Below are 55,249 nucleotides of genomic sequence, written 5' to 3'. Positions count from 1 at the left end.
GAGTGGGCGACCCTCTGGGAACGTCGATTCGCCGCCTCCACTCATACTCTATACGATAGCTCCACAGAGCGACCGCGTTCGCGGTGGCTGTGTGGGGCTTTCTGCATTTCATACGTACCACTAGTTACGAACAACACTGACGATCACACTCCTCACTCTTCATAGTAACAACTGAAACGACATATAGCGGCCGTATAGCCGGTGTGCAGTAGCTTCCAATCGCTACTCCAGAAGTTCACGGCGTCCTCAAACTGACCAGTCTCGAGTGAGATTTCACTCTGGAGAGAGAACGTGTACGCCCGGAACACTAACGTCCAGCCTCATCCCGTGGCGGCATGCCGTGTCAGCTGGCTAACCCTCGTGCCGGGCGGGAGAACGCGATGCGTTCTCCGAGTACTACTGTCGCGTGCCCGGGTTCGCCGTGCTGTCATCGCACCCGAATGGGTCTGCTCGGACGGGGACTAAAGGCACGCAGTTCCCCTAGGGACGCGACCCGTTTAACTCTTGCAGGCTCGAGCCGTCAGTTCCCGTCCTCGTGACTGTTGACCGTGTCGAAGCACACGCAAATACAGTGAAGCCGGGTCGCGCCGTGGATGGCATCCCATCGAGGGTGGCACTGCCACGAGGGTTTTTCACCGCTCGCTGTGGTAGGGCGGTCCTTGAGGTGATGCTGTGGGTAACGACGACAAGCAACGCGCAGCGGCGACGTGCGATCGCTGTGGAGAGATCGGTATCGTTCAGATCTGGCCCGACGGCAGTTTCCAGCCGCTCGGTCAATCGACGTTCTGTGACTGTGAGCCGTCGGAGCTTCGGGTGATCGAGACGGATCCGGATGAGCTGCCGTAATCTGTCGACCGACGTTCGTGAGGGCCTCGTGCGCTGTGGATGGTCACACTGCCGGTTAGTAACAAGGCAATGGTGGCGGCCCAAGTGAGTCAAACAGCAGCGGCGACGAGTCGCGATCGTAGTTGGTCTGCTTTACAGCGATTCTCTCTTGGCTCTCACGTCGTCCCCTGAAGCGACCACTTCAAATCGTCGGAGGAACTGCAATGGCAGTCCGGTTTGGAACGACCACAGGATCGGCGTGGCAACGGAAGTCCCGACAGCAGGCAGTATCAGACGGACTACTGTGCGTCAGTGCCGGCGGGAAATCGAGATAGCAGACCGTATTAGTAGAGATAGTCTGCTTCCGATAGCTGGACGTAGCGGCCGTCGCGGTACCCGAATTTGCGCCGTTTGTACGCTGTGAGGAGTTTCACTGCGTCGAGTCCGGCAGTGTACCGTTTGCTGAGCAGGACGTTATCACCGCTGCCGCCTTGCATATTGCTGACAGTATTGAATGCCCAGTCCCAGTCATCTGGATCGTAGTCGTCGACGATCTCTGCGAAGGCCACGTTGCGCAGGATCTCGTCGCCAACCGCGCGTTTCCAGACGTCGTTGTAGTTTTCGAGCGAGTTCGTCCCGGCCAGTCGACCGGCGATTTTGCCGGTGCGGACGGCGACGTGGTAGCCACCCTCGTGGAACGCTGAGGTGGTTCCCATCGCACCGCCAGCGACGGCGATATTCGCGCCGACGGGTGACTCGATCGGTCGCGTCGACGAGATGGGGTAGGTTTCCGTCCCCTTGGACTTCCCGCGATCCTCGACGCGGGGAATGTCTTCCTCGATGGCGTACTCGTCGCCGTACTCCTGTTCGAGCAGGCGGCTGATATATTCCGCTCCCGATGGGAGTTTCTGGTCGTCGGGCCGCAAGAGCTTGTAGCTTCCTGGGTTGTCGACATCGTTGAGTTCCATCCCGATTGGCATCGTCAGCCCAACACGGGCGACTGTGCCGTCGTTCGGGAAGACCCACGGATAGGCAGTTTCGCCCGGCATGTATCCCCACCAGAACGTGAGGGTGTCCTCGAACTCCGCGAACAACTCCTCGGGGAACTCCCGGTACTCTTGGTACGCGATATGGTTTGCCTCCGGCGGCGAGAGGTAGTCGGAGACGCTTCGGCCCGGTGGGGTAAACTGATCGAGCGCCTCGAGCGTGATCCGCCGTTGTGGGCCGTCCGCGAGGACGACGTACTGGGCCTCGAGTTCGTCGCCGTTCGAGAGCGCCAGCGTGTGGGTCGGCCCTTGCGGACTCGTCGCTCGGAGGTCGGTCTCGAGGGATTTGACGCCGACGCCGACACGCAGGTCGGCACCCGCCTCAGTCGCGCGTTCGTAGAGCCAGTCATCCATGCGCGCGCGGTGGAAGGTGTAGCCGAACTTGGGATAGCTGGCGTCGATCCCGGTCGTCCGCAACTCGACGGCGCTGTTCGGGCCGATAAACTCCGTGGCCTCGAGTTCCTGCAGGATGACGTCGTCGGGGATCTCACGGTAATCGAACCCCATGATGTCGATCCAGTAGTCGAGCATCCCGGCGGCGTCGGTCGAATCGGGACCGACCTCCTCTCGATCCTCGCGCGGGACCCCTTGCTCGAAGAGCACCGTCTCTGCGCCGTGGGCGGCGGCCTGTTCGGCCGCGGACGCGCCCGCGGGGCCACCGCCGACGATCGCGACGTCTACGCGTTCCATACGCCATTTGGACTCAGTGAGCCATTATAAAAACTGCGAGGGAGGTTTCGACAGACTGCGCCGGGTTCGATCGCTGGCTGTTTCGGTACGGTGTTGACCGTCTCCGTCTCTCTCGGGTGCGAACGATACGGTGCCGCGAGACGAACGCTTTTGAGCGCGCTGGGCGAGGGCATGATCATGAGCGATGCCGACGCGCCGGACGTGCTCGTGCTTCGGAGGGGAACCCACGGGATTCCAATTGAACAGTACGCTGCTGCAATCCGCGATCGACTCCCGGACCACACCGTCGCGCTCGCGCGCACGCCGGCCGCCGAGCGCGAGGCGATCCGGGACGCGACGTTCGTCACTGGAATGACGCTCGAGGAAGAGCTCCTTGAGCGCGCTGACGAGCTTTCGGCCTTTGCCTGCGCCTATGCAGGGACCGGTCATCTTCCCCTCGATGAACTCGCGGACCGTGACGTCACGGTGACTAACGCGTCGGGTGTCCACGGGCCGAATATCGGAGAGCACGTACTGGGGTCGATTCTGTACTTTACCCGGCGGTTCCACGTCGGCGCGCGTCGCCAGCGTCGCCGTGAGTGGCGACATTACAAGGCCCACGAGCTGCAGGGATCGACCGTCACCGTCGTCGGATTGGGCGCGATCGGGCAGGCAGTCTGTGAGCGCCTCGAGCCGTTCGGCGTCGAGACGATCGGCGTCCGCTACACGCCTGCAAAGGGTGGGCCAACCGACGAGGTGATCGGCTTCGAGGGCGGGGCGTTCGATGATGCGCTTGCGCGGACGGATTATCTCGTGTTAGCGTGTCCTCTGACGGAGACGACCCACGGGTTGCTCGACCGCGAGGCGTTCGTGACGATTGACCCCGATGCAGTGGTGGTCAATGTCGCTCGCGGCCCGGTCATCGAGACGGATGCGGTAGTCGAGGCACTGCGGTCGAATTGGATCCGCGGGGCCGCACTGGACGTCACCGATCCGGAACCGCTGCCCGAGGAGCATCCGCTGTGGACATTCGAGAACGTTCAGCTCACACCACATAACGCAGGCCACACGCCACAGTACTACGACCGACTGGCCGATATCGTCGCCGAAAACGTTCGCCGGATCGATGCGGACGGCGCGGATGCTGACCTCGAGAATCAAGTACTCCCCTGATCGACAGCCGTTCACTGACTGAGACGGGCTGCTGTCAGTCAGTGCCGGCCGGCCGCGACCGCCCTATGGGTGTACCAGGACCCAGTGACAGGGAACTGTACGAATCGTGGGAGGGACCAACCACGAGCATACGGTTCCTCTCCATCACTAGGATGGACGCGCTCGAGCGCGGGACGCCAACGATTCAGCAAGTCGGCAGTGTCCCTAACAGGACCTTCAGCGAACAGTGCAGGGTCTCTACCCCGACTCATCGTCCTGTTTACCTCGTCCTTCGGTATGCTCTCGCGCTGTTTTTCGGCTCGTGAGACGCTGGTGACTCGTTCGCTCGGTAACAGTGACACTGTCGTCGTGTCTGACGGCAGCAGTGTCGAGTGCCTTGTTACTGGCGTTCGGTAAGGACGACTCGTCCGGTCTGGTCGACTGAAATCCGGTAGCCGGCGTAGGCGAACGTTACACAGCCGACGGTCTGGGTTGTCTCCCCGGCAGACTGAAACAGCGAATCGAGTGCAGTCGGATCGATCGCGTCGTACAGCGGGCCGAATTCGTCTGCGATCTCGAGGGCGTCCAGATCGGACTCTGCTGCGATCGCTTCGATGACCGCTTCGCTGAGCGGCTGGTCCGGCTGGGCCTGATAGGCATCGTGTCCGTCCTGCGGACGTGATTTGCAGAGAGCGGTTTCGGTTTCCATACCACGCCCTATCGGACCAACCACCGAAGTGACTCCGATTGAACAGTCAACGTTTTAAAACGGGGTAGCTCTCGACTACCCTCTCAGAAATGAACGGTCACGCGAGCCGCTGAACGGAATGTCGGCTGATTAGCTGCCGACGCTAGAGATAGCCGTTCTCGAGCAGCAGTTCGCCGTTGAGCACGCTCGCCCCGGCCGCGCCGCGCATCGTGTTGTGTGCGAGACAGTTGTACTGCAGGCCGAACGTCGATTCACGAATGCCGCCGGCGGCGACCGACATGCCGTCGCCGAGGGTGCGGTCGAGACGTGGCTGTGGCCGCTCGGGGTCCTCGAAGACTTCGATCAGCTGGTCCGGCGAGGAGGGCAGGTCGAGGCTCGGGTACACGCGCATGGCCTCGGCGGCCTCGTCGGGGGTGAGGTCCTCGGCGGTCTCGACGAAGACGTTCTCTAAGTGGCCGTCGATCGTTGGGATGCGGTTACACGAGGCACCGACTTCGACGTCGTTGAGCGAGAGTTCCGCGCCGTCGAAGCTACCCAGCAGTTTCTTCGATTCGGTCTCGAGTTTGTCCTCTTCGCCGCCGATGTGTGGGATGGCGTTGTCGATGATCTCCATCGAGGTGACGCCATCGTAGCCCGCGCCCGAGACGGCCTGCAGGGTCGCGACGTGAACTTTCTCGAGGCCGTACTCCTCGAGGGCGGCGAGTGTGGGGACGAAGGTGATCGTCGAGCAGTTGGGGTTTTTGACCATCGCGCCGTCCCAGCCACGCTCGTCGCGCTGGACCTCGAGTAAGTCGAGGTGGTCGGCGTTGACCTCTGGGATCACGAGGGGAATGTCTTCGTCCATTCGGCCGTTCGAGGAGTTCGAGGAGACGACGTAGCCTGCGTCACAGAAGCCAGGCTCGACGGCCTCGCCGACGCTCGAGGGGAGCGACGAGAACAGCAGGTCGACGTCGTTTGGAACGTCGTCGGGGTCGGTCGCTGTAACGGTCATGCCGGCGACATCGTCCGGAATTGGACTGTCGACGCGCCATTTTGCGGCCTGACGATACGTCTTGCCGGCGCTTGCGTCGCTTGCGGTCAGTGCTGCGATCTCGAAATCAGGGTGCGGGTCGAGCAGTTGGATAAGTCGCTGTCCAACAGCACCGGTCGCACCGAGTACGCCTACTCGTACTGCCATTTTCCGCCACTCCGAGTCGTGTCCGCAAAACCGTTTGGGTTTTCGGTAGCGCATGTCAGTCGACAGAGTTGCTCGAGTGAGTGGCTCTCCGCTGCCAATCGAGCACGATAGCGTTGCTGATGGCGAGGACACGCCATCACAGGCGCTTCGCTAGTTCGGATAGAAGATATTAAGAAACGGGAGCAGTACCTAGAAACCGATGCACTACCGACAGGATCGACGCGAGGCCACTGGCCAGAGGTGGTTCCGATGACGAGTTCGACCGCGAGTACCCGCAACGGAGGACTGCTCGAGACGCCGTTCAGCATGGGGGCGACGGCTGTCGCGGCCGTCACTACCTTGCTGTCCGTCTTTATCGCGTGGACGGGCTACAACGACGGCGTGTTCCCTGTGATCGGCTATCAGCTCGATATCTTGACCGGGGCCGTCGCGCTCGTGTTCGGGCTCACCCTCGCCCTCGTGGCGCTTACTGCCGCAGCCTACATGGAGCCCGGGTTCGGCGAATAGATCGCCGTTTGTGACGATTCGATATTGTTTCTCGAGCCTGCTGAGTCCGTAGCTCTTCGTCGCGCTTGGGCAGCTTCTCGGAGAAAGGACCACTGATACGGACTACTGTCAGTCATGTCCGGTGCAACCGCGACCCGCACTGCGGTCCCACCGGGACATCGGGACAGCAGACCGTATGAAACGAGTGACACGCCGATCGCTCTCGCTGTCGTGCGATCGGGTGTGCAGTGACGTTCCGTCGCTAGTATAAGAAAACCGACTTACGCAGGCACTTGTGCGCCTTTCTTTCGGGTTACGTATCCCGCGATGCGGTTACGAACACCTTTGGAATCGACGTTGGTGAGCTTCTCGACGCTTTCTTTGTTCTGTTCGAAGTCGGTCGTGAACGCCTCCGGGTACTGCTCCAAGAGGAGGTTGCCGGTCTTCTTGACGTAGGCCGGTTTGATTGCCATACAGGGGTTTCCGTCTAGAGGCCCTTATAACGCACCATTTCCACCGATTGACGACCATGGGGGAATGGGTACGTTGCGTCGCGATGCGCTGAACGAGGCCGGATTGAGACGAGATGCCCACGTAATCGTGACCCGTTGTGGCCCTTCTCGAACGAGAGTCGCTGTTTGTGGCTGCCGTCTGTACCGGCCAGCGATGCGTTGTCGTCCACGAGAGGTGTCTCTCCCAACGAACTCCCGCTATTCCGCTGACTCAACGACGCCGAACGCGGCTGCGATCTGTCTCGCAAAGCCTGCCTCGACGACGTCCGTGACGAGGATGATGAGAAAGACCGTGCCGAGTAAGATATCCGCACCTGCGGGATCCGTCGGCGGCGTAGTCGTCTCGAGGCGAATCGCAAACAGCGTCGCGACCGAGGCCGGAATGATCCCGCGCGGGCCGATGAAGCTGATAAACAGCCGCTCGCGGATCGGGAACTCTCCGCCAGTCGTCGAGATGAAGACGCTCAGCGGGCGGAGCAGCACCGTCACCACTCCAACGACCGCAAGCCCGGCGGGTCCGAGTGCGCGGAGTTCGGAGAACTCGAGCAACGCCGCGAGCGTGATGAAAATAAACGAGAGGACAAGCAGCGTCACGTCCTGATTAAATCGCAGGATTCCCTCTCGATGGGGTAGCTTGAGGTTGCCGAGGGTAAAGCCCGTGGTGGCCGCGGCCGCGATGCCGGCCTCCGAGAACACCGAATCCGCGATCGCGAACGCGATAACGGCTCCGGCCAACGCGAGCAACCGGGCCGTCTGTGGCGCTGCTTGTTCCGGAAGATCGACCCGCGTGAGGAGATACCAGACGACGCCTGCAATCGCCAGCCCCGTGATGATTCCCAGTCCGAGCCGCTCTATGAAGAGAACGATGAACCCTCTCGGTGCGAGTTCCTGCGCCGTCATCGTCTTGAAGATGACGACTGCAAGGATCGCGGCGGTGACATCGTTGATGATGCCTTCGGTCTCGAGGATCGTTGCGACCTCCTCGCGGACGGATATCACCGCGAGAATCGGCGTGATGACCGTTGGTCCAGTCGCGACCAGTAACGCACCGACGAGAAACGCGACGTCCCAGTTCGCATTGAGGAAGAGCCGCACGGTCAGCGCGGTTCCGAAAAACGACAGTGCTGCACCGATCGTGATCAACCGCTTGGCCGCCTGCGGTGCGGTTCGGACGGTCTCAAACGTGAGTCGAAACGATCCCTCGAAGACGATGATCGCGACGCTCACGCCGACGATCGTCGAGAGCGCATCTCCGAAGGTCTCGGTCGTGATGATGCCCAGTCCCTCGGGGCCGATCGTAATGCCCGCGACGATGAGAAACAACACGCTGGGAACGCGGTATTTCGCGGCAAGAAACTGGGCTGCGGTGCCGAACCCGACGATGGCCGCGACGAGGGCGATGAGCTCGAGATCGACGTGGATCGACACCGGATCATCGACCTCCCGGACTGCGACTCTTCGTTTGAACCGTAACCGACGAACTGACGAGCCACTCGCGCTGGTCGGACATCGCGACCGACATACCACGTCCTATCACTCCGACCGACAAAATCCTCCGCCCTGTCGAAGCCGCCGCCAGCCGAGCAGTGCCATCGCCGGTCGACCGTCATACTCGCATACGAGTGGCGCGTTCGCCGTAGCGATTCACCACGATGAGTGCTCGCGCACGCGCTCGAGCGCCTCGCGTTCGCGCGGGCCGCCGGCACGGTCGACGACCGACTCGAAGTACGCCAGCCGGTCTCGAAGCGCGGCGTCGTCGTAGTCAGCGACGCCGAGTCGCGACGCGGCGACGGTCGCTTCGATGACGGCTCCGAACCCGCGGTCGATCGTCGGGACCGTTTCGCGTTCGATCCCCGACTCAAGTGGCCGAAGCTCCCACTCCTCCCAGTCGGTGTCGCCCTCGCTGCCGGCGTCGACCTGTTCGACGGTCACGCGGGTCCAGGCACACGCGGACTCGAGGATCGGCTCTTCGAATTCGACGATCGAGAGCGCGGCGTCAGCGAAGACGACCGGATCGTCGACGAACTGGACGTAGCCTTCGCCCTGGCGGTGGAAGTTCCGGCGGGTGCGGGTGTTGCCCCACGTCCGCGCGGTGACGGGCTCGCCGGCGTGGATGCCGAGCGGGGCAGCGTTCCACAGCCTGTTCGGTCCCAGCGTGGTCACGACCGATTCGGTCACGCCCGAGAGGGCCACGGGCCACGCCGCCGTCGGCTGTCCCTCGTCGCTCATACAGTGATCGCCTCGTGCTCGAGGGCGATGAACAGCCCGGCCGCGGTGATATCGGCCGTCGTTCCCGGGTTGATCCCACGCTCGACGAGGTCGTCAGCGAAGGCTTCGACAGCAGCCTGGTCCGTCTCGAGGGCGTCGTCCGCGACCAGTTCCTCAGCTCGGTCGGTCACTTCCCGTGCGGTCGCCTCGTCGTGGCGCGTCGCGACGAGCGTATCGGGACGTTCGGCGAGCAGGGAAAGAAAGATCGTCGCGGTTCGGTCGGTCACCGGGCCGTCAGCCTCGGCGAGTCGCCGGGCCGCTGCAAAGGAGCGGTCGAATCCCTGTACCCATTCGCGGGCGACGTCATCACCCGGCACGCTTCGCTCCATGATTTCGAAGAGGGTCAGCCCGTGTCTCTCGACGGCCGACACCGCGTCCGAGCCGCGGCGGACGTCGAGGTCGTCCATATCTGCCGGGGGGTCGGCCACACCCACATCGACGTGGTCGAACGCGCGGTAGAACGCCGCTGCATCTCCAACTGTCGTCTCGCGGACGACGGCTTCGGCAACGGGCTGGGAGAGATCTTCGCGGGCAGCCCGGACGAGCGGGACGAGCAATAGGAGTGCACCGAACTGCGTGTTGTCGCCCTTCTGTGTGGCCATCCCTGCGACGGTCCGCTCGAAGGCCGGCCCGACCGCAGCCCCGTCGGCCGCCAGTGCGAGCCCCTCGCGGGCACCCACCGCACCAGCGAGGAAGTGTTCAAATCGAAGGTCCGCGAGGTCGCGCTGGCGGTCGACGTTGCCCGGTTTGGGCGTGCCCGCCACCTCGAGAAGCAGCGCCAGTTCCGCGTTCGCCGCTGACGATCGCATACGTCCCGTTGTGTGCTGTGGTGGCTTATACTGTCGGACACTGGACCATGCGATCCAATCGCGTCGCGCCGTCTCTCGCCGACCCGAACGGCGGGCTTCGCCCCCGAAGTTAAGGCTCGAAACGAAGAGGTCCAGGTATGGGATACGATATCGCAGCCAAGACCGATCCCGAGTCAGTCATCGACGACGAGTGGGGCGGCATGTGGTTTCTCAAAGCACCCCTCGAGACGGACGAACTCGGTATCTCCGTCCTCGAACTCGAGCCAGATGGCAAGGGAATGGAACACGACGAGACCGAGTCCGGACAGGAGGAGGTGTACTACGTCATCACGGGCACGGTCGATATCGAGTTGCCGGACGCCGACGAGACGGTGACACTCGAGCCCGACGAGGCGATTCGACTCGATCCCGGCGAAACGCGACAGATCCACAACCGCGGCGACGAGCGCGCAAAGCTCGTGCTGGTGGGCGCGCCGCTGTAGTCCGATCGCGTCGAGAGGGCTGTTAGGACTCGAGGTCGCGCTGTCGCCCTTTCGGCACCATCGAGCGCAGTTCGCCGTGGACGTAGAGGCCGATGCCGATCGGCTCTAACTCGCCGGCGACGTCGTGAGCCGCGATGAGGTAGCCCCAGTCGCCGTCCCATGCGAGGTCCTGATCCTCGCCGGTTGCGAACCGTTGGGCCTGCTCGTGGTCGAGTTCGATCACGCAGTCGCTCGCTTCCCGGCCGAAGCGCTGGACGAAGTCCGTCGTGGGCTTCCAGTGTTCCTGTCGGGTCCGCAGGCAGGTCATGCCGATCGCTTCGATCTCGATCGGCGTCGGCGCGTCGCCGCTGTAGATCCAGATCTTGCCCGCGCCTTTCTCCCAGAAGGTGTAGTCGTCGAAGGTCTCGGGCGAAATCCCGAAGCGATCCGCGAAGTAGTCGACGACCTCTGCGCGCGTTGCGCGCCCCTCGACGGTTCGCTCGGCGTCGGTTGCGGGCAGGCGATCGAACCGCTGGCCGTCGTTCGTTCCGTCGTCGCTCATTACGCGGTCACCTCCAACTTCGCAACGAAGAAGCCGCCGGTGTCGTTCTGGTGGGGATAGATCCGGGCCGCCTTCTCGAGACTCGAGTCGTAGGTTTCGCCGTCCCACTCAGTTAGCCCTGACGAGTGCTCGAGGCCGAGATCGAAGTCGACGACGCGACAGGATTCGGTCTCGAGGGCGTGCTGGACGACGGCCTCGTTTTCCTCGGGGGCGAAGGTACACGTCGAGTAGACGACGGTGCCGCCCTCGCGGGTGGCCTGGATCGCCCGGCGGATAATCCCTTTCTGGATGCCCGCGACCGAGGAGAGATGACCTTCCGACCAGTTGTCGAGCGCGTCGGGGTTCTTCCGGATCGTTCCTTCACAGGAACAGGGCGCATCAACCAACGTCCGATCGAACGCGTCGAAGTCGAAGCGGTTGAGCGAGTAGTTGCGTGCGTCCGCGTTGGTCACCGCGAGACTGGTCGCGCCGAGGCGTTCGGCGTTGAATCGCAGCGCCGAGATGCGTCCGAGGTTGTTGTCGTTGGCGACGACCGTCCCGCGGTCGTCCATTAGTGCCGCCAGTTGGGTCGCTTTCCCACCCGGTGCGGCACAGCTGTCCCAGACCCGTTCACCGGGCTGCGGATCGAGGACGACCGCCGGTACCGCCGAGACCTCCTCTTGGCCGTGTGTCCAGCCGTGAAACGAGGTCCACGTTGATCCCGGCGAGTCGGTCTCGAGATCCAAGACGCGAGGGTTCCAGTCGGCCTGGTCGTAGCCGACACCCTCTCGGTCTAAGGCCGCGAGCGTTCGCTCGACTGAGGCCTTGATCGTATTCACGCGGACGGCGTTGCCGAGCGGCCGCTTACAGGCCGCGAGAAAGGCGTCGAAATCGTCGATAATCGACCGATACCGCTCGAGTGGCTCCATTGGCCGCGAGTTCGAGTGCCCGGCGTTTGTGGGTTTCGAAGCGGGCGGCAGCAGTCGAATCGCCGCCGCCTTCGTTCCACTCGAGTGCCAGTGCCAGTCTGGAACCGACGGCGCTGGTCGCCCGCTCTCCACCGGCGTGGGGCGACACGACGGCATTCGCCATCGATTTTATACGGCTGACACCCCTCAATTTACATATGACAGGAATCCACATTCATGGGCCGGAACCGGACCTCGAGAACCCGACGCTCGTCGAGGGATTCCCGGGCGTCGGTCTCGTTGGAAAGATCGCGACCGACCACCTCGTCGAGCAACTCCAGATGCGCTACTACGCGAGCGTCCACTGTGAGGGACTGCCTCGGATCGGTGTCTATCGGGGTGGCGATCGGACGGTACGCCCGCCGGTACGGCTCTACGTCAGCGAGGAACAGGATCTGGTCGCCCTTCAGAGCGACGCACCGATCAGCTCCAGAGCCGTCGAAACCGTCGCTACCTGTCTGACTAACTGGATCGTCGATCAGGCTGCGACGCCGATCTATCTCAGCGGTCTCCCCGCCGACCGTGACGAGGCGGACCAGCCCGATCTCTACGGGATTACGACCGGCGAGGGTGACGAGCGACTCGAGGCGACCGAGGTCCCGATCCCGCCCGAGGACGGCGTCATTACTGGGCCGACGGGGGCGCTCATCAACCGCGCCGCACAGGAGAACCACGACAGTATCGGCCTCGTCGTCGAGTGTGATCCGCAGTTCCCCGATCCCGAAGCCGCGAGCGTGCTGCTCGAGGACGGTGTCAGCCCGATCGCCGACATCGATGTCGACGTGCAGGATCTCGTTGACAGAGCCGCGGAGATCCGAGCGAAACGGGAGCGGCTGGCACAACAGATGCAGGCGATCGGACGAGAGGAGAGCTCTCAGGCCCAGCCGTTACGGATGTACCAGTGATCGCTGCTGTTTGTTCGCCGCTCACTGCTCGGTTGGCCCGCGTTACCCGTTGAGCCGCCCCATCCCTATCCTCCAGCGAGCGTATCGCGGTGCGAACGCCGGACGATCGACGACCCAATCGAACTGCCCACGGCGATCATGATAACGTCTATCTCGCCCGCGTGCGGTTTTAGTCACATGGCACGCGCCCCGGACCTCACCCGACTTTCTGCGACGGAACTCGCAGCCCGGATCCGAACCGGCGACGTCACGGCGACCGAGGTAGTCGAGGCTTACCTCGAGCGAATCGACGACCGCGACGACGAGATCAACGCATTCGTCACGGTCTGTCGAGACGGGGCGCTCGAGGAAGCCGCGGACGCAGACCGCGCGCTCGCGGAGCGCGATGAACAACGCGCGTCGGTGAGTCGCGCGGGGAGCGAAGTGACTCACGAGACCGGCGAGGACGTGGGGCCGCTCCACGGCGTGCCGGTAGCGCTCAAAGACCTTGGCGCACAGAAAGCGGGCGTCCGTCACACGTACGGGTTGGCGCTCTTTTCGGACCACGTTGCCGATCGGACGGCGGCGATCGTCGAACGGCTCGAGGACGCCGGTGCGATCGTGATCGGGAAGACGAACACCCCGGAACTGGGCCACAAGGGGACGACCGACAATGAACTGATCGGGGCGACGGCGTCGCCGATCGACACCGACCTGAACGCCGGTGGTTCTTCAGGTGGGTCTGCGGCAGCGGTCGCCGCCGGGATGACGCCGATCGCAACGGGCAGCGACGCGGGCGGGTCGGTGCGTATCCCGGCCGCCGCCTGTGGCGTCTACGGGTTCAAGCCGACCTTCGGGTTAGTGCCCGACGACCGCAGACCGAACGCCTTCGGTCGCGAGACTCAGCACACGACTGCGGGACCGATAACCCGGACCGTCGAAGACGCCGCAGTGGCCCTGTCGGTGATGGCTGGGCCACATCCAGCCGATCCGAACGCCGTTCCCGTCGACATCGAATATCGCGGCGCGCTCGAGTCCCCCATCGACGACTATCGCATCGCGTACAGTCCGGCTCTCGATGTCTTCCCGGTGACGGAGGCGGTCGAGACAGTCATCGATGACACGGTCGCCGCGCTCGCAACTGCCGGTGCGACCGTCGAGCCGGTCGACATCGACCACGGCTACACCATGGCCGAACTCAGCGAGGCAGCAATGGCACCGTACGCGACCGGCGTCATAGAGAGCGCGACCCTGCTCGAGGAAGCCCACGGGGTCGACCTCCGGGACCACCCCGACGAGGTTTCGGACAGTCTGCTCGCGATGCTCGACATCGGCGAGGAGTATGGCCCGGACGACATCGCGCGGTCGGGTATCGTCCGCACGGACATGTACGATACCATCCAGACTATCCTCGACGAGTACGACCTGCTCGTGACGCCGACGCTCTCGCGAGCGGACCTCGGTCTCCACGACGTCCTCGAGACCGACGCCTGGGAGTGGCCGTTGACGTGGCCGTTCAACTGGACCGGCCACCCCGTTGCGTCCGCCCCTGCGGGACTGACCGACCGCGGCCATCCCGTCGGTCTCCAACTCGTCGGCCGGCGGTTCGCCGATGACGATGTCCTCGCGGCCAGTGCGGCGCTCGAGCGCGAACGCCCCTGGGACCACCTGTACCAGTGACCGATGGTGATCCAGGACCCGTCTCGTGCGAGTCAGCCGTCGATGTCGTTCTCGAGGCACATATCGAATCCTCGTCAATTTCGCTGTCGCAAGGCGAACCGCTGGCCGGTACCAAAACCTCTTTTCGCGTTCTGCCCGTTCGGTCTCACATGGTGACTTCCGACGCTGATACGATTCCGCCAGAGACGTGTCCGATCGCTGATGGCATGCCGATGCTCGGTCTCGGCACCTGGCAAAACGAGGACCCCGAGCAGTGTGCCGAAAGCGTTCGGACGGCGCTCGAGATGGGCTACCGACACATCGACACCGCCCAGATTTACGGCAACGAGGACGCTGTCGGCGACGGAATCGCGGCTGCGGACGTCGACCGCGAGGAGATCTTCCTCGCGACCAAGGTCTGGATCGACAACCTCGAACACGACGACGTCCTCGAGACGACCCGCGAAAGTCTCGACCGACTGGGCGTCGACTACGTTGACCTGCTGTACGTCCACTGGCCGTCCCGGACCTACGACGCCGAGGAGACCCTCGGGGCCTTTTCCGAGCTCGTCGACGAGGGCCTGACCGAGCGCATCGGCGTCAGCAACTTCCAGCCCGAACAGCTCGAGGAAGCCGTCGATGTCTGTGACGTGCCGATCTTCGCAAATCAGGTCGAGTTGCATCCGCTGCTCCCACAGGCGGAGCTTCGGGAGGCCTGTGAGGCCCACGACGTCGAGGTCGTCGGCTACTCGCCGCTCGCCCGTGGGCAGGTCCTCGACCAGCCCGACATCCAGGAGATCGCCGACAAACACGACGCCAGCGAGGCACAGGTCAGCCTCGCCTGGGCACGCGAGAAGGGCGTAACGGCGATTCCGAAGGCGACCAGCGCAGATCACATTACGGACAACTGGGAATCGCTGGCGGTGGACCTCGACGACGAAGACATCGACGCCATCGACGCCATCGACGAGACGAGTCGCGAAGTCGATCCCGACTTCGCCCCCTGGAACTGATCGGCGCGCGAACAGCTAGTCCGTCGAGATTTCCGTCTTGCGTTCGCTCGAGTGTTGGTTCTGCGAGTGTGGCAGTAAACCTATATATCGAGTGTAAAGAAAAAGCAGGAAAGTTTACGGTACGGCAGCTTTTTGGCTCGCGTATGTCTACCCGCTCACAACGTAGTGGCGGTGGTGGGCTTGTCGGCGCGGTCAGGACCGACATTCAGCGGTTACACGGGGCCTGGATGGAACTCGTCTTCCGCAGGCAACGTGGCCGCGGCCACTCCGTCATGGGCAAGTGGAAGCCCGAGACGCTGCCACAGAAGGTTGGCTATCACACCTGGAGCGCTTTGGGAGTCATCGGCTTGCTCGTCCTCTATCCGTTGACTGTCCTTGGCCTCGCAACCCGCTTTTACGCGGCGAAACTCGACTCGACGCGGACGCGACTCGGCATCGTCGGCGTCACGGCCGTCGCACTCGTCGGCTGGGGGACGTTGTCGGTGGTTGCATACGTGCTAAATCAGGTTCCCTTTGACGCCTTCCTCGCGATCGCAGCCGCCAGCGCCGTCGCGATCGTCTCGACCACGCTTGCGGCTGTCACCTCAAAGTTCGGTGGCCGGGCGCTTTCGGTCCTGCTTGCCTATCCGTTCGCGATGACGGCGCTGTTCCTGCCGCCGGTCGTCGCCGCGCTCGTGACGCCGTCGCTCCATCCCTACGTCCTCGATCCCAGCTACGACTTCGCCGTCTGGGCGCTCGATAACGTGTTGGTCGTCGGCGGCATCAACGACTACCTGCGCAGCAACTTCAGCCTCGAGGGGCCGGCTTACGTCGCGATGTGGCTCGGGATCTCGTTCCCGCTGGGCTGGGTCCTCGGCGGTGCGGTGACGCTTGCGAATCTGGTTCGTCCCTCCGAGGAGTAGCCGCGATTCGTGGTCTCCTGTTTCGATAGTATCGGACAAAATCAGTGACTTTCGCTCGGTAATATGAACGGACTGCCGATTCCCGATACCATTAGGTGGCCGATTCCTAACCCCCGCACATGGAGTTCGATCTTCCGAAGACGGCAGCCGTATTCCTCGTCGTAATCGCACTCGGCGTCGGCGGTCTGGCCGCGTCACCGATGATGGCTGCGGATACCGTCCTGATGATGGTCGCGCCGTCGATGATCGTGTTTGGCTTACTGATGCTCGCACTCGGCGTCAAACACGGCGAATACCGCGCGGCAGGCCGATAACGACTGGGAAGTCTGCGTTATCGGTTGTATTGATTATCTGACTGTTCGACGTATTCTGCCCGAGCTGGCAGTGCTTTGCTCGAGTGGCTGCAGCCGCAAAATCAGTAATTAGCGAGTGACGCGACCGTCGACAGCGACCGGCCTACATGTAGCCGAGATCGCGCAGGCGCTCCATCAGGTCTTCTTTGTCCTGGGCGCGGCCAGCGCGTTCGGTCGTTCCCTCGAGGTCCTGGAGCCAGGCAGGCTCCTGGTCGCTCTTTTCGGTGCTGACTTCGCTGCCGAGCGAGCGGAAGCCGGCGAAGTACTTCGGCGAGATCGGGATGTCGTCCTGTGCGACGCCTTCCGGCAGGTCGTCGTCGCTCTCGGGGACGTAGCCCTCCTCAGGGAAGTTCTCGACGGTGTCCGGCACGACGAAGTTCCAGAACGCGTCCCAGACGGCGGCCTCGTCGAACTGCAGGATGGGCTGAATGCGGTCGTGGGGCGGGTAGATATCGGGGTCGTGACGCGGCGAGAAGAACGTCTCGTCGGCGCGGGCTTCCTGTTCGTCCCAGCGGACGCCGGAGATGACACCGTCGATATCGTACTCCTCGAGCGCGTCGTTGAGCGCGACCGTCTTCAGCAGGTGGTTGCCGACGTAGGTGTCAAGCAGGAACGGGAACGTGTCCTCCTCGTACTCGAGGATGTCACGGACGTGGTGCTGGTTGTGCTCGGAGAGATCCGAGATGTCGATGTCGTCGCCCGGCTCGAGGCCGTGTTCGTCGACGTACGCGCCGACGTCCTCGTTGCGTGCATAGATGACTTCGAGGTCCCACTCGTCGGCCCAATGGTCGACGAAGTCGTGGATCTCGTCGAAGTGCTGGTAGTGGTCGATAAAGACCGCTGGCGGTACCTCGAGGTCGAAGCGGTCGGCGACCTCCTTGATGAAGTACAGCGTCAGCGTCGAGTCCTTGCCACCGGTCCACATGACGGCAGGGTTCTCGTAGGACTCGAGGCCTTCGCGGGTGACCTCGATCGCTTTCTCGATCTTGTCCTGAATGTGGGCGTAGTCCGCAGGATCTTCGCCTTCGCCGTCGGTATAGTCAACGTCGACGTAGTCGGGGAAGTTCTCGCTCATCTCGTAATTAGATATAATTAGGAGAGGTAAATTCTTTGGGTCGGCGGAAAGCTCTGTCGGAACCTCCGACGAGGGCCACCCGTCGCTCCATCTTCCATCTGCCATCGGCCGTTAGGCCTTCAACTGCACCCACGCTGATCCAGCCGTCAGAACGACTCGAGTCGGCTCTGACAGCCGTGACAGTACGTCACGCCTGCCCGGTTCGTCGTTCCACACGCCGGACACCGAACGGTCGAGGCGTTTCCGGCGTCGACGTCCACCTCGTTCGACAGCGCAGCGAAGACGTTGTCGTGGTCAGTCATGTCTCGACCGTGGCCGTGTGTCCGTGCCCACTCGTTGATGAGATCGTCGTCCCGCAGTCGCTCGAGTCCGCGAACCAGCCCCAGAAAACACAGCGTCGGGGCGACCATCACGGCAGCTGCCACGGCGAGGCGGCCGACGAGCGCGTACTGTCCCGGATCGTCCATAGGCGTCGTTTGCAAGTTGTGGGGAAACATCTATCCTTATCCGCGTAGCTTGCAGACGGTCCGAACCTCTTCGCTCCCCTCGAGACACTGTGATACCCAGACACAAGCCCGACTACGTCTCGGGAACGATGCGAAAGAGCCCGCCGGTATCTGCAGTCATGCCGAGTGCATAGACAGCACCGTCGTCGTCACGGCCGAACGAGTACAGCTGCTCGAGGGTCGTCTCGCCGGCGATCTCGATGGCAGTCGTTGGCCAGAGTTCGTCATCGTCGTCAGGACGGGTGGCGGCGAACAGCCGCCCGTTCGCCGCAAAATCGCCGAAGACGTACGCGCCTTCCAGCGCCGGCAGTGTGTCGCTCCGGGAGACGTAGCCGCCGATGACTGAGACGCCGCTGACGTTCTTCTCGGCCGGCGGGTGTGGATACTCGATGATGGGGTCCCGAAACCGGTCGCCGCCCAGACCGGGTCCGGATGCCTTGTCCGGACAGTCCTTCCCTCGGTAGCAGTGGGTTCCCTCTTTGACGTTCCAGCCGTAGTTGCCGCCCTTCTCGATGCGGTTGACTTCCTCGTAGTCGTTCTCGCCGACGTCAGCGACGAAGCAGTCGCCGTCGTCGAACGACAGCCGCCAGGGATTCCGAAACCCCCACGCGTAGTATTCGTCGAGCCCTTTGCGATCAACCAGCGGGTTGTCGTCAGGGATGGTGTATTCCCCGGCGGCCGAGCCGCCGTCGACGTCGATTCGGATGACGCTCCCGAGCAGATCCGTCGTCACGTCCTGTCCGCCGCCACCACCGCCGCCGCCCGCACCGATGCCGGCATAGAGGTAGCCGTCCGGTCCAAAGGCGAGGTCGCCGCCGTTGTGAAAGTTCGCCGGCTGGGGAATCTCGAGGACGACGCGTTCGGAGTCCGACCGCACTCGCGTCCCGTCGTCGGTCGCCTCAAATCTCGCGAGGACACCCGTGTGGTCGAACTTCCGTGGCGTTCCGGGTTGACGCTGTGTGCTGTAGTGGACGAACAGCCGGCGGTTCTCGGCGAAGTCAGGATGAAGTGTCATGCCAATCAGTCCCCGCTCACCGCCGGTGACGACCGTCTCACGCAGGTCGAGCAACGGCTCGTCACGGAGGCCGTCGGACTCATCGACCCAAATGCGGCCGTTTCGTTCCGCAATGTACCGCCGATCCGAATCGGGTGCGAATGCGACGGCCAGCGGAAACCCCAGCCCGTCGATCACCGTCTCGAGGCCGACTTCGTCCGGCAGGTCTTCAATTTCGTCCGGTCCATTCGTGTCGGATGTGGCGGCTGTTGACCGCGATGCGGTGCCGACGAGGCCAGTCGCCGCACCGACGGCCGCTCCCGTCAGAAACCGTCGTCGGCTGGATGACAGGTTCATTTGGGGTGTCCATACCGCACCGAGTCCCAAATACACCGTTCTGCCTTCGGTGAACGGTACGTCAATCCGATAGATCGCTGCTGTCCTTGTCGGTCAGGTTGCTGGCTCGAGTCCAACGGCCATCGCCCGTAACTGTGTCCAATGAGTTCGGATACCTGCCGCATCACGACCGGCCGTCGAGGAAGCGTTCGGCGCGCCGCTGGCCTCGCTCTATCAACCGATCGATGAACGCTGGATCCCGGTCGACTTTCGACGGCGATGAGAGGTCGCTGCCCAGGTCGATGAACTCGATGTCGATCGGCTTGTATTCCTGCGGGAGGCTCCCGCTCTCGATCAGGTCGTTGATCGTCTCGATGAAGTACACTTCCTGATACAGCGAGAGGTTCCCTGCCAGTTCGTTGCGCCGGTCGGCGATGTCTTCCATCGACTGGGGGACGTCTTCGCGCCGTTTGGGATTGATCTGGATGATCCAGATCTCGTCGGGTTTGTCAACTGCCTTCTCTGGCACCGTCAGGAAGTCCCGAATCGGCGGATTCTGCGAGAACAGCCCGTCCCAGTACCAGTGATTGTCGATCCCGACGGCTTCGAACAGCGTCGGAATCGCTGCCGATGCAAGGACTGTCTTCGCGGTGACGTCCTCGTTGCGAAAGGTTTTGAACTTCCCTTCGGTCACGTCTGCCGCGCCGAGGATCAGGTCCATCGACGTGTCGGCGGCGAGTGCCGGAACACGATCGAACTCGATGTGCGACTCGAGCGTCTCGAGAAACCGATCTCGCCCGAGTTCGGCAGCGGGGAGTTCGTACGGACTGAAAAACGGCAATGGTCCGCCGCGTGCGGCAAACTCAGCCATCCAGACAAGCCAGTCGTTGGCGATCCTGTCCGGCGGCGAGTGTGCCGCGAAGTCCCGCCAGATCGCATCGAGCGTCTCGACTGCGCGGTCGGTCCCGCTCGTAACGAGTCCGTACCAGGCAGCGGTTGCACAGACTGCGCCGCCGGACGTGCCGCTCACGCCGACGAGCTCGTATGAACGCGTCGCACATGCGCGAAGGAGTCGTTTGAGCACGCCCGCGGTGAACGCCGTGTGGCTCCCGCCACCCTGACAAGCGATCGCGACTCGAGTAGCACTGCCGGTATCAACACCATCATCCATGCGTGCCGGTGACCACGGACTGTGGTTTAGTGATGCGGGTGCGGATTCGAGCGCGGAGAAGTCACTCGTCGATTCGTGTTACGTGCGACTCGGTCGAAGAACGCGCCGCGTCGATTCAGTCGCTGATGAACTTGTTGTCCCGCCAGTTGACGCCGCCTTGCCCCGAATTGTGGTCGCGGGGGCCTTCGACGACTTCGATGTCGGCGGGTCGCGGTTCGCCGTCGACGATCCGGGTCGCCTCGAGGTCGCCACTGCGCTCGGAGATCGCCGTCAGGGTGCCTTTCTCGGCGGCTTCGGCGATGCCACAGAGAACGAGGAACATCTGATACTGCAACAGCGAGTTCTGCAGGACGGTCTCGCGGTCGCCTTTGAACGCGGCGAACTCGACGAGTTCGGATTCGATTTCCTCTTCTTCGTCCTCGTCCCAGCTAAAGGACTTCTGCCGGCGCTCGTCAGGATCCTCTTCGTAGACCCGGTTTTCCGTGACGCTGGCTTTGAGCTGGGCCGTCGGAGTGTACTTGCTGACGGACTGATCCTCAGCGACGGCTTTGAGAATCAGTGTGTTGTTGCGCCGCGTGATTTCGACATCGTCGACCCCGTCAGGGAACGTTGCATCGTCGATGTGGTCGTGAAGATCTTCGAGGGGCAGTTCGAGCGTCGAGTGCAGCCGATATACGTGTCTGGATTCCTCTGTTGACATAGTGGGAAGGTGTCTACGGCGACAGTCGTGGTCTGTTACTACGAGACCGCGACTTATATGACCTGCTATTAAATCCGTGAGATGCGACTCGTGACAAATCTGTGTTCACGGTCGGACGCCTTACGCCGCGTTGAGCGTCTCGGCAAGTTCACCGCGTTCGTCGAGTTCCTCTAAGATGTCGGAGCCGCCGACGAACTCGCCGTCGACGAACGTCTGCGGAATCGTCTCCCAGCCGCTTTGCTCGTTGAGCGCCACGCGATACTCGTCGAGCGACTCGAGGACGTCGACGGTTTCGAACTCGTCGCGGTGCTGGCTGATCAGCCCGAGGGCTTTGCGGGAGTAGCCACACTGGGGCATCAGTTCGGTCCCTTTCATGAAGAGGACGACATCGTTTTCCGCGAGCGTTTCGGCGACCTGCTCGTTGACCTCCTCCTGGTCGAGACCCTGGTTCGGTGGGAACTCCATACGAACGTGTATGGCAGTGAGGGGGATATGCCTTGCGTCCTCGGGACTTGCGGGACTGGACTCCGTCAGTCAGCCGCCGGCGGTGACTCGAGGACGTCGACTTTCTCGGCGGTGTACCCGAAGACGTTCCGGTAGCCGTTCGGCGACATGAGTACCGGGTAAAACGACTCGTCGGCGATCTGTTTTTCGCCGTCGGCCGCGGCAAACGGCGCGCCAGCTTCGACTTCCGTGAAGTTCTCGACGAACACCTCGTAGGTGTCGGCCTGTTCCTTGTCGATGACATCGGTGAGCTGATAGACGGGCAGATCACGGCGGACGGTATCGCCGGGCAACGCAGCGACCGCAGTGAGAAACGCTCGCGTCAGCCGATCGGCGTTTTCGGCGGCCGTCTCCGAGCCCTGCAGGCCACACTCGACTTCGACGGTGTCGACCGTCGAGAAAAGCCGTCCCTCCGCGAAGTTGCTCGTTTCGACCATTGCCGTCACGGGCAACTGCGGGACGATCGATTTGGCCGTCTCACTGACGCCGTTGACGATGGCGAAGGGGTCCGCGTGACTCTGCGTGGAGTGCATCGAGAAGGTGAGACAGCCCTCGAGTTCGTTGACGAGGGCGGCTGCGAGCTGGCCTTCGTGTGTCTTCGCGTTCGGATCACCGGGGAACGCGCGATTTAGATCTTCATCGACGAATCGCACCTGTCGCTCGAGCGCTTTCTCGTTGGCGACGACGAGCTTGACGGGGCGTTTGACGGTCGGGCGTTCGTCGAGCAATCGCTCGACGGCCCGGACGCCACAGGGTTCGTCCCCGTGGACGCCCGCGACGACTGCGATTTCCGGCGTTCCCGACCCGAGCTGTGCAACTCTCATTATTCAATTGTTTGGCTGAAACGGGAAAGGCGATTCGGTCTTTCACAGCGTCGGGGTCGTGATCGTTGCGGTATGGAAATGCCACACTCGGACTCTTGGCGGCGCGCCACGGCGGGCGACCCATCACTATGACTCCTCGAGCGCGTCGGCGTACGCGTAGTCGTCGCTTTGAGCGACTGGCTGTGTGCCGTCGAGTGTGAGCTGCCAGCCGTCGATCCGCGTCGGGTCCTCGAGAGCGTTGGTTAGCGTGGTTCGGACCGCGAGGACGTCGACGCCGTAGTAGTCACGCGGGATGTCCTGTAAGTACCCCAGCGCCGTCTCGAAGAGGCTCCGCATGCCGTCGTCGTTCTCGAAGTCGACGCGTTTGTACACACCGGCAGCCACCTGGACCATCCCATGGCAGAACTTGCTCTCGGTGGTGCCGGCCCCGTAGTTGTACCACTCTGCCTCGAAACAGTCGTGAGACTCGTGGAACGAACCGTCGTTGAACAACTGCACGCCGTGGACGGTCGCCCGGCGCAACGTCGCATGCTCCCAGCGACCCGCGGGCTCGTTCCAGCCGGTCGGGTTTCCCGCCGGCGGGTCGACGGTCGGATCGCGGGTGTGGTCATCCATGGTTGATTTGAGGACCGACGGACGGGTAATGCCGTCGGTTAGGCAGTCCGTAGCGAGTGTAAGCACGGTATTTATCCCGTTACGAGGTCCATATTGGCGTAATGGCTCAGCCATACGGCCGCTGCCAGCACTGCGGGGAACGCCTGTACGCCCACATCGAAGGGGGGTACCAGTGTCTGAACTGCGATCGGCGGTACACGGAAGCGGACTTCGAGAGCCGAGCGACGTAAGACGGCCTGCTGTCTCGAGTTCCCGGTGCACCCGCGATCTGTCCTGCGGGAACACCGGATCCTACTGACAGGCGTCCGTCTGCGCGGGTCCGCTGTGTTACACGTGCAAAGCGGTTTCGTCGGTTCAAGAGCGACGTGTCTCGTCATCGAGCGTGGCTCACGCGACAATCGGACGATTTAACCCCTGCGAGCGTCTCAGAGTGAGATGCGTGCGAGGGTAGCCAAGCGGTCAACGGCGGCGGACTCAAGATCCGCTCTCGTAGGAGTTCGTGGGTTCGATCCCCTCCCCTCGCACTCACCATAGTGCGCGGCAAGACGGAGCGTCTTGCCCTCGCAAACTTCTGTGCGCCGATGTTACCTCTCCGAGATGCAGCGCCAGCGAGAAGCAACCCTCAGTTCAGCGCTCGAGCGACACACGATGCGAGCACGCTCGGCTCTGCTACAGCGGCGGATCAGGCGCTCAACCGCTCTGCTAACTCGTCTGAGACGCCCGTGAGGTGTGCGGTCCCGAAGACGGCAGCGAGCAGCCCACCGACCATGTCATAGACGAGGTCGAGGATGGTATCGTCGATCCCGTACTGCGTGAGGATTCCCGGGATGCCGAGGAGTCGAGATGTGACGCTGACGTAGAACTCGAGGAGTTCCCAGATGACGCCGAACGCCATCATAAAGAGGAGGAGGTACGCGAACATGAACGTCGGCGGAAAGTGGACGGCATCCGTGTGGACGTCTAGCGCTCGTGCAGTGGCATACCCAACCCCAGCGACGAGTGAGGAGGAGAACAGGTGGGTCATGTGATCCCACCACCACACGGCTCTGTATGGTGTCATGAAATCGAGACCGGGCAACGGGAGCGTCCCGAGTGCGTGCAGGAGCATCGGAACCGTAATCCAGAGGACAAGCCCGGCGTCCATCGTGAACTGATAGCGGCGTTCGAAGAGCGCGGGGAGTTGTGTCACGAGGAGGCCAATGGCAGCATTGATGGCCACGCCCAGACTCTTGAGCCAGAGGCCGGCCACGAGAATCGCGAGGATGACGAGTTGGAGAACACGGACGAGCAGGACGGTCCGTTCGGGACCGAGCCGCAGCCGCTCGCGGATTGTCACGTCGATTCCACCTCCTGCGGTGGTGTGGCGTGTGTGCGGCGGAGTTGCCATCGGAAGTACTGCCAAAAGACGAGCCCCGAAGCGAGCCCTGCGATGAGCGCGACGCTGAACGTCCGCATGAGTTCGTCGTTCGTCTCGGCGAACGTACCGCCGAGATACGCGGCAGCGAACGCTGATCCGACTGCCCAGAATCCGGCGACGGCGAGCGTGGCGATAACGACGAATACCACGGCGAACGCGGGTGTCATCCGGAGCGTCGTCGTGAGCTGGAGTGCGCTGACGACGAGCATCCCGAGTGCTGCGACGCCGATACCGACGACGAACTGGACGCGAAGCGTCGGCTGAAGCGGTGCGAGCGCGAGTGGGAGCGATGCGATGGTGAGCAGGGGCCAGGGAAGAGTGTGGGTCCACGATCGGGCGATCAGCGGCGGGACGACGGCAACCGCCACCGCGACCGCCGCGAACGCTGCGCCGACGAAGCGGCCCGCAAAGAGATGCGTGATCACCGTGATGCTAAGAGCCCCAGTAAGCGCCCACGTGAGTACTGCATTCGCACGTGTGTCGGTGACGAACCACTCCTTGGGTCGTTCCTGCCCCATAGTATCCTCACAGCGTCTTGACGGCTATCGAATAGTACGAGCCGTCGAGCACAGCCGCACAGGGACATCAATCATCCGGGACGGCATTAAGCGTTATTTCATGAGTGGTGAAAGACAGGCACGCGTTGATTGGATAGGACAGTGCCCTTCGCTGCGAGCAGCGCACCACCACACCAGCCCTATGAGCTGGCGACAGACGGGGCCGACTCGAACTATGTAGCCACTGATACGGGTTCCTGTCACTGCCGTATGAAAATCAATGCACACCCGATCGCACAACTGTCGTGCGATCGGTGTGTCAATCTATTCAGTTGTTACTATACTCACTACTCGTAGCCGACGTCCCATCTTTATACTCTCATGTGTGGGGAATTGCCATGGTGGCAAATCCCATGAGCAGCGACAAGATTCCAGGCTACACCTACGGTACTGCGGAGATTCCCGATGCGCCGATCAGTATGGACGAGTTCGAACGACTCCAGCAGACAGTGTTGTTCGACGAGGACGACGAGGAGTACCTGCAGATGGCTGGCGATGTCCTCGAGGATCAAATTGATGACGTTCTTGACGTGTGGTACGGCTTCGTCGCCGACCACGACTTCCTGGTGTACTACTTCGCGAACGGCGAGGGAAACCCCGATGAGGAGTACCTAGATCGAGTACGTGAACGGTTCGGCCAGTGGATTCGCGATACCTGTGAGACGCCTTACGACGAGGACTGGTTGAACTATCAGTTCGAAATCGGCCGGCGACATACCCGCGAGAAGAAAAACGAAGTCGACGACGCCGACGCGGTCGACCACATCGACATGCGCTATCTCGTGGCCTTCATCTATCCAATCACGGCAACGATCAGGGAGTTTCTCGCCGACAGTGACCACTCCGATGCGGATGTCGACGCGATGTACCACGCCTGGTTCAAGTCGATCGTGTTGCAGGTGACTCTCTGGAGCTATCCGTACGTCCCAGATGAGAATTGGTGACTGGCGCTGTCGAGTCACATCACGACTACTTTTGAGGCAGGGTCGCCGAGAGAGGGCATGAGCGACGCCGATGATGGCAGCCGCACAGCCGTCGCAGTCCATGCAGCACGTGAGGGGGCCGCGGTCGCGGCCGACTCCTTTCGGACGGACCTCGCCGTCGAGCACAAAGACGAGAAGACTGACGTCGTCACGCAAGCCGACCACGATGCTCAGGAGACCGTCATCGAAACCATCCGAGAGACGTTCTCGGACGATCCGATCGTCGGCGAGGAAGCCGACGCGTTGAAGCAGGTCCCTGAAACGGGGCCCGCGTGGATCGTCGACCCCATCGACGGGACCAACAACTACGTCGGCGGCATCCGCGCGTTCGGGACCGCCGTCGCAGCCGTCGTTGACGGCGAACCGGTCGGTGCCGCGTTCGACTGTCCCGCTCTCGCGGATCGCTACCGCGTCGGCCCCGACGGGGCGTTTCGCAACGACGAACCGCTATCGGTCAGCGACTGCGCTGATCCCGAAGCGGCCACCGTCTGCCCGACGTTCTGGTGGGACTTCGACCAGCGCGACCAGTATGCCGCGGCAAACCGCGCTCTCGTCGACCGCTTTGGCGACATGCGACGCTTCGGCTGTGCCCAACTCGAGCTCGCGATGGTCGCCGCGGGCGCACTCGAGGGGACGATGACCAACCTGCGGGCGAACCCGTGGGACACCGTTGCGGGCGTCCACCTCATTCGTGAGGCCGGGGGCGTCGTCACCGACCTCGAAGGTGAGCGCTGGCGACACGACAGCGACGGATTGGTCGCGTCAAACGGCGCGATTCACGACGAATTGCTCGCAGCGGCCCGCGAGATCGAAGCGTGAGCTGATCGGCGCTGAAGGCCGACTGACCCAACAGTCTCGCTCGCTGAAAACCGGAAACGGTAAGCGGCCCCCACTACCGGATTCGGGTATGGACGACTTTATCGACCGGTACGGGGCCGAGCGCGTCTGGGCCGCGACCGTCGCGAGTCTCGCCGCCATCGTGGTCCTCGGCGCGGTCCTGTTCCCTCAGCGAGTGTACGTCGAGTTCATCTGGCAGTACTTCTGGGGGCCGGTCGTCGCCGACGCCCACAGTTGGTCCTGTGTCGCGTGGGCTGACGGCCAGCAAGTAGCCTGCGGACAGGCCGGACCGAACGCTGGGCCAACCGCCGAACCCGGCTACACGTTCGTCTCGTATGCTGGCTACATCCCGACGCTCGTCCTCTTGCTGATCGGGATCATCTTCATCCTTCGCCGCCTCGAGATCGAACGCTTTCGCGCGGGCTTTTTCGCGCTATTCCCGTTCATGCTCTTCGGCGGTGCCCTCCGGGTCGTCGAGGACGCCAACGCCGCATCCTACGCGTACAACGGCGAGATGGCGATCCAGCTCCCGTGGTCTGGCTTCATCATCAGCCCACTGATCTACTTTACCGTCTTCGTGATCGCCCTCGCGGCGCTCGTGAGTTCCATCTGGCTCGATCGCAACGACTACGTATCGCGCTATGAGTATCCGCTGGCAGGGATCGGGACGGCCCTGCTGACGGTTTCTATCGCCTATCTCGGGTATACGGCGGCTACAGAGCCGTACTCGGAGTTTTATCCGCTGATCCCGCTTGTCACCCTCGTCGGGGCGACGCTCGCCACCGCGGTCACCTGGTTCGCAATTGAGCGGTTCGCGCCGGAATTGAACCGCGGCACCCGATATATGGGGCTCGTCGTCATCTGGGCGCACGCAGTCGACGGCGTCGCGAACGTCGTCGGTCTCGACTGGGCGACCACGCTGGGGCTGCCGGCGAACCTCGTCCCCAAACACCCCATCAACGCGGCGATCGACAGCACAACGGCCGACGTGCTACCTGCCAGCGTCGTCTCGGCGACCGGCTCGGCATGGCCGTTCCTCCTTGTAAAGCTCGCCGCCGCCGTCTTCGTCATCTGGATCTTTGACGAGACGGTCTTCGAGGATAGCCCCCGTTATGCGGTCTTGCTCATGATCACTGTCGTCGCCGTCGGACTGGGTCCCGGGACTCGCGACATGCTGCGGGCGACGTTCGGGGTCTGATCGTCCCTTTCCGTTCTAGCTGCTTTCGAGTCCGTCGAGACCGCAGTCCGTTCTGACCACACACCGAACGCCACGAACGGGGCCTTTAATCGCCCGCGGCGGAAACGGGCGTGCATGAATACGACGGACGGATGGTTCGCGGACGTCGACCGCGACGATCCCGATGCGATGGCGACTGCGGTTCGCGAGGGGCACGCCGACGAGCCCCGCGACTGGCCGGCCATCGCGCTCGAGGCCGGGTTCGCGGACGACGAGGACGACTACTACGACGCCGTACACGAGGCGACGATGGCGGCGACGCGGGCCGCAGTCACCGAGCGCGAACGGGCCGATGACCGTCAGCTCGTCCACGCGGTGCGCGCGATGGACGACTGCAGCCGGACGGCAAACGAACTCGCCGAACGGCTGGCCGAGTGGGCCGGCACGATCGACCCCGAAGCCGGAACCGGCGTCGCGTACGCCCGGGAACTGGCACGTGGTGAGACTGACGACGCACTCGAGGAACCCGTAGTCCGCTCACTTGCGGCCCGTGTCGCCGACCTCGCCGACGAGGCCGACGACCTGCGAGCGTTCGTCGAACGGCAAACGCCTGCTGTCGCGCCGAACCTCGCAGCACTCGCCGATCCCGTCCTCGCAGCACGGCTGATTTCGCTTGCCGGTGGCCTCGAGGAACTCGCAAAGAAACCCAGCGGGACGATTCAGGTGCTCGGCGCGGAAGACGCCCTGTTCGCCCATCTGCGGGGCCACGCTCCTTCGCCCAAACACGGGATTATCTACACCCACGACGCGGTTCGGGGCACCCATCCCGAAAACCGGGGCTCTGCAGCACGTGCGGTCGCCGGCAAACTCGCGATTGCTGCCCGCGTCGACCACTACTCGGGCGAGGTAAAGCCCGAACTCGAGGCCGAACTCGCCGAGCGGATCGAGACGATTCAGGCGCGGACGGCGGGCGACGATGGAGGTGCCGACGATGAGTGAGCTTCCGACTGGTGTCACACGCCACACGTTCGACGGCACCGACCGGCTCGCGACCCGCGGCGAACCGGTCTACGGCGAGCCCACTGATGGAGCGTGGCGGGCCTGGAATCCGAACCGGTCGAAACTCGGCGCGATGCTCGAGTTGGACATGGACACCGGCCTCGCGGGCGGCGAGACCGTCCTCTATCTGGGTGCGGCAAGCGGGACGACCGTGAGCCACGTCGCCGACTTCGCCGGCCCGACCTACGCCGTCGAGTTCGCCGCGCGGCCAGTACGGGACCTGCTTGATGCAGCCGAGAGCCGTCCGCGACTCTTTCCGCTGTTGAAAGACGCCCGCAAGCCCGAGACCTACGCCCACGTCGTCGAATCGGACGTCGACGTCATCGTCCAGGACGTGGCGACGCGCGGGCAGGCTCGCGTGGCGCTCGAGAACCGGCGTTTCCTGGCCGACGACGGCCGGCTGTTGTTGGCGGTCAAGGCACGCAGCGAAGACGTGACCCGCGAGCCGGCGGCCGTCTTCGCGGACGTCCGCGAGGAGCTATCCGGGGGGTACGAGATTCTCGAGACGGAACGGCTCGAGGCGTATCACGCGGATCATCTCGGAATCGTCGCGCGGCCGCGGTAGCCCGGTCGACAGCGATCTCCTCACTTCGTACTCAGCAACTGATATAAGGCCGTTCGTGGTGTGGTTCTATGGTATGTCTGAACAGCCCACAATTGGTGACACGCTCGAGGGAGCGGTCGATCGCTATCCCGACCGCGATGCGATCGTCTACCCGCGCAAGGACCAGCGGTGGACCTACGCAGACTTCGACGAGCGGGTCAATCGGCTCGCGAACGCGCTGCTCGAGGCCGGTATCGAGAAAGGAGACAGGGTTGCGACGGTATTGTACAACGGCTCCGAGATGGCGCTGACCGTCTACGCGTGCTCGAAGATTGGGGCTGTCTTCACCCCACTGAACTTCCGTCTTCCCGCAGGTGAGATCGAATACATCGTCAATGATGCCGAAGCCGAAATGATCCTCTTCGAGTCCGCGACACAGGAGGCAGTCGAGGGCGCGCGCCCGAACCTCGAGAGCGTCGCGGAGTACGTGTTCATCGATGATGACCGCGAAGCGGTACCAAACTACGCAAATGGGTTCTACGGATTGCTCGAGTCGGGCTCAGCCGACCGGCCCGCGGGATCCGTCATGGAAGACGACGTGTATGCCTTCATCTACACGTCGGGAACGACGGGCCGGCCGAAGGGGGTCGTCCACGAACACCGGGACATGGTCGAACACAACCTCCTCAATATCGTCGAGTTGAACCTCACCCGCGATGACGTCGGCCTGTCGGTGATGCCGCTGTATCACTGCGCCGAACTCCACTGTAGTCTATTTTCGCGGATCCATCGCGGCGCAGCGAACGTGATCCATCACGAGTTCGACCCGAATGCCGCACTCGAGGCGATCGAGGATCACGGCGTAACGGTCCTCTTTGCAGCACCGACGGCCTGGAACGCGCTGTCGCGTTCCGCCGCCGAGTCTGACGTCGATGTCTCATCGCTCCGAATCGGGCTCTATGGTGCGGCCCCGATGCCTGAGCAGGTCCTCGAAAACTGCATGGAACACCTCTGTGAGGACTACGTGCAGGCGTACGGCATGACTGAGATCGGGCCCGCCGGTGTCTTCCAGTCGCCGGACGACCAACTGCCGAAACAGGGTTGTGCTGGCCTGCCTGCACTCAACCACCGCTTGCGGGTCGTTGAACCCGACGCGGATCCGGATCAAGCAGTCGACGAGGGCGAGATCGGCGAGATCCTGATTGCCGGCCCATGTACGATGCGCGAGTACTGGAATCGACCCGAGGCGACCACACGATCGCTGCGTGACGCCGACGGAACGACCTGGTACTACACCGGAGACCTAGGCTACCGCGACGATGACGGCTACCTCTTCGTCGTCGACCGAAAAGACGACATGATCGTCTCCGGTGGCGAGAACATCTATCCCACCGAGATCGAGGACGTGTTGTTCGCACACGATGCCGTCGCGGAGGCGGCCGTCGTCGGCGAACCCGACGAGGAATGGGGCGAACTTGTCGTCGCGTACGTCGTCGCCGATGACGACATCACTGCGGCTGATCTTGACTCATTCACCCTCGAGAGTGACCAACTCGCTGACTTCAAGCGGCCGCGGAAGTACTACTTTGTCGACGACCTCCCGAAGAACCCGAGCGGCAAAATCCAGAAGTTCAAGCTCCGCGAAGGCGAGACTGACATCGAGCTCGAGGCCGAAACCGTCCCGTCCTGATTGGCTGACGAGCACCAGACCGATCGTCTCGACTCCAAACCGTATTTACTGTCGGCGACGAAAGCACGACACGATGGAACGCGGGTCGCGAGACGCGTTTACGCGCATGGGAACGCTGGGGATCGAAGAGGAGTGTTTCGTCGTCGACGAGGACGGTCGGCCTACCAGCGGGACCGACGACCTCGTCTACGAGTACGACCCGCCCGAGATTCTCGAGGGACGGCTCGATCACGAACTGTTCAAGTTCGTCATCGAAACGCAGACGCCGCTGATCGAGGAACTCGATGATGCCCGCGAGTCGCTGCTCGAGATCCGTCAGGCGTTAGTCGACCACGCCGAGGCCCACGGCTATCGGATCGCCGCCGCCGGCCTCCACCCGCTCGCGAAGTGGCAGGAACTCGAGCACGCCGAAAAGCCTCGTTATCAGGCCCAAATCGACCGGATTCAGTATCCGCAGCATCGGAACACGACCGCGGGCGTTCATATCCACGTCGGTGTCGACGACGCCGACAAGGCGGTCTGGATCGCCAACGAACTGCGGTGGTACGTCCCGATCATGCTCGCGCTCTCTGCGAACTCCCCCTACTGGAACGGCTTCGACACCGGTCTCCAGTCGGCTCGCGCGAAGATTTTCGAGGCACTGCCGAACACGGGGATGCCGACCTATTTCGAGGACTTCGACGCGTTCGATCGATTCGAGCGGCTGATGCTCGAGACCGACTCGATCAACGATCGGGGCGAACTTTGGTACGACGTGCGCCCCCACACCGAACACGGCACAGTCGAACTGCGGACGCCGGACGGCCAGGCCGATCCCGATATCGTCATGGCGTTCGTCGAGTATGCCCATGCACTCGTCTGCGCGCTGGCAGAGGAGTACGAAGATGGCACAAGCGGCCACCAGCATCGCCGAGAACTGCTCGACGAGAACAAGTGGCGTGCCATCCGCTACGGCCAGGACGCATCGTTTATCGACCGCGACCTCGAGGGGACGGTCGATCTCGGCGATATCGTCGACCGCGAGTGCGAGCGGCTCGGGATCGACGGAATCAAACGGGTCTACGAGCGCGAAAGCGGTGCAGAGCGACAGCGGTGTCTGTTCGAATCGGACGGTCCCGATGCGCTGTGTGAGTCGCTCTTTTTGCAAACCGAATGACCTCCACAAAGGTTTAACTCCGCGCGAGGCCTCATCCTGTACGAGACGCCACATGAGTTCCGACGACGCAGACGACCATCCGGTCGACGATGCTGACGAGAGAGAGGAATCGCTCGCGGGACCGGACGACGTCGTCGAGACCGAGATCGGCCGGAGTCCGGCCGTCGAGGAACTTGACCAGCGGATCGTCGATCTGCTCTCGTGGATTCTGGATACGGAAACCCGGGCGAAAATCTACGTCTATCTGCTGGCGAACCCGGGCAGTACCTCCGAGGAGGTCGCGAAGGGAACCGGGCTCTACCCGAGTACGGTCCGTGAGGCACTTGCGGAACTTCACGAGGAAGCCCGCGTCAGCCGCGAAAAACGCGCCAGCGAAGGGGCCGGCAACAACCCATACGAGTACACCGCGATCCAGCCAAGCGACCTCGTCGGCGATGTCGTCGATCAGGTCCAACAGGAGTTAAACACCATCTTCAGGCTCGACCGCGTCCTCGATCGCGAGCGCGAACCCGAGCCGGATGCCCTCGCGGAGACCGAGCCGGTGACGATCACCGTCGATGACAGTACACCGCCGCTCGGCGATGACACGGACGCAGACGCCGAGGCCGACGACGAGGTTGAAGTCGAATCCGTCGACACTGAGAGCAACGACGACGACACCGACGACAGCTAGCCGCTTGAATCGGCCCGACGGACGCTAGTCCTCCAGCTCGAGAATCGCGGGACGCTCGAGCTCGAGTTCTCGATCGACCGCGGAGACGGTCGTCGTCGGCCAGCGATCCGTCGCTGTCAGGACCTCGATGTTGTCTGCCGTGACGAGTGCAGTGTCTTCGCTTTTTGCACCCTGTACTGTCGGATTCCACGCGTAGGCCATCGGCGCTTCGACCGGCGTGTCGTGGTCCGGCGTGGCGATCCACTCTCGGCCTGCGAAGCCGGCGGCTCCGCCCTGATGGTGGTGTTCCCACTCGCCGTCGTAGCCCACCGCGTCGTAGGCGTTCTGGATGGCAGCGAAGACGTCGCCAGCCGTGTCACCGTCATTTGCGGCCGCCTGCGTCGCTGCAAGTGCCGTCGTCTCCACGCGGGCTGTGGCCTCGTGGCGCTCCGCGAGCCACGCCGGTGGATCGAAGGCGACGGTGCGGGTACAGCTCGCATGGAGGCCAGCCCGTTCGGCGGTGACGGAGACGAGCGCGTACTCGCCGAGTTCGGCGTCGGTCGGCGTATAGTGGCGGTACTGCTGGGCGCGCGTTGCCCCGCCGACGAGGACGACCGGTGCCTCGATGTCGCGTGCCGACAGCGCGACCCGCAGGGCGGAAGCGACTTCGTGTTCCGTGTCGCCGGCCTGGAGTTCGCGACAGACAGCTTCGACGGCGGCGGCCGTCTGCCTGCTGAGGTCACGATAGCGCTCCTGATCGCGGTCGGTCAGTGGCTGGCGCAGCGGCGTCGGATCGACGTGCTCGAACCCGGGGAGGTCGATGTCGATCGCTGCTCGCTCGTCGCTGCCGACGTGCTCGGGAACGGCCTCGGGTAGTGACGACGTGTACCAAGGAAAGTCCACTACTGAGAGTTCGTCGACGTCTAGATCGGGTACCTCCTCGCTTACGATGCGATCGACTTCGATGTTGTTCGCGACGAGGGTCATGCCGGTGCCGTCGTAGCCGATTGCAGCGACGCCGACGTCGCCCTCGCGGTCGACGACGTTGTTCCCCCCGGTCAGCCATGCAAACGAGTTCGGCCGCGCGAACCAGACCGAATCGAGATCGTGGGACTCGAGGAAGGCCTCGAGGCGCTCGCGTTTGTCCATGTCGGGTGCTGGCGAGGGGAGTTCTTCATACTGTCGGACAGCAGTCAGTGTGACGGCCGCTCCACCGCCCGTGTGGCCGAGCACTGTTTGGATTCGCTACGGCGACACCTCGAGCGCGCGGGCGAGCAACTCGATGGGATGCGTGGGCCGATCGTAGCCCTCGAAGTCGCCGATCTGTGTCCGACAGGAGGTACCGGGGGCGACGACCGTCGTCTCGGTGCCGTCGCGGCGCGTGTGGTCCTCGAGTTGGTCTCGCAATATCGAGCCGATCGCCCGCGAGAGCTCGTAGTGGTCGGCTTCGTAGCCGAAACTGCCGGCCATGCCACAGCAGCCCGAATCGACGGGCTCGACGGGATAGCCAGCCCGCCGGAGCACGCCGACCGCGTGATGGTCAGCGCCGCGGGCCTTCTGGTGGCAGTGGCCGTGAAACGTCAGCTGTGTGTCCGCGATTGCGTCCCCGTCGAACGAGAGGTCCTCGTCCAGCCGGTGGGCATCAAGGTATTCACAGACGCCGAAGGCGTTCGCAGCGAGCGTCTCGACGCGCTCGTCGTCGAGCAGCGAGCGATACTCGTCGATGACCATCGCCGCATCCGAGGGCTCGACAAACAGGACCGCCCAGCCGCGCTCGAGATACGGCTCGAGGTCGTCGAGCAACGCTCGGCCCTGGTCGGCGGCGGCCTCGAGCAGCCCCTGGGAGTAGGCCGCGCGCCCGGTCGGGCCGAGTTCGGGGATCGCGACGCGAATTCCCACCGCCTCGAGGACCTCGACGGCTGCCTTTCCGACTACCGGATTCGAGTAGTTGGTGTCCGTGTCTGGGTAGAGGACGACGCCTGCTGTCGCCGTCTCCGCGTCGATCTGCGGTCCCCGTTCGCCGTACCAGTCGACCAGCGTTTCCCGCTGAAACGTCGGCAGCGTCCGCTCGGCCGCGATTCCGACGGTCTTCTCGAGGGCAGTTCGCGCTCCCGGCACCTTCGTGGCACGATTCGCAAGCGGTGCGAACGTACTCCCTAGCGACGACAGCCGGTCGACGTTCGCGAATAGCCGTTCTCGGAGACTCGTCCCCTCACGGTCGTGGTACTGGTGTTTAACCTCAGCTTTGAGCTTCGCGAGATCGACGCCGGTGGGACAGTCGCTCTGACAGCCCTTACAGCCGATACAGAGGTCGAGCACGTCCGACTGGAACCGCTCGCTGTAGAGTTCGCTGGGATCGATGTCGCCGCTGATCGCCGCCCGGAGCAGGTTGGCTCGCCCCCGCGTCGTTGCGATTTCTTCTTCGGTCGCGCGATACGTCGGACACATCACGTCGCTGCCGGTCTGTCTGCAGGTCCCACAGCCGTTACAGAGTTCCACGAGATGGGAAAAGCCACCCTCGTCGTCGAAGTCAAGCGTCGTCCGTGGCTTGAGCGAGGCATAATCCGGCCCGTATCGGAGGTGATCGCGGATGTCAGTCGAGTTTTCACCACGGTAGACAACTTTCCCGGGATTCAGCCGCCAGTCCGGGTCGAACGCCGATTTGAGCTCCTTGAACGCCTCCCAGAGGTCGGGGCCGTACAGCTTCGGGTTGAACTCCGTTCGCGCGAGGCCGTCGCCGTGCTCGCCCGAAAAGGAGCCGTTGTGCTCGGCGACAAGGTCGGTGACGTCGTCGGCGATGGCACGCATTGTCTCGACGTCGTCGCCGTCTTTTAGATTGAGGACCGGCCGAATGTGGAGCGTCCCGACGCCCGCGTGTGCGAAGTACGCTGCCGTCGTGTCGTGGGTCTCGAGAATCTCCTGGAAGCCCGCGACGTACTCGGCGAGTTCTGCGGGCGGCACAGAAGCGTCCTCGACGAAGGGGTACGGCTTCGGATCTCCCTCCATGCTCATCAACAGCGGGATGGCGGCCTTCCGGAGTTTCCAGAGTCGATCCTGTTTCGCCGGCGAAAGCGCCTCGAGCGATCCGAACGCCGCGCCTTCGTCCACCAGATTGGTCGTCGCCGCCGCCACTGCGTCCGGGAGGTCGTCGACGACCTCCGAATCGAACTCGAGCATCAGCGTTGCTTCGGTCCCCTCGGGAATTGGCTCCGCGTATTCGGCGTACTCCGCCGAGTCGGCGGCCAGCCGGAACACCTCGTCGTCCATCAGCTCGACCGCACTGGCCTCGAGGTCGAGCGCCTCGGGGACGGCGGCAAGCGCCTCGAGCAGGTCATCGTAACAACAGACCGCGAGTGCGGTCTCGTCGGGGCGGGTCACGAGCGAGAGCGTGGCTTCGACGACGATGCCGAGCGTTCCTTCGGCACCGACAAGCAGTTTCGAGAGGTTGATGACCCGGTTCCCTTCCTCGCGGGCGTCGCCCGCTCGGTCTTCCGAGGCGGCTGTCGCCGCCTCGCTCTCCTCGTCCTCTCGAATCACTTTCTGCAGATTGTAGCCGCTGACGCTACGCTTGAGCTTGGGATAGCGTGACTCCATTTCGTCGGCGTTGTCTTCGACGAGTGCTCGAACCGTTCGATAGATCGCGGCTTCGCGGTCGTCTTTCGAAACGATCCGATCCCATTCGGGACTGTCGAGGACGACGTCTCGCGTGTGAATCAGTGATCCATCGGCGAGGACGACCGCACACTCCTCGACGTAGGCGTCTGTGATACCGTATCGCACCGAGTGTGCCCCCGTCGAGTTGTTCCCAATCCCGCCGCCGATCGTCGCGCGGTTCGACGAGGCCGGATCCGGCGCAAAGCGAAGGCCGTGTGGCTCGAGTGCGGCGTCGAGATCGTCTTGAACCACGCCCGGCTGGACGACAGCGGTTTGCTCGTCCGGATCGATCGCCTGAATCTCGTCCATGTGTCGCGACAAATCGAGGACGACACAGCCCGGCCCGACGGTCTGCCCGGCAAGCGAGGTGCCAGCACCCCGCGGCAGCACCGGCGCGCCGTGGTCGGCTGCGACGCGGACCGCCGCACGAACGTCCTCGACGTCCCGCGGGAAGACGACGCCGGCAGGCTGTGCGCTGTAGATGCTGCCGTCGGTCGCATAGAGCACGCGCGTGTACTCGTCGAAGCGCACGGCTCCGTCGCAGGCTGCCTGAAGGGCAGCCGCGAGCGATCCACTCCGTTTGTCCTGTTCGGTCTCGAGCGGTGGCTGCTGTTCGATTTCACTGGAGTGGTGGTATCGCTGCTGGTCTCGCTCCTCAACGATCGTGTCGACGCTGTCCTCGGCGGCCATATGAGGTAGGACATCATCCCACACTCAGTTAAACCATGGTAGTCATAACCACCCGGGCGGCGTCGGTCGCACAGCTGAGTGCTCGTCGACGGTATCAGAACGCTATCGATCGCGATCATGTCCGCTGTCGGGTGTCTGCGGGTGCTAAAAATAGGGGGTTGACAACTCGTCGCTTACTCGAAGTGGTCGAGACACTTCTGGTACTCTTCTTCGGCCTTCTCCCAGTTGACGACGTCGAAGAAGGCGTCGATGAAGCTTCCGCGATCCGGACCGTAGTCGTAGTAGTAGGAGTGTTCCCAGACGTCCAGCGCGAGAACGGGGTGAGAGCCCCAGAGTGCGCCCTGGTCGTGTTTGTCGACTGCGACGTTGCGAAGCTGCTTCGCAACTGGGTCGTATACCAGCAGTGCCCAGCCACTGGCGGCACCAGCAGCGGCCTCGAACTCGCCTTTCCAGCCCTCGTAGGAGCCGAAGTCCTCCTCGATGCGGTCGGCGAGGTCGCCCTCGGGTTCGCCACCGCCGTCGGGAGCCATGTTCTCCCAGAACAGCGTGTGGAGATAGTGTCCACAGCCGTTGTGGGTGACGTTACTGATGGCCCCGGGCGTCGTACTGAAGTCACCTTCCTCGCGGTTCTCCGCGAGGGTTTCCTCGGCGGCGTTGAGGCCGTTGACGTAGCCCTGGTGGTGCGTGTCATGGTGCCAGGTCATGACCTGTTCGGAAATCGATGGCTCGAGTGCGTCGTAATCGTACGGAAGTGGTGGAAGTTCGTGATCAGTCATAGTATCTACCTCACGTTCCGTATCGGTTCCTCGCCTGTTAAGTTTTGAGGAGTGGGACGTTATCACCCCGAATAAACTCACGGCTATCCTGTCGTGCGATTTCCCGATACTCACGAGCATCCACCACAGACTCGCTATTAAAAGTTTCAGCGATCGGTGATTCCCCGTTTCGCATCCGCTGGTCGCCGCTGCCGATTGCCGTGAACTCGCCTGTGTTACGTGATTTCCTTGTGGTGTGCGTGTTCGAGCCACTCCTCGACTGACGGCTGTCGCCAGTATCGCACCATCTCGCTTCGTCGGTCGTATTCGAGAAGGCCTGCGTCCTCGAGTTTCGGGAGGTGGGTGTGTGTGAGCGCCATTCGAACGCTCGCGTGCCGGTCCGTCGTGTGTTCTCCGTCTCTCGTGCCCGTCTGTTGTTCAAAGGCGACGACGTTCTCGGTGAGCGTTTCAAGCGTTGCGACACCGTCCGGCTGATCATTCAGATGGTACAGCGCGTACCGTCGTCGACTGTTCGAGAGGAGTTCGAAAACAAGATCTAGCGACGGCGTCGCGTCCGTCATCAACGGGGTCACCTTCCCGTCCGTTTCACGCATTCACGGCCCACCTCCTGTGTGTTACCATTCGAAACCACCAACAGCCTCTACTCTAGCCGTGACATTAGATGTTACGTCTCTCTAGATGAATACGTGTATTCTACTCTAGAATATTTGCCGGTGGTATTATCGAGAGAACATCCGCAGCGGTGTTGCCTTTGGTACAGCACAGCACACGCTCACAGGGCGTGTGCGTCCAGAAAATCGGGAATAGCTGTCGACTCGAGATCGACTACTCGTAGAGCCACTCGGCGTCGTGCTGATCGTAGTCGATCAGTTCGTCGTCGTCGAAGTGGATCGCGATCTCGCGTTCGTTTGCGCCCTCGTCCTCGTGGTCGGCGGCGTGGACGACGTTCCGACCGAGATCGAGCGCGTAGTCGCCCCGAATCGTGCCTGGTTCGGCCTCGAGCGGGTCGGTCTCGCCGATCATCTGGCGGACCTGTCGGGTCGCGTCCTGGCCCTCCCAGACCATCGGCACGACCGGGCCCGAGGTAATGAAGTCCACGAGGTCGTCGTAGAACGGCTTGTCCTCGTGTTCGCTGTAGTGTTCCTCTGCCCGTTCACGGGGCATGTTCTCGACTTTGATGCCGACGAGCTTGAGCCCGCGGTCCTCGAGTCGGGAGACGACCTCGCCGACGAGGCCACGCGCGAAGGCGTCGGGCTTGACCATCACGAAGGTGCGCTCGTGATCGCTCATGCTTCCTCAGCCTCGACTTCGTCGCTCTCGTCCTCGGTGGACGTCTCAGCGTCGGCTTCGTCGGCCGCAGGTGCCTCTTCTTGGGCTGGGCCTTTGGCGCGACGACCCTCTTCGGTCCACTCCAGATCTCGGGGTTCGCGCCCGAGCTTGTAGTTTTTCTCCGCTTTGGAGTCGACGAAGTGGAGCACGGTGCCGTCGGTTTTGACGTACATGATGCCCGTGCCGGGTTCGATCTCTTCGCCCGTGTAGTCGCAGGTTCGTTTCTCGACCATTATTGTCCTCCGATGGAGTCGGCCTCGCGGGCGGTCTCGCGAAGCTGGAGTACGTCCCCTTCACGGACCGGCCCGAGGCAGTTACGGGTGATGATGCGTCCCTGGTTCTCGCCCTCCTTGATCCGGCATTTGACCTGCATGGCTTCGCCGTGCATGCCGGTCTTGCCGACGATCTCGATGACCTCGGCGGGCGTAGAGCCGCTTTCTTCCTCTTCAGCACTCATCTCTGATCACCTCAGTCGAGGTCCTCGACCTTGTCGGCGATGTCCTCGACGTCGCCGTCGGCCTCGCCGGCGTCGACGATCGCCGCAGCGGCCGAGCCGACCTCGAGGCCGGCGGCGTGGCCGACGTCGTCTTGGGTCTCGATGAAGACGACTGGGATGCCTTTCTCGTCTGCGAGCTCCGGCAGGTGCATGACGATCTCTTCAGGAGAGACGTCTTCGGCGACGTAGACGAGGTCGGCGTTGCCGCGCTCGATGGCCTTCGTCGTTTCGTTGGTTCCTTTCTTTACTCGTCCGGTGTCTCGTGCGACCTCGAGCGCCTCGAGGGCGTCGTCTGCGAGGTCGGCTGGGATGTCGGTGGTTACGTAGACTGACATTGGTTGTTCACCTCTCCTACACGTGGGCTCGCGCTCCCCTGCCATCCGGGCACTGGGTACCCGTGCCGGAACGACTCCGGCGGAAGTCCTGTAGGGCTAGGAGCATCATCAACCCCGTGTAGGGTGTACACCTGAATAGCGCTGCCCTCCTTAAAAGCGTGTTCAAACGAGCGAGTGCGTGAGATCGCTCCGCACGGACCGTTCGGTCGTGTGGGCCGTTCCATCCACTCGCAGCGAGAGCACCTCTGCAGTGTGTCCGCGCGTTGTCCAGCAGTATATTACGCTCGAGACGCCAACGCCACCACACACATGGACGTCGACGTCGTCGGCCTCGCCGAGTCGCTTCGCGGGGAAGCCGAGCGAACCAACGAGCGCCGACTGCTCGTGCTCGCGGGCGCTCGTGAACGGGGGTACGATACTCTCGAGTCAATCCTCGATACCCTCTCAGTTCCAATCACCGAGACAACGCTCGTCGGTCCCGACGACCGACTCCGCTGTGAACAGCTCCCGCAGTCCAACGCCGGCGAGCTGTTGGGAACAACCAGAGACGTGATCGCCGTCGACGCCCACGACAACCTCCGGCCGAACGCGCTCGGCAAAGTCGTCGGCGCAGTCGACGGTGGCGGCCTGCTCGTCCTGTTGACCCCGCCGCTTGCGTCCTGGCCGGATCGCCGCGACGAGTTCGATGCCTCGCTTGCGGTGCCGCCGTTCGACATCGACGACGTCACCGGCCGATTCAAACGGCGGCTCGTCGAGACGCTGCGAGTCCACCGCGGAATCGCGATCGTCGACCTCGAGGCCGACAGCGTCGACGCCGATGGATTGACCGATCCGGCCCCGCAGCTGCCGACGGAGCCGCCGACGCCGCCAGCCGACCACCGATTCCCGATGGCGACCTACGAGGCCTGCCTGACGACCGATCAGGTCGACGCCGTCGCCGCGCTCGAGTCCCTCGCCGAGACCGAGCGGGCCGTCGTCCTCGAGGCCGACCGCGGCCGGGGCAAATCGAGCGCCGCGGGACTGGCCGCTGGTGCGTACGCCGTCGCCGGCGAGGACGTGCTCGTGACCGCGCCCGCAGCCCGGAATACGGCGGAACTGTTCGATCGTGCTGGCGACCTCGTCGAGTGCCTCGAGTCCGACGCTGTCGTCGACTCCCGCCGGATCGAGACCGCCGCGGGCGGCTCAGTTCGTTTTCGAAATCCCGATGCGGCCATCGACGCACTCGCGTCGGCCGATATCGTCATGGTTGACGAGGCTGCCGCGCTGCCAGTCGCGACACTCGAGTCGCTGCTTGTAGCTGACCGCATCGCTTTCGCAACGACGATCCATGGCTACGAGGGTGCAGGACGTGGCTTCTCGGTTCGGTTTCGGGAGCGACTCTCCGAGAGCGACCACGACGTGATCGACTGCCAACTCGCTGAGCCGATCCGGTACGCGGCGGGTGATCCCGTTGAAGTGTGGGCCTTCCGCGCCTTGCTACTCGACGCCCGCCCGCCGGTCAAGCCGCTCGTGGCCGATGCGGTCCCTGAAACGGTCGACTACCGGCAACTCGAGCCTGCCGACTTACTCGCGGACGAACCCCTGCTCCGGGAAGCCTTTGGCCTGCTCGTGCTTGCCCACTATCGAACAGAACCCGACGACCTCGCGCGGTTGCTCGACGCGCCGAATCTCGAGGCCCGCGCGCTCGTCTACGACGGCCACGTCGTCAGCGTGGCGCTGCTCGCTCGCGAGGGGAACCTCTCGCCGGACACGCGAGCGATGATGTACGAGGGCGGCCGCGTCCGCGGCAACATGCTGCCGGACGTGCTGACCAGCCAGTTGCGAGACGAGGCGGCAGCCGAGCCGGCAGGTCTGCGCGTCGTCCGTATCGCGACCCACCACGCCGCCCGCTCGCGGGGGCTCGGCTCGCGCCTGCTCGAGTGCGTTCGTGACGAATTCGGAACCGCAGTCGACTGGCTCGGCACCGGCTTCGGCGCGACACCCGGCTTGCTGGCGTTCTGGCGTGAGAACGGCTATCGAGCGATCCACGTCTCGACGACCCGCAACGACGCCAGCGGCGAGTACTCCGCGCTCATGCTCGCGCCGACGAACAACGATGGACAGGCGCTCAACGACCGGCATGCCGACTGGTTCGTCCGTCGGTTTGCCGCGCTCTGTTCCGATGCTCTCGACGACCTCGAGCCCGATGTCGCTCGTGCGCTGCTCCGTAGCGTCGCCGATGAGGCCGGGCCGTCACTTTCGTTGACCGATCATGAATGGCGTGTTGTCGCGGGTGCTGCCTACGGGCCGGGGCTGTTCGACATCGATCCTGGGCCGTTTCGCGACCTCGCCGTCCGGTACTTCGTCGACGATCCAGCGGCTGTCGACCTGAGCGACCGCGAAGAACGGCTGTTCGTCCTGCGCGTCCTCCAGAGCCGCGACTGGGAAACCGTCGCCGAGCGCCTCGGATATCACTCGACGGGACAGTGTATGCGAGCGCTCGGCGACGCCGTCTGTCCGCTGGTCGACTGCTACGGGACGGACGCGGCGCTTGCGGTTCGGGATCGATTCGCCGAGCGCTGACCGCGAGGCTCTCCGCGATACGCCCAGCAATAATTTTAACATTCTAACAACAACTGGGTGAATGGTACTGATGCCCTCTCTTCGATCCCTCCTCGAGCGACTGACCGACGACCGGTTACGAGCCGCGACCCTCATCGGGCTCGCGTCGATTCCGATAACACTTGTCTTGGCGTTGGACGCCGTCCCGCGTGATAGTGCTGTCATCGGCGGTCTCAGTCCAGCAACGCCGTTGCTCGCGGCCGGACTTTTTGTCGGCTATTACTATCATGACCGGCCGATAGCAAGTCGCCGGGCTGGCGTGCGAACCGGACTCGTCGGATCGGGTGGCGTCCTCGCGGCGTCCGTCGCCGATCTGGTCACGACGCTCGGCTCCGCATCGCCGGCGATGACTGCCGTCACTGTCGGCTTGTTCCTCGTCGAGTTCGCCCTCGGTATTACGTTCCTGGTGCTGCTCACGATGGTCAGCGCGATCGGTGGCGCGTGGGCGGCCAACGATCTCGCTCGAGTGCGCCACCCCACGGCACCGCAAGCCGAGCGGGAACGATCCGTCGGCGACTCGTGGTGGTGGCTCCCAATCGTCGTGTACGTGCTCGCGACCCCGCTGGTGTTGCTCTTCGTGTTCTGGGTTGTGTCCGACGACGGTCCAGGGGTGATCGTCGCCGTCTTACTGCTATTTTGTCTGGTATTCACTGCGATCGCTGCAGTCGTCTCGCTCGTCAAAGATACAGGTACGCTCGCGGATGCGAGCGCGGCCTGGCAACCGCTCTCGGTGGTGTATGTGGCCGGTCCGGTAGGTGTGTACGCGCTCGTCTATCTGGTCGCCTCACTTCGGCAGTCGATACACCCACCCGGGGACGCCATGTATGGATTTGTCGTTGCACTCTGGGGGACGTCACTCGTGTATCTCATCAACAGACACCGGTACGTCGGCACGCCATAACCTCATCCAGCGCACTGTCTTCAGCCCGCGGAGAGGCGGCCACCATTATTTGACGTTTGCGCTGGAAGGCTCCAAAACTGGATGGCTCAGCTGACGACGGGTGCGTTGCTGGTCTTTCTGATCATCGCCGTCGCGCTCGTGTTGTTCGTCACCGAGCCGGTACCGATCGACGTGACGGCACTCGGGATCATGGTGAGCTTGATGATACTCGGGCCGTGGACGGGCGTCTCACCGCGTGACGGCGTCGCCGGATTCTCCAATCCCGCGACGATCACGATCCTCGCGATGATGATCTTGAGCGAGGGGGTTCGTCGAACCGGCCTCATTCAGCGCTTACAGGCAACTGTCGCGTCGTATACCGGCGCGGACGAACACAAACAACTCGGGGTGACAATCGGAATTGTCGGGCCGCTGTCGGGACTAATCAATAACACGGCGGCGGTCGCCGTGTTGATGCCGATGGTCAACGATCTCGCCCACGAGAACGGGACCTCCCCCTCGAAACTGCTCTTGCCCCTGTCCTATGCGTCGATGTTCGGCGGGATGCTCACCCTCATCGGCACCTCGACCAACCTCATCGCGAGCAGTCTCGCCGCGGAGTACGTTGGCCGTTCCTTCTCGATGTTCGAGTTCACGCACCTCGGGATCGTCGTGTTCGTCGTCGGCTCGGCGTACCTGCTTACGGTCGGCTACTGGCTCACCCCGTCGCATGTAACGCCGCGCAGCGAGCGAGAGACGACGGCAAAAGAGGAGTATCTCACGGAGCTCGTCGTTCGACGTGACTCTCCCGTGGTCGGCCTGTCGATCCAGGACGCACTCGAGGAGGTCGATTTCGAGGCCGAGGTCACCCAACTCATCCGTGACGAGCAGTACGTCTCCAATCCCCTCCCATCGACGACCGTCCAGAGCGGCGATGTCTACACGGTCCGGCTCACCGACGATGCGCTTCAGACGCTGCTCGAGGTCGACGGCGTCGATCTGGTGCCCGGCGTGACGGCCGAAACGGACCTCGAGACGCTCGCACCGGAGCAAACACTCGTCGAAATCGTCCTTACGGCGGGCTCGGACCTGATCGGCGAGACGATCGACTCGGCGGGCTTTTCGGACACCTATCAGGCGCGCGTGCTCGCGGTTCGGCGCGGCGGCCAGATCACTCACGAACGACTCTCCGAGTTCACCTTTCGGCCGGGAGATGCGCTGCTCATCGAGTCCGAGGCAGAAACGGTCGACAGGCTTGCCGACAACCCGAACGTCATCGTCGCCGGGGACCTCGCACTCCAGCAGTTCCGGCGGTCGAAGCTGCCGATCGCGGTCGGCGTCGTCCTCGGCGTCGTCGGACTGGCCGCGCTCGATCTGTTTCCGATCATGGTCTCGGCGCTGGCCGGGGTCGTCGTGATGCTCGCCGCCGACGTCGTCAAACCGGCCGAGGCCTACGAGGCCATTCAGTGGGATATCATCTTCCTGCTCGCCGGCGTCATCCCGCTTGGGAGTGCGATGGCCGAGACCGGCGGCGCGGACGTCCTCGGCGCGCTTGTCGTCTCGAGTGCGGATTTCCTCCCCGAAGTCGCCGTCCTCGGACTGTTCTACCTGCTGACGGCGTTGATGACCAACATCGTCAGCAATCAGGCGAGCGTCGTCTTGCTCGTCCCAGTGGCCGTCGACGTAGCCTCGCGACTGGACGCGAGCGCTTTCGCGTTCGTCCTCGCTGTGACCTTCGCCGCCAGCACGGCCTTTATGACACCTGTGGGCTACCAGACCAACCTCTTCGTCTACGGGCCGGGGAAGTACCAGTTCTCGGACTTCATTCGCGTGGGCGGGCCGCTCCAACTGCTGCTCGCGATCGTCACGACCCTCGGAATAGTGACTTTTTGGGGTGTATAGTCGTGTTTCCGATGCCACGAATCGACCGCCGACCAGCCGACTCGAGGCAGCCGGCAGCACGGCTTTGACGTTCGAGCCCCTCGAGTGACGTATGGTCGACGCGGTAACGGTTCTCGCGGTTGCCTTGCTCGTCGGTGCCATCGTCGGCGCAGCCGTGCCGATGGTTCCCAGCGGCCTTCTCTCGCTTGCCGGCCTCGGCGTCTACTGGTGGGGTGTCGGATTTGCCGAGGTGAGCGTCCTCACTTTCATCGTGCTTGCTGTCCTCGCTGCCATCACTGCGGCCATCGAGTTCTTCGGCGGCTCGATCGCCGCCCGCGCAGGCGGCGCGTCGTGGCTGACGACCGCGGCTGCCGCCGTCGTCGGCATCGTCCTCATGGTCGTCACCGGCCCGCTCGGCCTGCTCGTTGGCCTCTTCGGGACCGTTTTCGCCCTCGAGTACGTCCGTGACGGCGAACTCGAGGGGAGCACCCGCTCAGCCGTTTACACGACGATCGGCGTTCTCGCGTCGACAGCGGTGCAAGTGCTGCTAACGGCATCGATCCTCTTTGGGTTCGTCGTCGCCGTCTTCGTACTGTGATCGCGGGCAAACACTGAAGCTGTGGCTCTCGTTCACACGGACGAATGAAACCGGAGTGTTCCGAGGCCGACTGCGAGCGCCCGGCCGCGGTCGAGTTACATATCCCCTGGGATGAAAACCGCCTCGTCTGTGCCGCTCACGCTCGCGTGCTCGGTCGACAGGACGGCGTCGTCGCCGATCCGGATCCCGACCGGGCCGACGACTTACTCGAGTAGCGTTTCAGACGAACAGCTCCGTCTCAGGGATGGGCGTAGTAGACGACCGTCTCGTCTTCGTCGTGGCGGTCGATCCGTGCGAAGCCGACGCGCTCGAACTGGACCATCTCATCGGGCTCGAGGTCGGCGACACCCGGTTCGGCGTGCCCGGAGACGTCGCCATCCATGGTTCGCATTCGGACGGGGACGCTCTCGTCGGCCGGCACCCAGTGGATGACGTCGACGTCTCCCTCGCGGACGACGTCGATGTCGTCGCCGGTATACTGGAGCGTGTCGCGGGTGTACTGGAAACAGCCCAGTCCCTTGAGCCAGATCCGTTCCTCGCGGCCGGGGAGGTCTCCTTCCTCGAGCAAGACGGCATCGCTGGCCGGGATCTCTCGCACGCCGCGGTCCTCGTGGTTGGGGTGGAGCGGCGGGTTTGCTTCGTCCGGTGGGCTACCGCCGAGCGGGAGCTGGACGCCGTCACGGACCAAAAAGTGGCGGTCGGTTTCGTCGTCGATCAGGTCGCGGTTGTTCGCGTAGATCGAACTCATCGCGAGGTCGACGTCGGTGGTCGAGGTGCCCAGCTTGGTCATCGCGTCGACGATGGCCTCGCCGCGGATGCCGCGTCGGCGCAGGCTCTTGAGCGTCGGCGCACGCGGGTCGTCCCAGCCGTCGAGTTTCCCCTCGTCTATCAGTTCCGAGATGGTCGACGTGCTCATCTTGACGTCGTAGTCGTCGAGTTGGACGTGACCCCAGTGGATGACCTCGGGGTACTCCCAATCGAAGTAGTCGTAGACGAACTGCTGGCGTTTCGCGGAGTCCTGCAGGTCGATCCCGCGGATGATGTGCGTGATCCCGATGAGGTGGTCGTCGACGCCCGACTGGAAGTCCAACATCGGCCAGCACCGGTACTCGCTGGCCTCCTCGCGGGGATGAGGCGTGTCGATCATCCGGAAGGCCACCCAGTCGCGCAGCGCCGGATTCTTGTGCTCGATGTCGGTTTTGACCCGTAGGACCATCTCGCCGCTGTCGTACTCGCCGTCGATCATGGCCTCGAATTCTGCGAGCACGGTCTCAGTGTCCTTCTCGCGGTGGGGACACGCCTCGCCCGAGTTCTTCAGCTCCGAGAAGTCCTCGCCCGAACACGAGCAGGTGTAGGCTCCGCCGAGTTCGATCAGCTCGCGAGCGTGATCGTAGTAGGTCTCGAGGCGGTCACTCGCTTTGTACGTCGCGTCGGGCTCGAAGCCGAGATAGTCGAGGTCCTCGAGGATGTCGTCGTAGGCCTCGAGATCCGGTCGCTTGGTCTCGGGATCGGTGTCGTCGAAGCGCACGCAGAACCAGCCGTCGTAGCGGTCGCGATAAGTGCCGATGACGGCGGGCATCCGGGCGTGGCCGACGTGCCACGGGCCGTTGGGGTTTGGCGCACACCGCATCCGGATCTCATCGTACTCCTCGGCGTTGGGCAGGTCCGGCAGGTCGTGTTCGTCTTCCTCTTCCTCGGCTTCGATCTCGGCGAGTTCCTCGGGGGCGAGTTCCTCGAGGCGGGCGCGTTTTTCCTCGTATGCGAGGTCGTTGACCCGTCCGACGACGCCGCCGGCGATCCCCGGGATCTCGTCGCCGTGCTCGCGGAACTCGGGGTTGTCGCCCATCAGCGGCCCCATGATCGCGCCGACGTCGGCGTCGCTCTCGTGTTTGACCGCATTCAACAGCGCGTGCTTTTCGACCTCGCGCTCGACGCGCTCGCGTAACTCGTCGTTCATTACCGTGTGCTATCCGCGCCCGGTCAAAAACCCTCGCGATTCGCGGTGTTTCCCGATCCGTGCGGCGACTGGTGTCAGACGGACTGCCGTCGTCGTGCCGGTGCAACCGCGATCGGCCTGCGGTCCCACCGGGAACGCGGGACAGTAGCCCGTCTCAGTAGCCGCGTTCGATCAGGTAATCCGCGAGTTCACAGAGGAGGTCACGCGCCTCGTTGTCCGGCAGGACCTCGAGTCGGTTCTTGCCGCGTTCGACCAGATCGCGGGCGGTCTGGTTCGCATAGGAGATCGAGCCGGCCGCCTCGAGTTCGGCGACTGCGTCGTCGATCTCGGCTTCGGTGACCGCATCGACATCGTCGGTGTCGACTAAGTTGTCGACGTCAACACCCTGCTCGCGGGCGTGGACGGTGATCAGCGTCTGTTTGTTCTCGACGAGGTCACTGCCCCGCTGTTTGCCGAGTTGCTCGCTTGGGACCGTCAGATCGAGCACGTCGTCTTGAATCTGGAACGCGCGGCCGACGTCGAGCCCGTAGCCGTAGAGTTCGTCGATCGTCTCGTCGTCGGCACCGAGCAAGATCGCCGGCAGACACGCCGACGCTGCGTACAGGACGGCCGTCTTCTGTTCGACCATCTCGAGGTACTCGTCGGGCGAGACGTCGGTGCGCTCCTCGAAGGTGACGTCGAGGGACTGCCCTTCGCAGATGTCCGTACAGGTGGTCGCGAGGACCTCGAACGCGTCGACGACGCGGTCCGACTCCGCGTTCGTCTCGAGCATGATCTCGAACGCCTTCGAGTAGAGCGTGTCGCCGGCCAGAATGGCCGTCTCGAGGTCGTACTCCTTGTGGACGGCGGGGACGCCACGCCGGAGGTCGTCGTCGTCCATGATGTCGTCGTGGATCAGGGTAAACGACTGGATGACCTCGACGCTGACAGCGCCAGCCATCACGTCCACTGGGCCGCTGTCGTCGAGTGAGGGGAACGACCGATACCCGGTCGAGAGCGTCTCGACGTCGGCCAGCGCTTCCGCTGTCGTCAGGAAGACGGTCGGCCGGAGCCGCTTACCGCCCGCATCCAGCAGGTACCGAGAGGCTTCGTAGAGCCGCTCGGGTCGCTGGATCGGCAGCTCCTCGGGAATCGCGTCGTTGACGAGTTCACGACGCTTGCGCACCGCTTCGAGCACCGCCTGTTCGCGTGCCTCGGGACTCGTCATATCAGTCGACGAGCTGGATGAGGTTCCCGTTGCGCGTGACGTGGAGATCTCGTCCCATCTTGTAGCCCTCGTTCGAGGCGAGGTCGACGTAGCCCGAGAACCCTTTCATGTCCTGGTGGGCCGGGATGACGTGCTGGGGCTGGAGGGCGTCGAGCATCTCGTAGTGCCCCTCCTGATTCATGTGCCCGGAGACGTGGATGTCGTCGTAGATGCGCGCGCCCTGCATCCCCAGCAGCTTCTCGGCCTGATAGCGCTGGCCTTCGTTGGTCGGCTCGGGGATGACCCGTGCCGAGAAGACGACCTTGTCGCCCTCGTCCAGTTCGTAGGGCGTTTCGCCGCGGGCCATCCGGGTAAGCATCGCGCGGGGCTCGCCCTGGTGGCCAGTGACGACTGGCAGGTAGTCGCCTTTCCCCTCGTTCATAATGCGCTTGAACGTGCGGTCGACGGACTTGCGGTGGCCGAACATCCCCAGATCAGTGGGGAAGTCGATGAAGTCGAGCCGTTCGGCGGTGCCCGAATACTTCTCCATCGAGCGACCCAGCAAGACGGGCTGGCGACCGATATCGTCGGCGAACTCGACGAGCGACTTCACGCGGGCGATGTGACTCGAGAAGGTGGTGGCGACGATCCCGCCGTCGTAATCCTCGAGGCTATAGAGAACGTCCCGGAGGTGTTCGCGGGCGACGTTTTCGGAGGGTGTCCGTCCCTTCTTGTTGGCGTTGGTACAGTCCTCGATGTAACAGAGGACGCCCTCTCCCTCGCGACCGATCTCACGGAACCGCTCCATGTCGATCGGGTCGCCGATGACGGGCGTGTGGTCCATCCGTTTGTCCAGCCCGTAGACGATTGCGCCTTCGGGTGTGTGGAGGACGGGGTTGATCGCGTCGATGATCGAGTGGGTGACGTTGACGAACTCGAGGTCGACCTTGCCGGAGTCTCCGATCGACATCATTTCGCCGGCGTCCATCTTGATCAGGTCGTTCTCGACGCCGAACTTCTGCTCGCCCTCGATCTGCTGTTTGACCAGTTCGATCGTAAACGGCGTTGCGACGATCGGCGCGTCGTATCGGTGCGCGAGCTTCGAGATCGCGCCGATGTGGTCTAAGTGACCGTGGGTCGGGACGATCGCCTGGACGTCGCCCTCCAAGTCGCTCATGACTCGGTCGTCGGGAATCGCGCCCATGTCGATCAGGTCGAGACTGTGCATCCGTTCGGTTTCGACGTTGTCGTGGATCAGCACCTTCGAGAGGTTCAGACCCATATCGAAGATGACGACGTCGTCACCGGCGCGGACGGCAGTCATCTGCCGTCCGACTTCTTCGTAGCCGCCAATCGTTGCGATTTCGATTTCCATGGTTCGTAGCACTGAAAGCCGCGTTGTGGACTCTCATCGAAACGGTCCGCGGACTCCTGGTTGTTCGGCCCCGGCGTCTTGCAGCGCGTCGGCCATCCCGCTATGCGCTCGCGGAGACAACCTGTCTCCGGCCGGCCTCCGACATCGGAGGCCCCGAACGCACTTGCCCGCGGGTTTCGCTATGTGCTCGTACACGCCCAGGTCTTAAAAACACAGTGGGTTAGCTCATCGGTTCGTATCTGCCTCGGTGATGGGGTCAACATCGCCGGCCCACCGCGCCGCTCGGCCCGTCTTCGCGCATCGTAATCCATATCCCGGTCGCCCCGAAATCCGTTCCCAGTACGCATGCTTTCGGAGGGATCGTCGTGTACGTAATCATCGTCGGTGCCGGTGAAGTCGGGCGGTCGATCGCCGCGAATCTCGAGGACACCCACGACGTCGTCGTCGTCGACCGCGACAGCGACGTGACCGAGGAACTCACCTACTCGCTGGACGTCCTCACCATCCGCGGTGACGGGACCGATCTCGAGGTGTTGCGTGAGGCCGGCCTCGAGCAAGCCGGGCTCGTCATCGCCTGTACCGACAACGACGAGACCAACGCGGTCGTCTGTGGCGCGGCGAAAGCCACGGCCGAGGTCTTCACGATCGCCCGTGTTCGCCGGCGGACGTTGCTCGAGACGTGGCAGGGCTCACAGGGGGCATTTGGGGTCGACTTCATGGTCTGTACCGACCTCCTGACTGCACAGACGATCTTCCGGATTTCCGGGTTGCCGAGCGCTCACGACGTCGATACGTTCGCTGGTGGGCTCGTGCGCATGGCCGAGTTCGACATTCCAGAAGACAGCCCGATCGTCGACCGGACGGTCAGCGAGGCGGACTGCTATGACTCGCTGACCTTCGCGGCGATCTTCCGGGACGACGAGATGATCGTCACGCGGGGTGACACCGTCATCCGGGCGTGTGATCGGGTCGTCGTCATCGGCAGCCCGGACTCGATGCACGATTTCGCCGACGAGGTCGCGACGACGCCGGACGACACCGAGGAAGTCGTCATCGTCGGCGCAAGCGAGATCGGGTTTCAGGCCGCCCGCGAGTTCGAAGAACACGGCTTCCGGCCGCGATTGATCGAACAGGATCACGAGCGAGCCCGCGAGGTCGCCGAAGCGCTGCCAAATACGATGGTCATGGAAAGCGACGCGACCAACTCCGAGTTCCTCGCCCGCGAACACGTCGGCGAGGCCGACGTCGTCGTCGCGGCCTTAGACAGCGACGAGAAGAACCTGCTCGTCTCACTGCTGGCCGACAGACTCGGCGTCGATCGGACCGTCGCCATTATCGAGACGCCCGAGTACGCCGACCTCTTCGAGACCGTCGGTGTCGACGTCGCGGTCAACCCCCGCGAGGAGACCGCCGAAGAGATCATCCGCTTTACGCGAACCGATCACACCGAGAAAATCGCGATGCTCGAGCATGACCGCGCAGAGGTCATCGAGATCGAGGTCGGCCCCGATAGCGTCCTCGTCGGACAAGATATCGTCGACGCGGCGGCCGAACTGCCGGACGGCGTCGTCATCGGTGCGATTTCTCGCGGCGGTGAGCACATCACGCCGCGGGGCTCGACGGCCGTCCAGCCCGGCGATCACGTCGTCGTCTTCGTCGACGCGACCGTCCTTGACGAGGTCGTCGAACTGATATAAGGCGGCCGTCCGGGACACTGCCGACGAGAGCGGGTTACGATGGATTAATAAGTGCTAGCTGAAATGCCGTTAAATACCGTGTACAGGCGTGACCACGCGAGTGGGGTGTTCTATGCGGCTCCGAACTGACTGGCGTGCCAGCGTCGCGCTCGTCGGGACCGTGCTCAAGTATCTCGCCGTCCCGCTGGTGATTCCGGTCGTCGTGGCGCTCATTTACGGCGAGTCCGTGTTCCCGTTCGTCGCGACGATCGCGCTGACGATCGCCGTCGGCCATGGGCTCGAGCGACTCGAACTCGACCCGGACATGCAGATCCGGGAAGCGATGTTGTTCGTCGCGATTTCGTGGCTTGCCGTCGCCGCCGTCGGCGCGGTTCCGTACGTGCTTGCTGGCTGGGGCACCGAATCGACGCTTGCCGACCCAGTCAACGCACTGTTCGAGTCGATGTCCGGCTTTACGACGACCGGGGCGACCGTGCTCGGAGAAATCTCGCTGGAACAGCACTCCCACGCCGTGATGATGTGGCGACAGCTCACACAGTGGCTCGGCGGGATGGGGATCATCGTGTTGATGGTCGCGATCTTGCCGGAGGTCGCCGTCAGCGGTGCCCAACTCATCGAATCGGAAGCCCCAGGCCCAGAGCTACAGAAACTGACGCCGCGGATCGCCGAGACGGCGCGGATCCTCTGGCTCGTCTACTTCGTCTTTACCGCCGTCTATATCGCGTTGCTCTATGGCTTCCATCTCGCGGGGATGGCTCCCAACATGGGGCTGTACAACGCCATCGCCCACGGGTTCACGACGCTCCCGACGGGTGGGTTCTCGCCGGAGGCTGACAGCGTCGCGGCCTTTTCCGCGATTGTCCAGTGGACAGCAGTCCCCTTCATGATCATCGCCGGGACGAACTTTGCCCTGTTCTGGCACGTCTTCAGCGGCGAGGGCCATCGCTTCGTTCGCAACTCCGAGTTCCGCGCCTACATCGCCGCGATCGCCGGGCTGACCGTTCTCCTCGCCGGGATGCTTTATACGGGTACCGCGCCGGCACTTTCGGGACTGGGCGGGATCACTGAGGGCGTCCTCGAGAACTCGCTGCGACAGAGCGCGTTCCAGATCGCGTCGCTGTTAACATCGACCGGCTACGCGACCAGCGACTTCGTCGAGTGGACCTCGACAGGGAAGATCGTTCTCCTCTTTGCCATGCTCGTCGGTGGTTCGGCCGGCTCGACCGGCGGTGGCGTCAAGGTCGTGCGATGGCTGATCGTCTTCAAGTTCCTCCGCCGGGAACTGTTCACCGCGTCCCATCCAGAAGTCGTCCGGCCGATTCGGCTTGGCGGCAACGTCGTCGACGAGGATGCCATCCGCGGCGTCCTCGGATTCACGTTCATGTATCTGTTCATCTTCGCCGTCGCGTCGCTGTTCCTCGCACTCGATGCGAGTCGGATCGGCTACACGCTGACGCCACTCGAGGCGTTCAGCGCCAGCCTCGCGACGATTGGCAACATCGGCCCCGGGTTCGGCTCGGTCGGCCCCTACGGGAACTATCTCGCGTTCCCGGACAGCTCGAAGCTCCTCATGGTCTTTCTCATGTGGATCGGCCGCCTCGAGATCGTTCCCGTGCTCGTCTTGCTTACCGGCGGCTTCTGGACCCGCTGAAAACAGTCGTCTTGGCTTCGTTGTCGCTCAGTCGATCGTCGTCCCTGGATTCTCGCCCTCGAGGAACGCAGCCAGCGTCTCGAGTCCGAAGATCGACGCTTCTGCCTCGAGTGCTAGTAACGTCCGTACTTTGCCGGCCATGCCGCCGGTCACGTCAGTCGCGTCGCTGGCCCCGAGAACGTCGGCGACGGCGTCGAACTCGTCGATCCGGTCGATAACGGCGTCCGCGTCGTCTAACACGCCGGGGACCGTCGAACAGAGGCCGATTCGATCGGCGTCGAGAGCCGCAGCGAGTTCGGCCACGAGTTCGTCGCCACTGACAATCGTCGCACCCGCGCCCGCGTGGGCGACCACGTCACCGTGGAGGACGGGGACGAACCCCTCGCCGAGCATCGTCTCGACCTGTCCGGTCGGGAGCTCGAGCGTCCCATCACGAGCACGGTGGGCCGCCGAAAACGGGTGGACTGGCACTGCCTGCACGTCGCGCTCGAGCAGCCGACGCAGGACGAACTGATTCAAGGTCTTCATCGCGCCGTGGATGGCGAGCGCTGCGTCCGCGTCGTGGGTTCCCGCGGTCGTGCTGACGCCGTGTTCGCTGGCGTTGTGGTGGCCGAAACTGCCGCCACCGTGGACGATGACGAGATCCTCGCGTCCCGCCTCGAGCGCCGCTGCGATCGCGTCGGCAGCCCGCTCGAGTGCGTCGCCGTCGAGCGTTTCCGGGCGGTCCTTCTCGGTGATGACGCTGCCGCCGAGTTTCAGGACGATCATTCGAGTCGCTTCACCCCGTCCTCGGCGAGTTCGGCGCGGAAGGTGTCTTCACAGCCCGGTGTAAAGGATAGCGCCGTCTCGGTTTCGGGCGTCGGATCCAGCGCGACGATACAGCCACCGCCGCCGGCACCAGTGAGCTTCGCG

General features: G+C 63.4%; 58 protein-coding genes and 1 tRNA gene (1 of these 59 running past the window's edge). 26 read left to right on the top strand and 33 right to left on the bottom strand.

The annotated features are described in order from the left end of the window. The first annotated feature begins 672 nt into the window (after window positions 1–672). Window positions 673–846 (top strand): hypothetical protein, encoded by a 174-nt coding sequence (locus BSG09_RS20695; RefSeq protein WP_175542151.1) that lies wholly within the window; start codon window positions 673–675, stop codon window positions 844–846. Window positions 847–1,169: 323 nt separating this feature from the next. Here BSG09_RS20695 and BSG09_RS06325 read toward each other — a convergent pair whose 3' ends face one another. After that, the gene (locus tag BSG09_RS06325; protein WP_092931248.1) at window positions 1,170–2,561 is read right to left on the bottom strand and encodes an NAD(P)/FAD-dependent oxidoreductase; all 1,392 of its coding nucleotides are present in this window, start codon (window positions 2,559–2,561) and stop codon (window positions 1,170–1,172) included. Window positions 2,562–2,738: 177 nt separating this feature from the next. Between BSG09_RS06325 and BSG09_RS06320 the strand changes: the two genes are divergently transcribed. Continuing rightward, window positions 2,739–3,713 (top strand): D-2-hydroxyacid dehydrogenase, encoded by a 975-nt coding sequence (locus BSG09_RS06320; RefSeq protein ID WP_092931298.1) that lies wholly within the window; start codon window positions 2,739–2,741, stop codon window positions 3,711–3,713. 379 nt (window positions 3,714–4,092) lie between these two features. On the opposite strand, the gene BSG09_RS06315 is transcribed toward BSG09_RS06320, so the two are convergent. Both BSG09_RS06315 and asd read right to left on the bottom strand, forming a co-directional pair. Beyond that, window positions 4,093–4,401 (bottom strand): HalOD1 output domain-containing protein, encoded by a 309-nt coding sequence (locus BSG09_RS06315; RefSeq protein ID WP_092931247.1) that lies wholly within the window; start codon window positions 4,399–4,401, stop codon window positions 4,093–4,095. A 142-nt stretch (window positions 4,402–4,543) separates the two neighbouring features. Beyond that, a complete protein-coding gene (gene asd / locus BSG09_RS06310; RefSeq protein ID WP_092931245.1) occupies window positions 4,544–5,578 on the bottom strand; it encodes an aspartate-semialdehyde dehydrogenase in 1,035 nt (344 codons plus the stop codon). Between the two features lie 249 nt (window positions 5,579–5,827). Here asd and BSG09_RS06305 point away from each other — a divergent pair, with 249 nt between their 5' ends. After that, window positions 5,828–6,085, top strand: coding sequence for a hypothetical protein (locus tag BSG09_RS06305; RefSeq protein WP_394328105.1), 258 nt, complete (start codon window positions 5,828–5,830; stop codon window positions 6,083–6,085). Window positions 6,086–6,345: 260 nt separating this feature from the next. On the opposite strand, the gene BSG09_RS06300 is transcribed toward BSG09_RS06305, so the two are convergent. The 4 genes from BSG09_RS06300 to BSG09_RS06285 all read right to left on the bottom strand — a co-directional run bounded on the left by BSG09_RS06300 (window position 6,346) and on the right by BSG09_RS06285 (window position 9,653). After that, window positions 6,346–6,537, bottom strand: a complete 192-nt coding sequence (locus BSG09_RS06300; protein WP_008013056.1) for a 30S ribosomal protein S17e — start codon at window positions 6,535–6,537, stop codon at window positions 6,346–6,348. Between the two features lie 237 nt (window positions 6,538–6,774). Next, window positions 6,775–8,004, bottom strand: coding sequence for a cation:proton antiporter (locus tag BSG09_RS06295; RefSeq protein WP_092931241.1), 1,230 nt, complete (start codon window positions 8,002–8,004; stop codon window positions 6,775–6,777). Between the two features lie 216 nt (window positions 8,005–8,220). Further along, on the bottom strand, window positions 8,221–8,805 hold the full coding sequence (locus BSG09_RS06290; RefSeq protein ID WP_092931239.1) for a DUF447 domain-containing protein: 585 nt from the start codon (window positions 8,803–8,805) through the stop codon (window positions 8,221–8,223). Then, the gene (locus BSG09_RS06285) at window positions 8,802–9,653 is read right to left on the bottom strand and encodes a triphosphoribosyl-dephospho-CoA synthase (RefSeq protein WP_092931237.1); all 852 of its coding nucleotides are present in this window, start codon (window positions 9,651–9,653) and stop codon (window positions 8,802–8,804) included. Before BSG09_RS06285 ends, BSG09_RS06290 begins: the two co-directional genes overlap by 4 nt. 137 nt (window positions 9,654–9,790) lie before the next feature. Between BSG09_RS06285 and BSG09_RS06280 the strand changes: the two genes are divergently transcribed. Beyond that, entirely contained in the window at window positions 9,791–10,135 is a 345-nt protein-coding gene (locus BSG09_RS06280) for a cupin domain-containing protein (protein WP_092931235.1), read from the top strand. 22 nt (window positions 10,136–10,157) lie between these two features. Here BSG09_RS06280 and BSG09_RS06275 read toward each other — a convergent pair whose 3' ends face one another. Genes BSG09_RS06275 through BSG09_RS20115 form a run of 3 tightly spaced genes read right to left on the bottom strand, consistent with a single transcriptional unit; the run spans window position 10,158 to window position 11,747 of the window. After that, the gene (locus BSG09_RS06275; RefSeq protein WP_092931233.1) at window positions 10,158–10,676 is read right to left on the bottom strand and encodes a DUF7122 family protein; all 519 of its coding nucleotides are present in this window, start codon (window positions 10,674–10,676) and stop codon (window positions 10,158–10,160) included. Beyond that, entirely contained in the window at window positions 10,676–11,584 is a 909-nt protein-coding gene (locus tag BSG09_RS06270; RefSeq protein WP_092931231.1) for an RsmB/NOP family class I SAM-dependent RNA methyltransferase, read from the bottom strand. Before BSG09_RS06270 ends, BSG09_RS06275 begins: the two co-directional genes overlap by 1 nt. Beyond that, the gene (locus BSG09_RS20115) at window positions 11,520–11,747 is read right to left on the bottom strand and encodes a hypothetical protein (RefSeq protein WP_139246190.1); all 228 of its coding nucleotides are present in this window, start codon (window positions 11,745–11,747) and stop codon (window positions 11,520–11,522) included. Before BSG09_RS20115 ends, BSG09_RS06270 begins: the two co-directional genes overlap by 65 nt. Before the next feature lie 34 nt (window positions 11,748–11,781). Here BSG09_RS20115 and BSG09_RS06265 point away from each other — a divergent pair, with 34 nt between their 5' ends. The 5 genes from BSG09_RS06265 to BSG09_RS06245 all read left to right on the top strand — a co-directional run bounded on the left by BSG09_RS06265 (window position 11,782) and on the right by BSG09_RS06245 (window position 16,395). Continuing rightward, a complete protein-coding gene (locus BSG09_RS06265; RefSeq protein ID WP_092931229.1) occupies window positions 11,782–12,528 on the top strand; it encodes a proteasome assembly chaperone family protein in 747 nt (248 codons plus the stop codon). Window positions 12,529–12,705: 177 nt separating this feature from the next. Then, entirely contained in the window at window positions 12,706–14,187 is a 1,482-nt protein-coding gene (locus BSG09_RS06260) for an amidase (RefSeq protein WP_092931227.1), read from the top strand. 149 nt (window positions 14,188–14,336) lie between these two features. Then, window positions 14,337–15,179, top strand: coding sequence for an aldo/keto reductase (locus BSG09_RS06255; RefSeq protein ID WP_092931295.1), 843 nt, complete (start codon window positions 14,337–14,339; stop codon window positions 15,177–15,179). Window positions 15,180–15,322: 143 nt separating this feature from the next. After that, the gene (locus BSG09_RS06250) at window positions 15,323–16,081 is read left to right on the top strand and encodes a hypothetical protein (RefSeq protein WP_092931225.1); all 759 of its coding nucleotides are present in this window, start codon (window positions 15,323–15,325) and stop codon (window positions 16,079–16,081) included. 119 nt (window positions 16,082–16,200) lie between these two features. Continuing rightward, window positions 16,201–16,395 carry a DUF7333 family protein gene (locus tag BSG09_RS06245; protein WP_092931223.1) on the top strand — a complete coding sequence of 65 codons (195 nt, stop codon included), beginning with the start codon at window positions 16,201–16,203 and terminating at the stop codon, window positions 16,393–16,395. A gap of 142 nt (window positions 16,396–16,537) precedes the next feature. On the opposite strand, the gene BSG09_RS06240 is transcribed toward BSG09_RS06245, so the two are convergent. The 8 genes from BSG09_RS06240 to BSG09_RS06205 form a co-directional block, all read right to left on the bottom strand. Beyond that, window positions 16,538–17,509, bottom strand: a complete 972-nt coding sequence (locus BSG09_RS06240; RefSeq protein WP_092931221.1) for a phosphoadenosine phosphosulfate reductase family protein — start codon at window positions 17,507–17,509, stop codon at window positions 16,538–16,540. A 146-nt stretch (window positions 17,510–17,655) separates the two neighbouring features. Further along, window positions 17,656–17,976, bottom strand: a complete 321-nt coding sequence (locus BSG09_RS06235) for a DUF7577 domain-containing protein (RefSeq protein WP_092931219.1) — start codon at window positions 17,974–17,976, stop codon at window positions 17,656–17,658. Window positions 17,977–18,088: 112 nt separating this feature from the next. Next, entirely contained in the window at window positions 18,089–19,366 is a 1,278-nt protein-coding gene (locus BSG09_RS06230; protein WP_092931217.1) for a PQQ-dependent sugar dehydrogenase, read from the bottom strand. 163 nt (window positions 19,367–19,529) lie between these two features. Next, window positions 19,530–20,516, bottom strand: a complete 987-nt coding sequence (locus BSG09_RS06225) for a patatin-like phospholipase family protein (RefSeq protein WP_092931215.1) — start codon at window positions 20,514–20,516, stop codon at window positions 19,530–19,532. A gap of 115 nt (window positions 20,517–20,631) precedes the next feature. Beyond that, entirely contained in the window at window positions 20,632–21,216 is a 585-nt protein-coding gene (locus tag BSG09_RS06220; RefSeq protein ID WP_092931213.1) for a DUF7110 family protein, read from the bottom strand. Between the two features lie 120 nt (window positions 21,217–21,336). Next, the gene (locus BSG09_RS06215; protein WP_092931211.1) at window positions 21,337–21,681 is read right to left on the bottom strand and encodes a glutaredoxin family protein; all 345 of its coding nucleotides are present in this window, start codon (window positions 21,679–21,681) and stop codon (window positions 21,337–21,339) included. 65 nt (window positions 21,682–21,746) lie between these two features. Continuing rightward, window positions 21,747–22,544 (bottom strand): M14 family metallopeptidase, encoded by a 798-nt coding sequence (locus BSG09_RS06210; RefSeq protein ID WP_092931208.1) that lies wholly within the window; start codon window positions 22,542–22,544, stop codon window positions 21,747–21,749. Between the two features lie 126 nt (window positions 22,545–22,670). Further along, the gene (locus BSG09_RS06205) at window positions 22,671–23,159 is read right to left on the bottom strand and encodes a DUF309 domain-containing protein (RefSeq protein ID WP_092931206.1); all 489 of its coding nucleotides are present in this window, start codon (window positions 23,157–23,159) and stop codon (window positions 22,671–22,673) included. Between the two features lie 101 nt (window positions 23,160–23,260). Here BSG09_RS06205 and BSG09_RS21545 point away from each other — a divergent pair, with 101 nt between their 5' ends. Both BSG09_RS21545 and BSG09_RS06200 read left to right on the top strand, forming a co-directional pair. Continuing rightward, the gene (locus BSG09_RS21545) at window positions 23,261–23,389 is read left to right on the top strand and encodes a hypothetical protein (protein WP_008013006.1); all 129 of its coding nucleotides are present in this window, start codon (window positions 23,261–23,263) and stop codon (window positions 23,387–23,389) included. A 211-nt stretch (window positions 23,390–23,600) separates the two neighbouring features. After that, a tRNA-Leu gene (locus tag BSG09_RS06200) sits at window positions 23,601–23,683 on the top strand. A 158-nt stretch (window positions 23,684–23,841) separates the two neighbouring features. Here BSG09_RS06200 and BSG09_RS06195 read toward each other — a convergent pair. Both BSG09_RS06195 and BSG09_RS06190 read right to left on the bottom strand, forming a co-directional pair. Continuing rightward, complete coding sequence (locus BSG09_RS06195; protein WP_092931204.1) at window positions 23,842–24,495, bottom strand: hypothetical protein; 654 nt, start codon at window positions 24,493–24,495, stop codon at window positions 23,842–23,844. After that, window positions 24,492–25,094, bottom strand: a complete 603-nt coding sequence (locus BSG09_RS06190) for a hypothetical protein (RefSeq protein WP_092931202.1) — start codon at window positions 25,092–25,094, stop codon at window positions 24,492–24,494. The genes BSG09_RS06195 and BSG09_RS06190 overlap by 4 nt, the downstream gene beginning before the upstream one ends. Before the next feature lie 392 nt (window positions 25,095–25,486). On the opposite strand from BSG09_RS06190, the gene BSG09_RS06185 reads away from it, so the two are divergent. The 8 genes from BSG09_RS06185 to BSG09_RS06150 all read left to right on the top strand — a co-directional run bounded on the left by BSG09_RS06185 (window position 25,487) and on the right by BSG09_RS06150 (window position 33,252). After that, complete coding sequence (locus BSG09_RS06185; protein WP_092931200.1) at window positions 25,487–26,077, top strand: protoglobin domain-containing protein; 591 nt, start codon at window positions 25,487–25,489, stop codon at window positions 26,075–26,077. 57 nt (window positions 26,078–26,134) lie between these two features. Further along, on the top strand, window positions 26,135–26,935 hold the full coding sequence (locus BSG09_RS06180) for an inositol monophosphatase family protein (RefSeq protein ID WP_092931198.1): 801 nt from the start codon (window positions 26,135–26,137) through the stop codon (window positions 26,933–26,935). A gap of 88 nt (window positions 26,936–27,023) precedes the next feature. Beyond that, on the top strand, window positions 27,024–28,151 hold the full coding sequence (locus BSG09_RS06175; RefSeq protein ID WP_092931196.1) for a DUF63 family protein: 1,128 nt from the start codon (window positions 27,024–27,026) through the stop codon (window positions 28,149–28,151). Between the two features lie 114 nt (window positions 28,152–28,265). Next, window positions 28,266–29,129, top strand: a complete 864-nt coding sequence (locus BSG09_RS06170) for an NOP5/NOP56 family protein (protein WP_092931194.1) — start codon at window positions 28,266–28,268, stop codon at window positions 29,127–29,129. Next, entirely contained in the window at window positions 29,122–29,754 is a 633-nt protein-coding gene (locus BSG09_RS06165; RefSeq protein ID WP_092931293.1) for a fibrillarin-like rRNA/tRNA 2'-O-methyltransferase, read from the top strand. Before BSG09_RS06170 ends, BSG09_RS06165 begins: the two co-directional genes overlap by 8 nt. Window positions 29,755–29,827: 73 nt before the next feature. Next, entirely contained in the window at window positions 29,828–31,423 is a 1,596-nt protein-coding gene (locus BSG09_RS06160) for a fatty acid--CoA ligase (protein ID WP_092931192.1), read from the top strand. A gap of 73 nt (window positions 31,424–31,496) precedes the next feature. Then, the gene (locus BSG09_RS06155) at window positions 31,497–32,579 is read left to right on the top strand and encodes a glutamate--cysteine ligase (RefSeq protein WP_092931190.1); all 1,083 of its coding nucleotides are present in this window, start codon (window positions 31,497–31,499) and stop codon (window positions 32,577–32,579) included. A gap of 52 nt (window positions 32,580–32,631) precedes the next feature. Then, entirely contained in the window at window positions 32,632–33,252 is a 621-nt protein-coding gene (locus tag BSG09_RS06150; protein WP_092931188.1) for a helix-turn-helix domain-containing protein, read from the top strand. Between the two features lie 24 nt (window positions 33,253–33,276). Here the strand turns inward: BSG09_RS06150 and BSG09_RS06145 are convergent, their stop codons facing one another. The 8 genes from BSG09_RS06145 to rpl7ae all read right to left on the bottom strand — a co-directional run bounded on the left by BSG09_RS06145 (window position 33,277) and on the right by rpl7ae (window position 40,511). Continuing rightward, a complete protein-coding gene (locus BSG09_RS06145; RefSeq protein WP_092931291.1) occupies window positions 33,277–34,380 on the bottom strand; it encodes a M24 family metallopeptidase in 1,104 nt (367 codons plus the stop codon). A 96-nt stretch (window positions 34,381–34,476) separates the two neighbouring features. Beyond that, window positions 34,477–37,575, bottom strand: coding sequence for an FAD-binding and (Fe-S)-binding domain-containing protein (locus BSG09_RS06140; protein ID WP_092931186.1), 3,099 nt, complete (start codon window positions 37,573–37,575; stop codon window positions 34,477–34,479). Between the two features lie 173 nt (window positions 37,576–37,748). Next, window positions 37,749–38,351: a superoxide dismutase gene (gene sod, locus BSG09_RS06135; RefSeq protein WP_092931184.1), complete on the bottom strand. Its 603-nt coding sequence runs from the start codon at window positions 38,349–38,351 to the stop codon at window positions 37,749–37,751. A gap of 215 nt (window positions 38,352–38,566) precedes the next feature. Then, window positions 38,567–38,944: a DUF7344 domain-containing protein gene (locus BSG09_RS06130; RefSeq protein WP_092931182.1), complete on the bottom strand. Its 378-nt coding sequence runs from the start codon at window positions 38,942–38,944 to the stop codon at window positions 38,567–38,569. Window positions 38,945–39,176: 232 nt separating this feature from the next. After that, window positions 39,177–39,641 carry a nucleoside-diphosphate kinase gene (gene ndk / locus BSG09_RS06125; protein ID WP_092931180.1) on the bottom strand — a complete coding sequence of 155 codons (465 nt, stop codon included), beginning with the start codon at window positions 39,639–39,641 and terminating at the stop codon, window positions 39,177–39,179. Then, window positions 39,638–39,913 (bottom strand): 50S ribosomal protein L24e, encoded by a 276-nt coding sequence (locus tag BSG09_RS06120; RefSeq protein ID WP_092931178.1) that lies wholly within the window; start codon window positions 39,911–39,913, stop codon window positions 39,638–39,640. The genes ndk and BSG09_RS06120 overlap by 4 nt, the downstream gene beginning before the upstream one ends. Beyond that, complete coding sequence (locus BSG09_RS06115) at window positions 39,913–40,137, bottom strand: 30S ribosomal protein S28e (RefSeq protein ID WP_006064297.1); 225 nt, start codon at window positions 40,135–40,137, stop codon at window positions 39,913–39,915. Before BSG09_RS06115 ends, BSG09_RS06120 begins: the two co-directional genes overlap by 1 nt. Before the next feature lie 11 nt (window positions 40,138–40,148). Next, window positions 40,149–40,511 carry a 50S ribosomal protein L7Ae gene (gene rpl7ae / locus BSG09_RS06110; protein ID WP_008012956.1) on the bottom strand — a complete coding sequence of 121 codons (363 nt, stop codon included), beginning with the start codon at window positions 40,509–40,511 and terminating at the stop codon, window positions 40,149–40,151. A 309-nt stretch (window positions 40,512–40,820) separates the two neighbouring features. Between rpl7ae and tmcA the strand changes: the two genes are divergently transcribed. The 5 genes from tmcA (at window position 40,821) to BSG09_RS20690 (ending at window position 46,686) form a co-directional block, all read left to right on the top strand. Then, window positions 40,821–43,073 (top strand): tRNA(Met) cytidine acetyltransferase TmcA, encoded by a 2,253-nt coding sequence (tmcA, locus tag BSG09_RS06105; protein WP_092931176.1) that lies wholly within the window; start codon window positions 40,821–40,823, stop codon window positions 43,071–43,073. A gap of 70 nt (window positions 43,074–43,143) precedes the next feature. Further along, on the top strand, window positions 43,144–44,013 hold the full coding sequence (locus BSG09_RS06100) for a DUF5518 domain-containing protein (protein WP_139246189.1): 870 nt from the start codon (window positions 43,144–43,146) through the stop codon (window positions 44,011–44,013). A gap of 81 nt (window positions 44,014–44,094) precedes the next feature. After that, window positions 44,095–45,894, top strand: coding sequence for an SLC13 family permease (locus BSG09_RS06095; RefSeq protein WP_092931172.1), 1,800 nt, complete (start codon window positions 44,095–44,097; stop codon window positions 45,892–45,894). A gap of 91 nt (window positions 45,895–45,985) precedes the next feature. After that, window positions 45,986–46,471, top strand: a complete 486-nt coding sequence (locus tag BSG09_RS06090; RefSeq protein WP_092931170.1) for a DUF456 domain-containing protein — start codon at window positions 45,986–45,988, stop codon at window positions 46,469–46,471. A gap of 44 nt (window positions 46,472–46,515) precedes the next feature. Beyond that, a complete protein-coding gene (locus BSG09_RS20690; protein WP_175542150.1) occupies window positions 46,516–46,686 on the top strand; it encodes a hypothetical protein in 171 nt (56 codons plus the stop codon). A gap of 23 nt (window positions 46,687–46,709) precedes the next feature. On the opposite strand, the gene BSG09_RS06085 is transcribed toward BSG09_RS20690, so the two are convergent. The 3 genes from BSG09_RS06085 to BSG09_RS06075 all read right to left on the bottom strand — a co-directional run bounded on the left by BSG09_RS06085 (window position 46,710) and on the right by BSG09_RS06075 (window position 50,989). Further along, the gene (locus BSG09_RS06085) at window positions 46,710–48,428 is read right to left on the bottom strand and encodes a glutamate--tRNA ligase (protein ID WP_092931168.1); all 1,719 of its coding nucleotides are present in this window, start codon (window positions 48,426–48,428) and stop codon (window positions 46,710–46,712) included. Window positions 48,429–48,582: 154 nt separating this feature from the next. After that, on the bottom strand, window positions 48,583–49,635 hold the full coding sequence (gene idsA3 / locus BSG09_RS06080; RefSeq protein ID WP_092931166.1) for a geranylfarnesyl diphosphate synthase: 1,053 nt from the start codon (window positions 49,633–49,635) through the stop codon (window positions 48,583–48,585). Between the two features lies 1 nt (window position 49,636). Then, window positions 49,637–50,989, bottom strand: a complete 1,353-nt coding sequence (locus tag BSG09_RS06075) for a ribonuclease J (RefSeq protein ID WP_092931164.1) — start codon at window positions 50,987–50,989, stop codon at window positions 49,637–49,639. Between the two features lie 365 nt (window positions 50,990–51,354). Here BSG09_RS06075 and trkA point away from each other — a divergent pair, with 365 nt between their 5' ends. Further along, the gene (gene trkA / locus BSG09_RS06070; RefSeq protein WP_092931162.1) at window positions 51,355–52,686 is read left to right on the top strand and encodes a Trk system potassium transporter TrkA; all 1,332 of its coding nucleotides are present in this window, start codon (window positions 51,355–51,357) and stop codon (window positions 52,684–52,686) included. Between the two features lie 112 nt (window positions 52,687–52,798). Next, window positions 52,799–54,337, top strand: coding sequence for a TrkH family potassium uptake protein (locus BSG09_RS06065; protein ID WP_092931160.1), 1,539 nt, complete (start codon window positions 52,799–52,801; stop codon window positions 54,335–54,337). Window positions 54,338–54,364: 27 nt separating this feature from the next. On the opposite strand, the gene BSG09_RS06060 is transcribed toward BSG09_RS06065, so the two are convergent. Further along, window positions 54,365–55,105, bottom strand: coding sequence for an isopentenyl phosphate kinase (locus BSG09_RS06060; protein WP_092931158.1), 741 nt, complete (start codon window positions 55,103–55,105; stop codon window positions 54,365–54,367). Continuing rightward, window positions 55,102–55,249 carry the 3' end of a mevalonate kinase gene (gene mvk, locus BSG09_RS06055; RefSeq protein ID WP_092931156.1) on the bottom strand. Its footprint extends 839 nt past the window's final position, so 148 of the gene's 987 nt are visible here — the last part of the coding sequence; its start codon lies off the right edge, out of view; it ends in the stop codon at window positions 55,102–55,104. Before mvk ends, BSG09_RS06060 begins: the two co-directional genes overlap by 4 nt.

Origin of the sequence: Natrinema hispanicum, assembly GCF_900111485.1 — an archaeon.
In the GTDB taxonomy this organism is placed as follows: domain Archaea; phylum Halobacteriota; class Halobacteria; order Halobacteriales; family Natrialbaceae; genus Natrinema; species Natrinema hispanicum_A.
This window is presented reverse-complemented; position numbering and strand designations above follow the sequence as displayed.

Bases quoted from the DNA above. Each gene is read 5' to 3' on its own strand.
- BSG09_RS06170 (WP_092931194.1), top strand. From the start codon at position 28,266: ATGAATACGACGGACGGATGGTTCGCGGACGTCGACCGCGACGATCCC.
- ndk (WP_092931180.1), bottom strand. From the start codon at position 39,641: ATGAGCGATCACGAGCGCACCTTCGTGATGGTCAAGCCCGACGCCTTC.
- BSG09_RS06090 (WP_092931170.1), top strand. From the start codon at position 45,986: ATGGTCGACGCGGTAACGGTTCTCGCGGTTGCCTTGCTCGTCGGTGCC.
- BSG09_RS06275 (WP_092931233.1), bottom strand. From the start codon at position 10,676: ATGAGCGACGACGGAACGAACGACGGCCAGCGGTTCGATCGCCTGCCC.
- tmcA (WP_092931176.1), top strand. From the start codon at position 40,821: ATGGACGTCGACGTCGTCGGCCTCGCCGAGTCGCTTCGCGGGGAAGCC.
- BSG09_RS06075 (WP_092931164.1), bottom strand. From the start codon at position 50,989: ATGGAAATCGAAATCGCAACGATTGGCGGCTACGAAGAAGTCGGACGG.
- BSG09_RS06265 (WP_092931229.1), top strand. From the start codon at position 11,782: ATGACAGGAATCCACATTCATGGGCCGGAACCGGACCTCGAGAACCCG.
- BSG09_RS06250 (WP_092931225.1), top strand. From the start codon at position 15,323: ATGTCTACCCGCTCACAACGTAGTGGCGGTGGTGGGCTTGTCGGCGCG.
- BSG09_RS06315 (WP_092931247.1), bottom strand. From the start codon at position 4,401: ATGGAAACCGAAACCGCTCTCTGCAAATCACGTCCGCAGGACGGACAC.
- BSG09_RS06230 (WP_092931217.1), bottom strand. From the start codon at position 19,366: ATGAACCTGTCATCCAGCCGACGACGGTTTCTGACGGGAGCGGCCGTC.
- BSG09_RS06255 (WP_092931295.1), top strand. From the start codon at position 14,337: ATGGTGACTTCCGACGCTGATACGATTCCGCCAGAGACGTGTCCGATC.
- idsA3 (WP_092931166.1), bottom strand. From the start codon at position 49,635: ATGACGAGTCCCGAGGCACGCGAACAGGCGGTGCTCGAAGCGGTGCGC.
- BSG09_RS06240 (WP_092931221.1), bottom strand. From the start codon at position 17,509: ATGAGCGAGAACTTCCCCGACTACGTCGACGTTGACTATACCGACGGC.
- BSG09_RS06245 (WP_092931223.1), top strand. From the start codon at position 16,201: ATGGAGTTCGATCTTCCGAAGACGGCAGCCGTATTCCTCGTCGTAATC.
- BSG09_RS06060 (WP_092931158.1), bottom strand. From the start codon at position 55,105: ATGATCGTCCTGAAACTCGGCGGCAGCGTCATCACCGAGAAGGACCGC.
- sod (WP_092931184.1), bottom strand. From the start codon at position 38,351: ATGACTGATCACGAACTTCCACCACTTCCGTACGATTACGACGCACTC.
- BSG09_RS06165 (WP_092931293.1), top strand. From the start codon at position 29,122: ATGAGTGAGCTTCCGACTGGTGTCACACGCCACACGTTCGACGGCACC.
- BSG09_RS20690 (WP_175542150.1), top strand. From the start codon at position 46,516: ATGAAACCGGAGTGTTCCGAGGCCGACTGCGAGCGCCCGGCCGCGGTC.
- BSG09_RS06145 (WP_092931291.1), bottom strand. From the start codon at position 34,380: ATGGACAAACGCGAGCGCCTCGAGGCCTTCCTCGAGTCCCACGATCTC.
- rpl7ae (WP_008012956.1), bottom strand. From the start codon at position 40,511: ATGTCAGTCTACGTAACCACCGACATCCCAGCCGACCTCGCAGACGAC.
- BSG09_RS06155 (WP_092931190.1), top strand. From the start codon at position 31,497: ATGGAACGCGGGTCGCGAGACGCGTTTACGCGCATGGGAACGCTGGGG.
- BSG09_RS06100 (WP_139246189.1), top strand. From the start codon at position 43,144: ATGCCCTCTCTTCGATCCCTCCTCGAGCGACTGACCGACGACCGGTTA.
- BSG09_RS06280 (WP_092931235.1), top strand. From the start codon at position 9,791: ATGGGATACGATATCGCAGCCAAGACCGATCCCGAGTCAGTCATCGAC.
- BSG09_RS06210 (WP_092931208.1), bottom strand. From the start codon at position 22,544: ATGAGAGTTGCACAGCTCGGGTCGGGAACGCCGGAAATCGCAGTCGTC.
- BSG09_RS21545 (WP_008013006.1), top strand. From the start codon at position 23,261: ATGGCTCAGCCATACGGCCGCTGCCAGCACTGCGGGGAACGCCTGTAC.
- BSG09_RS06095 (WP_092931172.1), top strand. From the start codon at position 44,095: ATGGCTCAGCTGACGACGGGTGCGTTGCTGGTCTTTCTGATCATCGCC.
- BSG09_RS06130 (WP_092931182.1), bottom strand. From the start codon at position 38,944: ATGCGTGAAACGGACGGGAAGGTGACCCCGTTGATGACGGACGCGACG.
- BSG09_RS06140 (WP_092931186.1), bottom strand. From the start codon at position 37,575: ATGGCCGCCGAGGACAGCGTCGACACGATCGTTGAGGAGCGAGACCAG.
- BSG09_RS06160 (WP_092931192.1), top strand. From the start codon at position 29,828: ATGTCTGAACAGCCCACAATTGGTGACACGCTCGAGGGAGCGGTCGAT.
- BSG09_RS06225 (WP_092931215.1), bottom strand. From the start codon at position 20,516: ATGGATGATGGTGTTGATACCGGCAGTGCTACTCGAGTCGCGATCGCT.
- asd (WP_092931245.1), bottom strand. From the start codon at position 5,578: ATGGCAGTACGAGTAGGCGTACTCGGTGCGACCGGTGCTGTTGGACAG.
- BSG09_RS06305 (WP_394328105.1), top strand. From the start codon at position 5,828: ATGACGAGTTCGACCGCGAGTACCCGCAACGGAGGACTGCTCGAGACG.
- BSG09_RS06085 (WP_092931168.1), bottom strand. From the start codon at position 48,428: ATGAACGACGAGTTACGCGAGCGCGTCGAGCGCGAGGTCGAAAAGCAC.
- BSG09_RS06185 (WP_092931200.1), top strand. From the start codon at position 25,487: ATGAGCAGCGACAAGATTCCAGGCTACACCTACGGTACTGCGGAGATT.
- BSG09_RS06180 (WP_092931198.1), top strand. From the start codon at position 26,135: ATGAGCGACGCCGATGATGGCAGCCGCACAGCCGTCGCAGTCCATGCA.
- BSG09_RS06220 (WP_092931213.1), bottom strand. From the start codon at position 21,216: ATGTCAACAGAGGAATCCAGACACGTATATCGGCTGCACTCGACGCTC.
- BSG09_RS06175 (WP_092931196.1), top strand. From the start codon at position 27,024: ATGGACGACTTTATCGACCGGTACGGGGCCGAGCGCGTCTGGGCCGCG.
- BSG09_RS06300 (WP_008013056.1), bottom strand. From the start codon at position 6,537: ATGGCAATCAAACCGGCCTACGTCAAGAAGACCGGCAACCTCCTCTTG.
- BSG09_RS06270 (WP_092931231.1), bottom strand. From the start codon at position 11,584: ATGGAGCCACTCGAGCGGTATCGGTCGATTATCGACGATTTCGACGCC.
- BSG09_RS06120 (WP_092931178.1), bottom strand. From the start codon at position 39,913: ATGGTCGAGAAACGAACCTGCGACTACACGGGCGAAGAGATCGAACCC.
- BSG09_RS06235 (WP_092931219.1), bottom strand. From the start codon at position 17,976: ATGGACGATCCGGGACAGTACGCGCTCGTCGGCCGCCTCGCCGTGGCA.
- BSG09_RS06065 (WP_092931160.1), top strand. From the start codon at position 52,799: ATGCGGCTCCGAACTGACTGGCGTGCCAGCGTCGCGCTCGTCGGGACC.
- BSG09_RS06320 (WP_092931298.1), top strand. From the start codon at position 2,739: ATGAGCGATGCCGACGCGCCGGACGTGCTCGTGCTTCGGAGGGGAACC.
- BSG09_RS06285 (WP_092931237.1), bottom strand. From the start codon at position 9,653: ATGCGATCGTCAGCGGCGAACGCGGAACTGGCGCTGCTTCTCGAGGTG.
- BSG09_RS06215 (WP_092931211.1), bottom strand. From the start codon at position 21,681: ATGGAGTTCCCACCGAACCAGGGTCTCGACCAGGAGGAGGTCAACGAG.
- BSG09_RS06115 (WP_006064297.1), bottom strand. From the start codon at position 40,137: ATGAGTGCTGAAGAGGAAGAAAGCGGCTCTACGCCCGCCGAGGTCATC.
- BSG09_RS06325 (WP_092931248.1), bottom strand. From the start codon at position 2,561: ATGGAACGCGTAGACGTCGCGATCGTCGGCGGTGGCCCCGCGGGCGCG.
- BSG09_RS06150 (WP_092931188.1), top strand. From the start codon at position 32,632: ATGAGTTCCGACGACGCAGACGACCATCCGGTCGACGATGCTGACGAG.
- BSG09_RS06290 (WP_092931239.1), bottom strand. From the start codon at position 8,805: ATGAGCGACGAGGGACAGCCGACGGCGGCGTGGCCCGTGGCCCTCTCG.
- BSG09_RS06190 (WP_092931202.1), bottom strand. From the start codon at position 25,094: ATGGGGCAGGAACGACCCAAGGAGTGGTTCGTCACCGACACACGTGCG.
- BSG09_RS06205 (WP_092931206.1), bottom strand. From the start codon at position 23,159: ATGGATGACCACACCCGCGATCCGACCGTCGACCCGCCGGCGGGAAAC.
- BSG09_RS20115 (WP_139246190.1), bottom strand. From the start codon at position 11,747: ATGGCGAATGCCGTCGTGTCGCCCCACGCCGGTGGAGAGCGGGCGACC.
- BSG09_RS06260 (WP_092931227.1), top strand. From the start codon at position 12,706: ATGGCACGCGCCCCGGACCTCACCCGACTTTCTGCGACGGAACTCGCA.